Genomic DNA, 55,765 nt, shown 5'->3' with positions numbered 1-55,765 from the left:
GTTATTGCAACATGAAATTCGCCGGCTAGCAAGCCGCGCGCGGATTTCAAGACCAAGCCGGGTGCCTTCAAGCGCAATTTGCGACCTGTGGCAGCAGAACCACAATCGGTGCAATAGCCTCGGCCGTTATGCGCCAACCGGTTGACCCCTCGTGGCAGTTCGGCCCAAATCGCCGCAAGCGCCGCAGACCGTGTTGCATTTTTGCGCGCCCGCCACTTCGCTTTCGGGATTCATCGCATGCGCTGCGCCGCGCAGCTCTCCGGGACACGGCAGACGATCGGGTTGGACTGCGTCCGCCGGATCGCGGCTGCGCTTGCGATGGCGTTTGCCCTGGTCGTGACGATGGCGGCCGTGAGCCCCGGCTTCGCGCAAAGCACGCCCACACCGACCCCGACGCCCACGCCGACACCCACGCCGTCACCGACCCCGATTCCGTCGCCGACCTCGACCAATCAAAATCAGTCAGCCGGCAACAGCATGCTCAATTTCGGCTCAGGCTTTCTGGAGCGGCTCGGCAATCAGGCTTCGGGCGGCGTCAGCCGGGCGTTCCGCACCAATCCGGGCGGCGGCGGCGCCTCGGTGGCTGCGGAAGATCCGCGCTATCGCACCTGGTTCGAGGGCTATGGCCTGTCGGTTCGCACCGAAGCGCAAGGCGACTTCGTCGGCGACAAGCGCAAGACCTTCGGCGGCGTTGCCGGCTTTGGCGCGCGGCTCGCACCCGGCGTCAACATCGGATTCTCCGTCGACCACAGCCACACCGACATCGACGTGCCGCTGGCGCTGCAATCCGCAACCCTCGATCTCACCCAGCTCGGCTTCAGCGGCTCCGTCGACAAGGGCCCGTGGACCTGGGCCTTTGCCGTGGTGCACGGCTTCGGCAAGGTCCATTCCAGCCGCGATACCGGCCTTGGCCTTGCGACCGCGCGCTATCGCGCCGCCGTGGACGGCGCGCTGACCGAGATCAGCTATTACTGGACCAAGGACGAGATGCGCATCGTGCCCAAGGGCGCGCTGGAATATGTGCGTGCCACCAGCGCCGCGTTCCAGGAGACCGGCGGGCTCGATCCGCTCAACGTCGGCTCGTCGGCGCTCTCGCGCGCGCGCATCATGATCGGGGCCGAGGTCGGCCGCTATTTCATCATCGACCAGAAGATCCTGGACCTCTCGGCCTACGGCAAGTTCGTCGACAATTTCCACCAGGACCTCGGATCCATCCAGGTCAGTCTGGGCGCCCAGAACGTCATCGTCCCCGGCATCGGCGAGAGCCGTTACGGCGCGGATGCCGGCGCCTCGGCTTCGCTCAGCCTGACCAACGTGGCGAGGCTCTACGTCAATTACGACGGCAAATTTCGCAACGAGCTCACCTCGCACCAGGGCACGCTCGGCTTCGAATACAAATGGTGAGCTGACGCTCGCCTGCGTTAAGTCGGCGCCGTCGCCACGTATCCCGCCAGGCCAAAGCCCTCGCGCGCCGCCGTCATCATCGGCACCAGCGCGTTCGGATGGATGAACTCGTCGCGGAAGCAGGGATAGGTCCTGGCATCGAAGATCTTCTTCAGCCAGTCGACCACGATCTTGTGCCGCTCGGAGCTGCGGAACTCCTTGTGATAGGTGAGCCAGAGATCGGCGTGATGGCTGACGCCGAGATCGACCGCAACGAGCGGCGCACCGAGCGCGATCGATACCGTCGGCAGGAAGCCGATGCCGGCGCCGCGCTCCACCGCGTAGAGCACGCCCACCGACGAATTGGTCTTGATCCCGACGATGCCTTCGAGCGACTTCAGCCCGAGCACGCGGGCATAGGCGCCGTCGTCGACCTGCGGCGCGCTCTGCTTGATGATGCGGTGATTGTTCAGTTCGGCGAGCGTTGCCGGCACGCCGTAGAGGCTTTCATACTCCTTGGAGACGAAGGGATAGATGTGGAGGCGGCCGAGCTTGGCGACGATCAGATCGGGATTGGTCGGCGGCTCGAGCTGGATCGCGATATCGGATTCGAGCCGCGCGACGTCGGCCTGCTCCATCGCGCAGCGCAGATCGACCGTGATCTTGCGGTACGTCTTCTGGAAGTCGATCAGCCGCGGCAGGATCCAGAAATTGCCGGGGCCTTCCGTCACCGCGACGCGAACGGTGCCCGAGGTGTCGTTCGAGGACCGCGCCGCGCGGCGGAAGACGTTGAAGGCATGACGCTCCATATGCGTGACGTCGGCGATCATCGCGGCGCCTTCATCGCTGAGCGTCAGCCCGCTCTGGTCGCGCAGGAACAGCTTGCACCCAATGCTGTCCTCGAGCCGGTCGATGCGGCGCATCAGCGTGGTGGAGGTGAGGCCGAGCTCTTCGGCGGCATTCCGAAAACTTTTAAATTTTGCGCACGCTAAAAACAGCTTCAAATCATCCCAGGACGCGCCCAGGGCTTCTTCACGGTGCTGCATCATCGCAGCACCCCGGTGCAATAACTGCTGCATACTCCTGATCCCCAACCGCTAAGCTCGTCGTAGCGGGGCATGAAAGCCTCGAACGATAGAGGCGCGACATGAGTATGGAAAGGGGCACGTTTGCCGCAAGGCATGATTTCGATGCCTTGCCGCTGAGCCCGGACGTCGACGTCCGCTGTGCGCAATTTTCCGAAATTGGAGCGCTTTCGGAGATGGCGCACCGGCTGGTGCCGGGCGTGCAGATCGGGACGGCGGAGCTTGCCAAATATTACGTCTTCGATCCCCAGAGCATCCTGACATTCAGCCGCAAAGGCAAGCTCGTCGGCGGCATGGCCTTCCTGTTTCTCAATGACCGCGGACATGACGCGCTGCTGCTCGACGAGATTTGCCTCACCGCGCCCGAGACGCGTTATCTCGCATCGGCAGACGAAGACGTCGCTGCCATCTACATCTGGGCGATCGCGGCGACGGGCCGCGGCATCGCCGGTCTCGGTAAGGCCGCGGCTCATCTGCGGCAGATAAGGTTTCGCGATGCGGATTGCTATGCGCAGCCGTCAACGGTGGCCGGACGCGACATCATGAAGGCGACAGGCTTTGCGCCCGTCCCGAGCTTCCAACCCGACCTTTGGTGCTACGAGCGGCCCTGGCATCGACAGCCGATGCGCATGCCGGGAGCGATCATCCAATCAAGGAGCTTTGCAGATGCACGGTACTAGGATTCCAGTCGCCAAGCCCTGTTCCCGCGCCATCACCATCCGCCTCGCGCGCGACCCAAGCGATCTCATGCTGGTGACCGCCATCCGCTCGGCGGTCTACCTCGCCGAGCAGGATTGTCCGTTCGAGGAGGAGTTCGACGGCAACGACATGGTCGCGGCGCATTTCATCGGCTTCGTCGGCAACGAGCCTGCGGGCTGCCTGCGGGTGCGCTTCTTCGGCGATTTCGCCAAGGTGGAGCGGCTTGCGGTGCGTCACCAATATCGGCGCTCGCGCGTCTCGTTCAAGCTGGTGCAGGCCAGTGTCGATTATGTGAAGCGCAAGGGCTTTCGCAAGATCTACGGCCAGGCGCAGGACCGGCTGGTCGATTTCTGGGCCCATTTCGGCGCCAAGCCGCTCGGTCACAACCGCAAGATCACGTTCTCGGATTTCTCCTACACGGAGATGCTGCTGGAGATCGAGCCGGGCCCGGACGCCATCACGCTGGATAGCGATCCCTATGTGATTATTCGTCCCGAGGGCGATTGGGACCGTCCTGGCGTGCTCGATGCCTCGGCCGGGCGGGCGGTGACCTCGCCGCTGCGGGACCTCGCGCTCGCCGACCGCTGAAACAGGTGCAGCTGCGCGCAACTCGATGCTGGTTTCAATGCACGATGATCCGCCGATCCTGGTCTGTGCGGATCTTCAGGTCGAGTACCTGACTCCCGGCCGCCGTCACGTTATCCGCGACGGCGATGCGACGGCGGCGCGCTGCCTGGAACTCCTGACGCTGTGGCGCAGCAATCTATGGCCGGTGATGCATCTGAAGCGCATCGCGCAGGCGGCCTGGTTCAATCCGTCATCCAGGCTGACCGATTGGATCGCGGAGACCAGGCCACAACCGGGCGAGATGACGTTCGAGCACCCGCTGCCGTCCGCCTACAGCTCGTCGCGGTTTGGCGGCCACATGTCCGCTATCCGCACCACACGCTGCATCCTGATCGGCTTTTCCCTGGACGAGACCATCCTGGCCACTGCCGTCGAGGGGTTTCACCGCAGTCATCGCTACCATGTGATCACCGACGCGGTGGCTTGCCGGCAGCCGGGCACGGACGATGCCGCGGCCTACCGGCATGCGGTAGTGGATGTCATTGCGAATTTTGCTACAGTCCAGTCCAGCGCCGAACTGATCAGAACCAGCGGCGCCGTTGCGGTGTAGGCGGCCGCGGCCGGTCGATGGGGTTGAGAATTGTCGCGGGGAGACGAGCTCAAGGAGCTGGCGAGCGATCTGTCGCATGCCGCCGAGAAGGCGCGCAGGCTTGGGCTGCCTACCACGGTCTACTTGCTCTCGATGGCGCTGATGGAGGTGAGGGAAGCCGTTTCCGCCACCGACGAAGTGGACGACGACGGCGCGGCGTGAGAGCTGCCCAGCCCGATTCTGCGATCCGCGGTCCTGTCATGTGCGGCTTTGTGCATCGCTGCTGAGCGCTTGCCGCCGACGAATTGGCATTGCAAGTTTTGCGTCGTGGCAATAGCCAAGTACTTGAGACAAGTACTCGCCATCGAGTGATGACGCCGGCCCGCCGGCGGCGTGACGCTTTTAGGGATCATCGCAAATGTCCATGCTGCCCAATTCGCAAGAGGCCCGGGATGTGGCCTATCAGCTCCATCCCTACACCAATGCGCGCACGCATCAGCAGGCCGGTCCGCTGGTGATCGAGCGCGGCGAGGGGCCTTACGTCTTCGACGCGTCGGGCAAGCGCTATTTCGAAGCCATGGCGGGCCTGTGGAGCGTCGGGCTCGGCTTCAACGAAAAGCGACTGGTCGAGGCGGCGCACAAGCAGATGCAGGCGCTGCCGTTCTACCATACGTTCTCCGCCAAATCGCACGGTCCCTCGATCGACCTCGCCGAGAAACTGGTCGCGCTCGCGCCGGTGCCCATGAGCAAGGTGTTCTTCACCAATTCCGGCTCGGAAGCGAACGACACCGTGTTGAAGCTGATCGCCTATCGCTCCAACGCGCTCGGCCAACCGCAGCGCAAGAAGGTGATCAGCCGCCTGCGTGCCTATCACGGCGTCACCATCGCATCCGCCAGCCTCACGGGCCTGCCGAACAACCACCGCTCGTTCGACCTGCCGCTGCCGAACATCCTGCATACGGGCTCGCCGCACTTCTACAAGGACGGCGCCCCCGGCGAGAGCGAGGAAGCCTTCGCCACGCGCCGGGCCGAGGAGCTCGACGCCCTGATCCAGAAGGAAGGGCCGGATACGATCGCGGCGTTCTTCGGCGAGCCGGTGATGGGGGCGGGCGGTGTCGTGGTGCCGCCGGCGACCTATTGGGACAAGATCCAGAAGGTCCTGAAGAAGTACGACATTGTCCTGGTCGCCGACGAGGTGATCTGCGGTTTCGGCCGCACTGGCAAGATGTTCGGCTGCGAGACCTACGGCATCAAGCCCGATGCGATCGTCGTCTCCAAGCAGATCACATCGAGCTATTTCCCGCTCTCGGCGATCATCCTGAACGACCGCATGTTCGAGCCGATCGCGGACGAGAGCAACAAGATCGGCGTGCTCGGCCACGGCTTCACCGCGGGCGGCCATCCGGTCGGCTCGGCGATTGCGCTGGAGAACCTCAAGATCATCGAGGAGCGCGGCCTCGTCGCACACGCGGCCGAGCTCGGTGGCTACATGCAGGGCCGCTTGCGTGAACTCGCCAGCCACCCGCTGGTCGGCGAGGTCCGCGGCGTCGGCATGATCGCCGCGCTCGAGCTCGTGCTCGACAAGGCGCGCAAGACCGCCGCCACTACGCCGGGCGCCGTCGGCGGCATCGCCAGCCGCATGCTCCAGGAGCGCGGCGTGATCTCGCGCAACATGCTCGATGCCATCGCGATCTGCCCGCCGCTGATCACGACCAAGGCCCAGATCGACGAACTGGTGGACGCGATCTCCGGCGTGCTGAACGACATGAAGAGCGAAGTGGCGAAGCTGACGCCGGCGTAAGGCTTCGTCGCTCTCTCCGTCGTCATTGCGAGGAGCTCTTGCGACGAAGCAATCCAGACTGTTTCCGACGAGGGATTCTGGATTGCTTCCCTGAACCTGTCATCGGGCCGCGCTTCGCGCGGACCCGTTGGCTCGCAATGACGGGAATATCGGCGCGACAGCGTGCCCCTACGCCCGCTGCACCCCGATCACGCGGCCTTTCTCGATCGCGAGCGCGAGCTCGCCGCGCTTGAGCTTCAGCGCGGCGTCGCCGAACAGCTCGCGGCGCCAACCGCGCAAGGCGGGCACGTCGGCCTCATCGTCCGCCGCGATCTCCTCTAAGTCGTCGACGGTCGCGATCACCTTGCTTGCGACTGCGTGGCGCTCGGCGGTCATCCGCAACAGCACCTTCAACAGCTCGACGATGGCGGCGCCGTTGGAATTGTTGCGCGGTTTCTCCAGCTTGGGCAGCTTCGAGAAGTCCCGCGCCAGCCCCCGCTCGACCGCGGCGATGATGTCCGCGCCCCATTTGGATTTCTCGAACCCCTTCGGCACCGAGCGCAGATGGGCGAGCTTCTCCAGCGTGGTCGGCGCGTGGGTCGCGATATCGGTGACGGCTTCGTCGCGCAGCACGCGGCCGCGCGGCACGTCGCGGCTCTGCGCCTCCTGTTCGCGCCAGGCCGCGACCTCCATCAGCACCGCGAGGTCTTTGGGCTTGCGGACCCGCGTCTTCAGGCGCTCCCAGGCGCGCTCGGGATGGAAATCATAGGTGCGGGGGGAGGTCAGGACCTCCATCTCGATGGAGACCCATTCGCTGCGGCGGCGTTTCTTCAGGTCGGCGTCGAGCGCGGCGAACACGTCGCGCAGATGGGTGACGTCGGAGACCGCGTAATGCATCTGCTCCTTGGTCAGCGGCCGGCGCGACCAGTCGGTGAAGCGGTGGGTCTTGTCCGGACGGTGGCCGGTGACCTTCTCGACCAGCGCGTCATAGGCGATGCTGTCGCCGTAACCGAGCACCATCGCAGCCACCTGGGTGTCGAACACCGGGTGCGGGATGATGCCCGCCTGGTGCCAGATGATCTCAATGTCCTGGCGGGCGGCGTGAAACACCTTGAGCACGCCCTCGTTGCCCATCAGCTCGAAGAACGGCTTGAGATCGATCCCCTCGGCCAGGGTGTCGATCACCACGGCTTCCTCGGCGCTGGCCATCTGCACCACGCACAGCAGCGGGTAGTAAGTGGTCTCGCGCAGGAATTCGGTATCGACTGTTATGACGGGGTGCTTGGCCAGCCGGCTGCAGGCAGCCGCGAGGTCAGCGGTGGTGGTAATTAAATCCATGAACGGCCCATGACACTTGGTATCAGCCGTTCCGCCGAAAGTGCTGTGATGTCAAGGGGCTCTGAGCGAATTCGAGCCTTGCATCGGGCCGGAATCGTCTCTTTCCGACGAAAATCCTATTCGTAGCGGACCCGCTGGGAGGATTTTCGTGCGCAGGGCAGCGCCACCACGAGGACGCACATGGCGACCAGCGCCAGTCCCAGGAACTCGATAACCAACAGATCCACGGCGAAATCTCCAGAAACATTGATAGATTTGTCGGGGGTGCGTTGAGGGTCTGTTAATTGTGATGGTTACCGGCGGCGGGCCGGGGCGGATGGTGGACGAGAAGTTAATTGGGCGCAGCCATGGTCACGCCATCAGCTTCGGCAAGCCGGTCGCGAGGATGTCCACGGCGGCGCGCACCTTCGGCGGCAGCCGGGGTGAGCGCGGCCAGAGAGCGTGGCACTCGTAGAGGAATGGGGGCTGACTGCTGAAGAGATTGACCAGTGCACCCGTATCGAGGCGCTCGCGGACCAGCCAATAGGGTAGCCAGGCGAGACCCATGCCTTGTGCCGCGGCATCGGCAATCGCCTCCAGGTCGTCGAGTCGGAGCCGGCCCGATGGCATGATCTCGCGCGGAGGCCCGCCCTCCTGCGGAAAGAGCCACGGCCGGACACGCCCTGAGCCGCGATAGATGATCGCTTGATGGGCGGCGAGATCGTCGAGCGATTTCGGCTTGCCGCTCGTGCGCAAATACGACCGCGCGCCACATACCACCATGCGCTGGCTTGCGATGCGCCGTGCGATCAGGCCGGACTGGTCGTCGAGATCGCCGGTTCGGATTGCCAGATCGTAGCCGGCCTCGACGATGTCGGCAATCGGATCGGCGAACGAGAGGTCGAGTTCGAGATGCGGATATTTCCGCGCGAGCTTCATCAGCAACGGCGCAATGCAGTGCCGTCCCAGCAGGGCCGGCATGGTGACGCGCAGCCTGCCGCGCGGCTCCGACAACTGGTCGGCAACGACGCTATCTGCGGCTTCGGCCTCGCTCAGCACCGCGCGGCAGCGTTCGTAGTAGGCCTGGCCGGCGTCGGTCAGGCTCTGGCGCCGCGTGGTGCGGTTGAGGAGCCGTGCCCCGAGGCGCTCTTCGAGGAAACGGACGTGCTTGCCAACCATCGGCCCCGACATCTCCAGAGCATCGGCCGCAGCCGCGAACGAGCCGAGATCGACGGCCCTGACGAACACGGCCATGCTGGTCAGGCGGTCCATGATTGAAAACTCCTGGTTTCGACTTTTGGCTTGCTTGGGCGATTTATTCTCTTCGCACGGATCGGCATAGCTCTATTCAGTTCAACTGTTTTGGAGTGCATCCATGGCCCGCGCCGTTCGCTTTTATCGCCATGGTGGTCCCGACGTGCTGCGCATCGAAACCATCGATGTTCCGCCACCGGCGACGGGCGAGGTGCAGATCCGGGTCAAGGCACTCGGCCTCAATCGCGCCGAGGCCTTGTTGCGAACGGGGACCTATATCGAGCGCGCGACATTTCCATCTGGGCTGGGTCTCGAGGCGGCCGGCATCGTCGAATCGGTCGGGGACGATGTGACGGGCTTTGTGCCAGGCGATATCGTGAGCATCGTGCCGCCGCTGTCGATGGTGCGATGGCCGGCCTATGCCGAGCTCGCGACGTTTCCGGCCGAACTCATCGTGAAACATCCGCCGGAGCTCGGCTTCGAGACGGCGGCGGCCGTGTGGATGCAGTATCTGACAGCCTACGGCGCTTTGGTCGACATCGCCCGGCTTGCCCGAGGGGACATCGTTGCCATCACCGCTGCATCCAGCAGCGTCGGGCTCGCGGCGATTCAGATTGCGAACCGGGTCGGCGCGACGGCGGTCGCACTGACGCGGACCTCGACTAAGCTTCGGGCCTTGCGCGATGCCGGCGCGGCCCATGTCGTCGCCTCCGACGAAGACGACATTCGGGCGCGGCTGGAGGCGATCGCCGGATCTAACGGGGTCCGCGTCGTCTTCGACGCCGTCGGTGGTCCCGCGTTCGAGCCGCTGACCGCGGCCATGTCGCCGGGCGGAATCCTGATCGAATATGGTGGATTGAGTCCTGAGCCGACGCCGTTTCCGCTCTGCAACGTGTTGACGAAGAGCCTGGTGTTGCGCGGCTACCTCGTGCACGAGATCATCCGCGATCCCGCGCGCCTCGCGCAGGCCAAGGCGTTCATTCTCGACGGGCTGTCGGATCGCACGTTGCAGCCGGTCATCGCCAGGACGTTCCGCTTCGAGGACATCGTCGAAGCGCATCGGTTTCTGGAGTCGAACGATCAGTTCGGCAAGATCGTGGTGACGATCTGTTGAAGTGTCTTTCGTGAGCGCTGCTTCGTAGGGTGGGCAAAGCGAAGCGTGCCCACCATCGATCAACAGAGTTGAGAGGTAGATGGTGGGCACGGCGCTATGCGCCTTTGCCCACTCTAAGAGATGCGTATTCGGTTCGAATCGTACAGCCCCTTACGGCAGCTTGAGCGACGTCTCCGCGTTGTACGGCTTCAGCGTCTCGTCGGCGGCCTTCTGGGCGGCGGCGAGAGCTTCCTTCGGCTGCTTCTTGCCGTTGAGGACCAGCATCACCTCGTCCTCGAGGTTCTTGCGCACTGGCACGGTCTTGTAGGTCGCAAACCACGGCTTTGCGACGTCGAGCTGCTCGACGGCGGTCTTGGCGTCCGGGTTCTTGCCCAGGAATTCGACCATCTCCGGCGTCTTGTAGGCGGCCATGTTCGGCGCGAAATAGCCGGTGGCGCGGCTCCACCAGCCGCTCTTCTCCGGCGAGGTCATCCACTTGATCAGCGTCCAGGCGGCCTTCTGCTTGTCGGCCTCAAGCCCGGCCGGCATGATCAGCGAGGCGCCGCCGATCGGCACCGCGTTGCGGACGTTGCGCGGGATGAAGGCGACCTTGTAGGGGAACTTGGCGTTGTCGCGCACATAGGTGAGCGAGCCCGTCGACAGCATCATCATCGCGGCATTGCCCGAGATGAAGGAGGTGCTGACGGCAGGACCAGGCGTAGCGCCGGGCGTGTGGACCTTGTGCTTGTAGATCAGGTCGTTCCACCAGGTCAGTGCACCCAGCATCGAGGGCGTGTCGTAATAGACCTCGCCGCCGAACTCCTCGTTGTAGTAGCGGCCGCCATTGCTCATGGTGAGCGTTTCCATCATCCAGCCGCAATAGTCGTAGGCGCAGGGGATCGCGATGCCCCATTGGGTCACCTTGTCGCCCTCGCGCTTGGTCAGCTTCTTGGCCCAGTCGGTGAGCTCGGCCCAGGTCTGCGGCGGCTTGCTCGGATCAAGGCCCGCTTCCTTGGCCTTGTCGGCGTTGATGTAGAGCAGCGGTGTCGAGTTGTGGAAGGGCACGCCGTAGACCGAGCGGTTGATCACCGCGTTGCCGTGCAGCGCCGGGAAGAACTGGCCGAGGAACTGGTCCTTGGTGGTACCGTCGGCCTTGATCAGCGCATCGAGATTGGTGAGCTCGTTCTCGATCTGCATGTCCAGCAGGAAGTTCGCCGACATGATCACGGCGGCCGGCGGCTTGCCGGCCTTGATCGCGGCGCGGGTCTTGATCAGCGTGTCGTCATAGGAGCCGGTGTAGACTGCGGTCGCCTTGACGTTGGGATGAGTCTCGTTGAACTCCTTGATCAGGGTGCCCATGTCGCGGGCGAGCTTGCCGTCGACGGGAACGGGGAAGAACAGGTCGACCTCGGTCGGACCTTCGGCCTTGGCCGGAACGGCGAGGGCGCCTGCCATGGTGCCTACCATGGCAAGGCCGAGCATGAGCCTGCGGGAGAACAGCATCGTGAAAATCTCCTATTTGATGCCTGAGGTGACGAAAGAGCTGATGAAGCGTTTCTGGAAGATCAGGAAGGCGACGAGCAGAGGCGCGATCACCATGAGGGTACCCGCGGCGATCGTGCCCCAGGCCTGCGTGCCTTCGGCGGTCTTGGTGAAGACGGAGAGGCCGATCGTGAGCGGGCGCTTGTCCGGCGAATTGATCACCATCAGCGGCCACAGGAAGTCGTTCCAGTGGCTGGTCACGGAGATGATGGCGAAGGCCGAGAAGCTCGGCATCGACAGCGGCACGTAGATGTGGCGGATGCGCTGGAACAGACCGGCGCCATCGATCAGCGCGGCGTCTTCCAGCTCGGTCGGAATGGCCTCGAACGCCTGGCGCATCAGGAAGGTGCCGAAGGCCGAGGCGAAGAACGGCACCATCACGCCGGTGAGCGTGTCGTAGAGACCGAGCTGCGCCACCAGCGACAGGTTCGGCACGATCAGCAGCACCGGCACCAGCATCAGCTGCATCAGGAACAGGTAGAAGATCGGCGTCTTGCCGGCGAAATCGAGGCGCGCGAAGGCAAAGCCGGCCAGCGTGATCGTGACGAACTGCACCAGGAGAATGCCGGTACAGATGATGGTGGTGTTGAGCGTATAGCGCGGGAAATCGCCGATTTCCCAGGCATCCCTGACATTGTCGAGCGTGGGCTTGAGGCTCGGCATCAGCTCGGCCATGGCGTTGATGCCGTCGGACGCGGGGCGCAGCGTCGCGACGACCATCCACAGGAAGGGGATCAGCCAGACCATTGCGAGCAGCACGGTCAGGGCGAAGCCGAGCTTGGGCGTGATCTCGCCGCGGGTGGCGAGCGGGGCGTCCTTCCACAGCCTATCGGTCAGCTTCATGGCCCGCCCTCGCGGCTCGCCATGGTGCGGAAGGACAGCGCGGTGAGGGCCATCAGCGCGGCCAGCGTCAGCAGCGTCGCGGCCGAGGCCTTTCCGATGTCGTAGTGCTCGACCGCCTGCTGGTAGATGTAGAACAGCACGAGATTGGTCGCGTTGGACGGCCCGCCCTGGGTCATGACGAAGACGTGGTCGACCTGCGTCACCGCATTCAGCGTGGCGATGACGGTGACGAACAGGAAGGTGGGCTTGAGCTCCGGCAGGATGATGTGGCGCAGCCGCCGATACGGTCCGGCGCCGTCGAGATGCGCGGCCTCCATCACGTCCTCGGGCACGGCCTGGAGGCCGGCGAGGAAGAACAGCATGTAATAGCCGGCGTTCTTCCAGACCGTGATGACCATGATCGCGTAGAGCGCGATGTCGCCGTCGCCGAGCCAGTTCGGCAGCACCGGCAGCAGCCGGCCGATGTAATAGTCGAGCAGGCCGACGTTCGGCAGGAAGATGAACAGGAACAGCGCCGAGGCCGCGACCATCGGGATCAGCACCGGCAGGAACAGCGCGGCGCGCAGCGCGCTGTTCACGGCATGAGTGCGCGCCAGCGCCAGCGCGAACAACAGCGCCAGCGCGATGCTCGGCACTGCCGTGCCGACGGCGTAGATCAAATTGTTGGCGACGGCTCCTGCGAAGGCGGGGTCGGCAAGCACCGCGCTGATGTTCTCAAAGCCGACGAAACGCACCGGCGCCTTCGGCGTCGCGCGCTGATAGAGCGCATCGATCAGCACGCGCCCCATCGCGCCATAGGTGAACAGCGCGAGGAAGACCAGCGAGGGCAGGAGCAGCAGATAGGCCGGCAGCGAGGCCTTGAAGCGGCTGGTGAACCGCTTCAGGAGGTGTAGACGCGGCGCCGCCGACGTCGCGACCGGGAGAGCCGCGGGTTCAGCGAGGCTCATCTCATCGCGCCCGGAAATTGAGCGCGTAGTCGCGGCCGTCCACTCCCGCCGGCGGCTCGAAGGGGAAGCGCAGACTCTGGTCGAGGAAATCGTGGCTGTGCACGACGAGGTTCTCGTCGTCGATCAGCACGACGCCATAGGCCGGCGGCTCGTGGCTGGCGAGATGCTCGCTGGCCGCAACGTCGAGCTCGAACCAGACCTGGTGGTTGGTGCCGCGCAGCGTCGAGAACGGGATCTTGCCGTAGCTGCCGAAGATCGGCCGGTGCACATGGCCGAAGAAAAGGTGGCGGATCCGCGCGCGATAGGGCGCGATGACTTCCGCGAATTCGGCGCTCTGCTTCAGCGCGATCTCGTCCATGGCGTGGACGCCGACCGGGAAAGGCGGATGGTGCATGAACACGACGAATTCCTGGTCGGCGGATGCGGCGGCGAGCGTGCTCGCCAGCCAGCCGAGGCGCCTTGCGCACATCTCGCCGGCATGGCTGGTCTCGTCCAGCGTGTCGAGGAAGACGAACAGGCCGTGCTCGGTGGTGCGCGTGCCCTGCACGAAGCCGTTGGCATCGCGCGGCGCCGCCTTCAGCGCGTCGAGGCAGGTGACGCGCTTGTCGTGATTGCCGACCATCGCGATGTAGGGAAGTTTCAACGCCGCCATCGCCTCGGCGAAGTTGGCGTAGGACTCAGGCTCGCCCCAATGGGTGAGGTCGCCCGTCACGACCGCAAACGCAGCGTCGGACTGATGCTTGTTGATGTCGGCAATCGCCGCATCCAGCCGGGCGCGCGGATCGAGGCCGTAGAGCATCGCGCCGGGATTCGCGAGATGCGTGTCGGTGAGGTGGATGAATTTGAAGGGCATGGCGCGCCTAAATAGAGACGGTGGGAGGATCGGCGCCTCCGGCAAGACGGCGCTGTCAGCCCGTTAGAGCGCGTGTGTTTCAGTTTGATGACAGCGGTTCCCGCGGCCTGCTGAAGATGTGGACACGCCTCCGGGGGCAGATGCGACGCGGACGGCGCCTCACGATTGCGCTGCAGTGAAGGAGCTACCTTGCCGTGAAGATGCGGTCATGGTTTGCTGGGTCCAAGCCTCATTTGCATCACGAGTTTCCCCAATGCCGCCGCGAGTCTTCCGCAAGCTGGGATTGCTTGCTCTCTCCGTCCTGCTTGCCGTGTTGAGCACCGGTCCGCGTGCGACCGCGGCCGAGTTCAACTTCGCCCGCTACAAGGAGACCGATCTCGACGAATTCCTGGCGCGCCGGCGGCCCGCCACCGGCATGGACGTCTACCCAATGTCGCCGCTGAAGCTCGATGTCACGCTGGCCTCTCACGGCGAGCCGTGTGCCAACGGAGCGCTCAAGCGGTCTCTGATCATGAGCGGCATGCCCAAGCAGGATGCCGACAGCCTGCAGGCGACCAACTGCATCACGGTGCGCTCCGCCAAGGGGCGCGAGCTCAAGGTCTTCATGCAGGACGTGGTTTACGGGTTTCTCCCGAACGAGGTGCCGGTCGGCGGCAAGCTCTCGCTTTATGCGATCCATGCCTTCACCTCGCCCGACGGGCCGGGACTGCTGGTCAACGAATTCCTGACCCCGCGCAGCTTTCCACGTGCCGACAAGCCGGCGGACACGACGATGACATCCTGCGGATGCTGGACCCACGACGAGCATCCCGGTGTCGATTTCACCGCCGACAAGCCGGGCGCTCCGGTGGCAGCGATGGCGGACGGCGTTATCGTCAAGATCGAGACCGGCGAGCAGGCGCCGGCCGATTTTCCCGGGATCGGCGGCTGCGGCCGATACGTCGTGCTCAAGCACACCTATCCCAATGGCGGCATCGTCTACACGCGCTACGTCCAGCTCGGCCGCGTGGTCGGTCCGAAAGGCGAGACACTTAGGGTGGGAGCGATCGTCAAAGCGAAGGACACGATCGGCGAGATCGGCCCGAGCAAGGTGCTGCATTTCGAGCTTCGCCCCGTCGCTCCCGGCAACACGACGACGGACAAGGCCTGGAGCGAACGCTACGGCAAGATGCCGGACATGGAGTGGTCACGCTACGAGACCGTCGATCCTCAGAAATTCGACGTGGCATCGTTCGGCGGGGTGAAGAAGGCGACGAAGTAGAATGAGTGCGTAGGGTGGATTAGCGAAGCGTCATCCACCTTTTCGCTCTTCGCGAGTCGAGAGAAGTGGTGGATTACGCCTTCGGCTAATCCACCCTACGCAGCGGGTTCGATCTCGCTTCGGCTACGTCCCGCAGAACGTCTGCAACACGCGCTGATCCGGCAGCGGCGGATCGGCGTAGGCGGCGTACTCCGGCTGGTCGTCGAACGGCCTCGCCAGCACCTGCACCAGCTCCTCGAACGGCGCGTAATCGTCGTCGTTCACCGCGGCCTGGATCACGGCCTCGACGCGGTGGTTGCGCGGGATGAAGAGCGGGTTGACCGCGTGCATGGCGGCCTGGCGCTCGGCGGCGGTTTGCGGCTCCAGCGCGATGCGTGCGCGCCAGCGGCCGGCCCATTCGTCGAAGGCTGCGGGCTCCATGAACTGGCCGCGCACGTCCGCAGCCTCATCGCCGGCGGCCTCGCCGAGCTTGCGGAAGGTGAGGGTGAAGTCGGCCTGGTTCTTGGTCATGGCGTCGAGCAGGTCCTGGATCAGCGCATCGTCGCCGTCGCGCTCCGTGAACAGGCCGACCTTCCTGCGCAAGCCGGCCTGATAGGCCGCGCTGAACTGGTCCGAGAAGGCGCCGAGAATGTCCTGGGCTTCGGCGACGGCCTTCTCCTGGTCGTCCGAAAATAGCGGCAGCAGGCATTCGGCAAGCCGCGTCAAATTCCACAAGCCGATGCGCGGCTGGTTGGCATAGGCGTAGCGGCCCATCTCGTCGATCGAGGAGAACACCTGGGCAGGATTGTAGGAATCCATGAAGGCGCACGGGCCATAATCGATGGTCTCGCCCGAGATCGAGCTGTTGTCGGTGTTCATCACGCCGTGAATGAAGCCGACCAGCAGCCAGCGCGCGATCAGCTCGGCCTGGCGCGCGACCACGGCGGCGAGCAGCGCGTGATACGGCCGCTCGGCGTGGAGCAGGTCCGGATAATGGCGCGTGATGACGTGATCGGCGAGCCGGCGGATCGCCTCGGTGTCGCGGCGGACGGCGAAGAACTGGAAGGTGCCGACGCGGATGTGGCTGGAGGCGACGCGGGTCAGCACCGCGCCGGGCAACGCGGTCTCGCGGATGACGTGCTCGCCGGTGACGACTGCGGCGAGCGAGCGCGTGGTCGGGATGCCCAGCGCAAACATGGCCTCGCTGACGATGTATTCGCGCAAGACCGGGCCGAGCGCCGCGCGGCCGTCGCCGCGGCGGGAAAATGGGGTGGGGCCGCTTCCCTTGAGCTGGATGTCGCGGCGGACGCCGTCTTTGTCGATGACCTCGCCGAGCAGGATGGCACGGCCGTCGCCGAGCTGCGGCACGAAATGCCCGAATTGGTGCCCGGCATAGGCCATCGCGATCGGATCCGCTCCGGCGGGAACCGTCTTGCCGGCCAGGATTTCCGCGCCTTCCGGGGTCTCCAGCAGGTCTGGATCGAGCCCAAGCTGGACCGCCAGCGGCCGGTTCAGCTTGATCAGCCGGGGGGCGGCGACGGGGGTCGGCGCGACGCGGGCGAAGAAGTTGTCCGGCAGCGCCGAATAGGAGTTCTGGAAGGGGAAATGCACCGTCATGACCTCAAGATAGGGCTGGAACGTCAATCGGCAAAGGTTCGCCCCCGGATAAGCCAAAAATGGGCACCTGAGGTCCAAATCCCGCCGTTCCCTTGGTTGCCGCCCCCGTCCTGCCGGGGTAAACCCTGCCGCAACTTCGGACCGGCCATCACGGGCCGTTCGATTCGCCTCCTTCAGACATTGATTTTGGGACGACCATGCATCGCTACCGGTCACACACATGCGGCGCGCTCCGCGAGAGCAACATCGGCGAGACCATCCGCCTCTCGGGCTGGGTCCATCGCGTCCGCGACCATGGCGGCGTGCTGTTCATCGACCTGCGCGACCATTACGGCCTGACCCAGTGCGTGGTCGACCCGGACTCGCCGGCGTTCTCGCTGGCCGAAAAGCTGCGCTCGGAGTTCGTGGTCAAGATGGACGGCAAGGTCCGCCGCCGCCCCGATGGCACCGACAATGACGACCTGCCGACCGGCAAGGTCGAGGTCTACATCAGCGAGATCGAGGTGCTGGGACCGGCCGGCGACCTGCCGCTGCCGGTGTTCGGCGACCAGGAATATCCCGAAGACATCCGCCTCAAGTACCGCTTCCTCGACCTGCGCCGCGAGAAGCTGCACCAGAACATCATGACGCGCGTCGAGATCATCAAGTCGATGCGCCGGCGCATGGAGGGGCAGGGCTTCTTCGAGTTCAACACGCCGATCCTGACCGCGTCCTCGCCGGAAGGCGCCCGCGACTTCCTCGTCCCGTCGCGCATCCATCCCGGCAAGTTCTACGCGCTGCCGCAGGCGCCGCAGCAGTACAAGCAGCTCTTGATGATGTCGGGCTTCGACCGCTACTTCCAGATCGCGCCCTGCTTCCGCGACGAGGACCCGCGCGCCGACCGTCTGCCCGGCGAGTTCTACCAGCTCGACGTCGAGATGAGCTTTGTGACGCAGGAAGACGTCTTCGCGGCGATGGAGCCTGTGATCACGGGCGTCTTTGAAGAGTTTGCCAAGGGAAGGCCGGTGACCAAGGGCTGGCGCCGAATTCCGTTCGCCGAGGCGCTGCGCAAATACGGCAGCGACAAGCCGGACCTGCGCAATCCCATCGAGATGCAGGACGTCTCCGAGCATTTCCGCGGCTCCGGCTTCAAGGTGTTCGCGCGCATGCTCGAAGATCCCAAGAACCAGGTCTGGGCGATTCCCGCAGCCGGCGGCGGCAGCCGCGCCTTCTGTGACCGCATGAACTCGTGGGCGCAAGGCGAGGGCCAGCCCGGCCTTGGCTACATCATGTGGCGCGAGGGCGGCGAGGGCGCAGGTCCTCTCGCCAACAACATCGGGCCTGAGCGCACCGCGGCGATCCGTGCACAGCTCGGCGTCAAGGAAGGCGATGCCGCCTTCTTTGTCGCCGGCGATCCCGACAAGTTCTGGAAGTTCTCAGGTCTCGCCCGCAACAAGGTCGGCGAGGAATTGAACCTCACCGACAAGGAGCGGTTCGAGCTTGCCTGGATCGTCGACTTCCCGATGTACGAGTACAACGAGGACGACAAGAAGGTCGACTTCTCGCACAACCCGTTCTCGATGCCGCAGGGCGGCCTGGAGGCGCTGAAGTCGCAGGATCCGCTGACGATCAAGGCGTTCCAGTACGACATCACCTGTAACGGCTACGAGATCGCCTCGGGCGGCATCCGCAACCACGTGCCGGAAGCCATGGTGAAGGCGTTCGAGATTGCAGGTTACGGCGAGCAGGAAGTGGTCGACCGCTTCGGCGGCATGTACCGCGCCTTCCAGTACGGCGCGCCGCCGCATGGCGGTATGGCCGCCGGCGTCGACCGCATCGTGATGCTGCTCTGTGGCACCACGAATCTGCGCGAGATCTCGCTGTTCCCGATGAACCAGCAGGCCATGGACCTCCTGATGGGCGCTCCGTCGGAAGCCACCACAAAACAGCTCCGCGAGCTGCATGTGCGGGTCAACCTGCCGCAGAAGTGAATTTGACGGTTTCTAGTCTGGTGCCCCGGACGCAGCGCGGCACGCGAGTGATGCGCTGCTGAGCTGGGGCCCAAGAATTCCGGTGAACTTGCTCTTTTCGTCTTCGTCGTGTTCAAGTTGACGTTAATCGTGACATCGATCTAAGGTCGCGTCGTGGACGGAGAGCTCAATGAGCAACAGTCGCGTCGCCGCCCTAGTCTTGGCAGTGATTGCGCTCCTTATCGCCGGCATGATGCTCGACTTTTACTGGGACTGCCGCCTCCTGAAGGGGGGAACGATGAAAGACTGCATGCCCGGTCGCCCCGGACCGACGGGACTTCACTGACGACACGAGTTGAAGCCCTCCCGAGCCGCATCCGGGAGATCGAACTACAGCCCCGTCGAGGCCTCGATCCTGAACTGCGCCAGCGCGCTCTGCGGGTCGGTTTGCGAGAGCTGCATCAATTGCATCAACGGCACCTTGGCGCGGGGCGTCAGCTTAATGGTCAGCGTCTGCCCCGGCGCTTCCACGAATCCGGCGAGCGCGTCGACCGCGCCCCTGGCATCGCTATTGGTCCCTGCGATCTTCTCGCCTTGCGCCCTGATCATCGCGACGATGGCGCTGCGGGCAGCATCGCGGCTGACATTCTGCATGCGTGCGAACTGCGCCACGACGAGATCGACCACGCCGCCGTCACGCAGCGAGGCCTCAAGCGCGCCAGTTTCGACCAGCGCTGCCTGACCCATCGCCTGCGCCGGGTCGGTCGTGAACAGGCCGCGCGGCACATTGACGAGCGCGACGCGGGTCTGCAGCCTGGCGAGGTTGCCGAGATCGAGCGTAGCGGGGGCGAGCGCGAACGCGCCCGACGATTCCGTCCAGGCCGCGCCGAGATCCAGATCGATCGCCAGCTTGTCCACGCCTGCCACGATCAGCGGCTGCAGCGCCGGATTGGCGGGATCGGTCGGCGCGACCATCTTCACGACCAGATTGACCTTGCTCGGGATCGGCCCGACGAACTCCCCCCAGTTCAGGCTGATCGTATCGATGGTGAAGAGCTGCCGCGTCGTCTTGTACGGCGAGACCACGCCCTTGATCTCGGCACCTTGGAGCACGCGGAATAGGCCGACCATCTGATCGGGCGAGGGCGGCCGTCCCGGCGTTTGGAGACTCGCCGCCCAGCGCATCAGATTTGCCACGCTGAAGGACTTCAACGCGAAGCGGTCCATCTTGAACTGGCCCTGCGGCATCGGGATGTCGAGGCCCTCCAGCGTTATTCTGTCCTGATCGTATTTGACCGCGTCGAGCCGTCCCGTCCCTTGCGGCGTCTCGGCCGTTTGCCGGCCAATTTCGGCCTTGCCGATCTGGAAGCCGTCGAAGAGGTCGGCCACCTTCTCGATCATGTCACGCGACTGTGCCGGCGTTGGGATCGAGCCGTCGGCCGGCACCAGCGCGATGATCTCGGCCGGCCGGAATTTCGAGGGCCGGATGGCAATGTCGTCGAAGGTGAACCCGTCAACCTGCATGCGCATGCCGGGAGCCGCCGTCACGACATAGGAGTTGACCGAGATGCGCCGATAGATCCTGTGAAAATTGTCGTCGTTCGATCCTTGCGGATCGAGCGCAGCCCTCACGGCGGTTGGGTCGAATTCGTAGATGGCCAGGCCGGACAATTCGCCGGTCATCTTCGCGGGCCTGCCCGGCTGGGTCAGGTCGACCGTAAGGGCGACGCGGTCCATCTTCGCCGTTTCGATCTTGCCCCGGTTGACGTTCTGGATGGACACGCCCGAATAGACATAATCACCGCCGCCGGCATTGCCGCCCGCATCGACGTTGACCTCGAGGGTCGGCACCGCGATCTCCGACGCCGAGATGTTCGCGTATTGCGCGAGGATGAAGCGGTACATGTCGATAATCGAGCCGGTCACCGGCGTGCCCTCTGCGCGGGTCGGGCCGGAAAAATCGCGCGCGGTGATCTGCGGGAGCTTGTAGTTCGCCTTCACGGTGATCCGCTCGGTGGATGTAAAGCCGACCTCGACGCCCGACGCCTCGATGCTGTCGGCCGAGAAACGAGCCTCGTCCGGCTGGCGCACACCGACGGCCGTGATCTTGGCGACCTTCAAGGTGGCGAGCTGCGCCTGGGCAGGCTCGACTTTGATGTCCTCCACCGTCAGCGTCCGGGTCGCGAGCTCGAACCCGATCTTGCCATGGCTCGCCTTGCCCCCACCCGAGCGGATCTGCGCGAACACCGCCTCGACCTCGGCGGTCGCCCGGTTCTGCACATACAGATTGAAGCCGAACCATCCGCCCGCGGCGAGCACCGCTCCCACGACGAGGCCGATCAGGATTCGCTTCATTCCCAGCTCCGATTGCCGATTTTGGATCGCGCAACCTGCCATATTCGCGAAACGCCGCGCGGTCCAGAGAAAGCTATGGTTTCAAATATTTGACGGCGCGCCCTGTTGACGGGGATGCAATCGGATGTTGCCACCGGGCCTTCGGCCGTGCTTCATCCCGTTTCCATGACCCGGAAATACGGTCCGCTTGGGCCGTCGAATCGCATTTTTGAGGCCGGTAACGCGAGGCGAGACACCGCATGTCGTCCTATTCTGATGATCTCCACCAGGCGGCGCTCGCCTACCACCGTCTGCCGCGCCCTGGAAAGCTCGAGATCCAGGCAAGCAAGCCGCTTGCCAATCAACGCGACCTCGCGCTGGCCTATTCGCCGGGCGTCGCCGCGGCCTGCACCGAGATCGCCAAGAATCCGGCCGAGGCGGCCACGCTCACCACGCGCGCCAACCTGGTTGCCGTGGTCTCCAACGGCACCGCGGTGCTCGGCCTCGGCAATATCGGTCCGCTGGCCTCCAAGCCGGTGATGGAAGGCAAGGCGGTCCTGTTCAAGAAATTCGCCGGCATCGACGTGTTCGACATCGAGATCGCCGCCGACACCATCGACCGCGTGGTCGAGACCGTGGCCGCGCTGGAGCCGACCTTCGGAGGCATCAATCTGGAGGACATCCGCGGGCCGGAATGCTTCGAGATCGAAGCGCGCTTGAAGGAGCGCATGAAGATTCCGGTCTTCCACGACGACCAGCACGGCACTGCGATCATCGTCGCCGCCGCCATCACCAATGGCCTCAGGCTGAACGGCAAGAAGCTGTCCGAGGTCAAGATCGTCGCGTCGGGGGCGGGGGCCGCGGCGATCGCGACACTCAATCTCCTGGTCTCGATGGGCGCGCAGCGCAAGAACATCTGGGTCTGCGACATCGACGGCCTCGTGCACGAGGGCCGCAACACCTCGATGGACCGCTGGAAGGCGGTCTATGCGCAGAAGACCGACAAGCGCACGCTCGCCGACGTGATCGGCGGCGCCGACATCTTCATCGGGCTCTCGGCGCCGGGCGTGCTCAAGCCGGAGATGGCCAAGGCGATGGGCGACAAGCCCCTGATCATGGCGCTCGCCAATCCGGTGCCGGAAATCATGCCGGAAGAGGCGCGCAAGGCGCGCCCCGACGCCATGATCTGCACCGGCCGTTCCGACTACCCGAACCAGGTCAACAACGTCCTCTGCTTTCCCTTCATCTTCCGAGGGGCGCTCGATGTCGGCGCCACCGCGATCAACGAGGAGATGAAGCAGGCCGCCGTCGAGGCCATCGCGCAGCTCGCGCGCGAGGCGCCGTCGGATGCCGTCGCGCAGGGTTTCGACACCGGCGAGGCGCAGGGCTTCGGTCCGGGCTCGCTGATCCCGAGCCCCTTTGATCCCAGGTTGATCTTGCGCATCGCGCCGGCCGTGGCGAAGGCGGCGATGGAATCGGGCGTCGCAACGCGCCCCATCACCAATTTCGACGAATACACCGCGCTGCTCGAGCGCTTCGCCTTCCGCTCCGGCCTCGTCATGAAGCCGATGTTCGCCAAGGCCAAGACCCAGCCGGTGCGCGTGATCTATGCCGAAGGCGAGGACGAGCGCGTGCTGCGCGCGACGCAAGTCGTGCTGGAGGAAAAGCTGGCGCGGCCGATCCTGGTCGGCCGTCCGTCGGTCGTGGAGGCGCGCATCAAGCGCTTCGGCCTCTCGATCCGCGCCGGCAAGGATTTCGACCTCGTCAATCCCGAGGACGATCCGCGCTACCGCTCCTACGTGCAGTCCTATGTCGAGGTCGCCGGTCGCCGCGGCGTGACGCCGGATGCAGCCCGCACCGTGGTGCGCACCAACAATACGGTGATCGCCGCGCTTGCGGTGACGCGCGGGGAAGCAGACGCCATGCTCTGCGGCGTCGAGGGCCGCTACATGAGCCATCTGCGCCATGTCCGCGAGATCGTCGGCTTCTCGCCTGGAATCAGCGACTATGCGGCGCTGGCGCTATTGATCACCAGCAAAGGCGCCTTCTTCATCGCCGACACGCAAGTTCGCCCCAATCCGAGCGCGGAGGAGCTTGCCGAGATCGCATCGCTCGCCGCGGTCCACGTCCAGCGCTTCAACATCAAGCCGAAGATCGCCTTCGTCTCGCATTCGGATTTCGGCAGCTACGACACCGATTCCTCGCGCAAGATGCGGCTGGCGACCCAGCTTCTGAAGGACAAGCATCCGGAGATCGAGGCCGACGGCGAAATGCAGGGCGACACCGCGCTCTCCGCAGCTGCGCGAAGGATGGTGCTGCCGCATTCCAAGCTGGAGGGCGAGGCCAACATCCTGATCATGCCGACCCTGGATACTGCCAACGTCGCCTATCAGATGATCAAGTCGCTGGCGGACGCGCTGCCCGTCGGCCCGATCCTGGTCGGCCCGGCGCGCCCCGCGCATATCCTCACCCCCTCGGTGACGGCACGCGGCATCCTCAACATGACCGCAGTCGCCGTGGTGGAAGCGCAGGAACGCGCCTCGCGGCAGCAGCCGACGTTGTTTACGTAAGGCACCGCTGTCGCGCCGCTGGAGGTGCAATCCTTCTCCCCTTGTGGGAGAAGGTGGCATAGGCGGCCTTCGGCCGCCGTTCTTAGCGACGCCGAAGCGAAGCTTCGGCCGTGGCGCCGGATGAGGGGTTGTTTCCGCGAGTCGGGATCTCGCGAGTTGCCCGTGCCGATAGATACCCCTCATCCGTCTCGCCGCTTCGCGGCGAGCCACCTTCTCCCACAAGGGGGAGAAGGGAAGAGACCGGCAATTTTGAATTCCTATCAGTTCGCCATTTCCCCGTTTGTAAACCGGCGCACGACTCTCCATAATCCCCTTCAAGCGTTCTGCGTTCTGCGCTCTGAGCTTGCCAAGAGGCCGATCATGCCAGCGTTCGTGACTTTCGGGCGAATCCTGTTCGCCGTGCTGTTCATCTACACGGGCGCGACCAAGCTGTTTGCCATCCAGGCCACCGCCGACGTCATCGCAACCAAGCTCGTGGTGCCCGATGTCGTCGCGCCTTATGCCCAGCAGGTCGAGACGGCGACCGCCATGACCACGCCGCAGCTGTTGGCGATCGCGATCGGCGGGCTCGAGATCATTGCAGGGCTGATGATCGCGTTGAATTTCGGCGCGCGTTTCTTCGCGATGCTGCTGATCGTCTACGTCGCCGTCGCGACCGTCCTGTTCTACGATTTTTGGAACATGGCGGCGCCCGACAACGCAAAGATGCTGGTCGACGCGCTCAAGAACCTCTCGATCATCGGCGCGCTCTGCATGATCATCGGCTATGGCCGCACCACGCGTCCGGCCGAGGCGGCCTACGGCGACGTCTAGCGGTCACTCCGCTCTCGGCGGCGCGATCTCGCGCATCCAGCGGGAAATCGTCGCGCTGCTCGCTCCATCGCTGCCGCGCTGTCGGCCGAGCAGGGCGGCCTCCCGTGCGGCGCGGGGCGTGATGCCGTAGGCGGCCTTGAACGAGCGCGTGAAATGCGCGTCGGTGCCGAGCTGCCAGCGCCGTGCCACCTCGCTGATCCGGGGGCCCCGCGCGCCCGAATTGGCGAGGTCGAAGAAGGCGCGGTGCAGCCGGCGGCTGCGGATGTAGTCGGCGATGCCGCCGACCGGGGCGAACAGCCGGTACAGCGAGGCCCGGGACAGGCCGAAATGGGCGGCGATCGAATTGGCCGACAGATCCTCGCTGGCAAGGCCAGCCTCGATATATTGGCGGATCCGCATCAAGGACGGGCTTGCCGCGACGCCATGGTCGGCATCGGCCTCGCCCCGTTCGATTTCGTTGCGAAGGCACGCGGCCAGCAGCGACACCGTGCCCTCGACCACGGATTGGCATTCGTCGAGGCTCATGCGCGGGGCAAATTCGAACAGGGCGGTGAGATGCCCCGCCAGCAATCGCGCGATCACGCTGCTGCCCGGCAGCACCAGGCCATGCAAATCATCGACCCGCAAGAGATGGGCGGCGAACATCGGGCGCGGCACGACCAGCGTGACATTCTCGAACGCCGTCGCCTTGGTCTCCAGCGCCTGGGCGAGATCGAACAGGCAGATGTCGCCGGCGCGTACGCGCATCGGCCGTGTGCCGGCAACGCCGCCATAGCCGCCCTTCAGATAGAGCTGGAGGATGATGTGGTCGACGCCGCTGCGCGCGATCGTTTCGGCCGTCCGGCGGAAACGCTGGCCGCTGGCACGGCTCAGCCCGATCAGCACCGGTCCCATGGCGTAGGAGCTGAGGTCGGCGCGAAACGGGCCCGGTTCGCCGGCCGCGAGCTCGTCCACCTCGAACAGCGTGGCGACGGCTTCCCGCCACGCTGCGATGTTCGCCTCCGTCTCCATCTGATCGGCGCTGAAGCCGAATACCGGCAGCAGGGACGATATCGGGGCGACATCGTCATTCAATCCGGAAGCGTCCGTCGGACTAGTCGTCGTGCAGTCGTCGCTCATTCTGGCCGTGGGTTAGTTTTTGCTCTTTTGTCTCAGTCTATTGATGCGGTGTGTCGCAGCCGTTGGCCCGTATTGACGCCGCGCCTCGGACGTTGGCTATAGCGCCACGACCGCCGTCGGGGCCGATTTTCGGGTCTCGGCAAATATGCTAGCCGGCTTTGCGCTGGCCGGCGGCGGGACCAATTTTAACGCGACACATCAACAGTATGTCCAACGGTATGATGTTGCCGGTACTGTGCATGGGGTTGTTTTTCCAGTTTGAGTCGGAGCCGGCGTAAGCGCCGCCACTGCCGGCAGGCTACCCCCGCCGCCACGGGGTCACGGTCACCTCATGCGCCGCGTCGAGGAGGTAGGGCGCACCCGGCCTCATCCCGCGCGCAGCCAGCACCTCGTGAGGCGTCCGCTGGGGTACGCCGACGAAGCAGCCTTCACCGCCGGGCAGCCGCACATGCGGAGCCTCCGACAGCCAGAACGTGTCGTAGCGGTCCATGAACAGGTCGAACACGACCGGGCCGCCGATGATGGCGACCATGCCGGATGCGACGTCGGCGAAGGCGCAGGCCTCTTCGAAGCTCGCATGCTCAGGATTCCACAGCGTCGCGTTCGGCATCTCGGGATAGACGGTGAGGTCCTTGATCTTGCGGGTCAGGATCAGCCGCTTGCGGCTGGCCGAATTCGGCTGCTGCTCGTGCGAGTTGCGGCCGTGCACGATCAGCGCGGCGCGATCGAGCGCCTGCTCGAAGAACCGCTTGTCACCTTCGAATTTCAACGTCTCAGGCATGATGTGCGACGGATCGGCGAGCATGCCGTCCGCGGAGACGATGACGTAGCCTTCGAAGCGGAAAGACAATGGCCTACTATTCGGAAACGGTGGTCACCACCGAATTGACCGGGCGCTGGCTCACCGTCGGCAGCTTGAGGTCCTTGAGCAGCTCCTGGTCGTATTCCGGCAGCGTCGAGGCCGGGAACTTGGCGCGCATCGCGACCACCTTGTAGCCGCCGGCCTTCAGCCGCTTGAGCAGCTCGGGCAGGGCCTCCGCGGTGTGCTTCTGGAAGTCGTGCATCAGGATGATGCCCTTGCCCTTGGTGTCGAGCTTCTTCATCACGGTCTCGACGATCTTCTCGGGCTTGGAAGCCTTGAAGTCGAACGAGTCGATGTCGCAGGAGAAGCTCGCGACATTGCGGTTGCCGAGATAGGTGACCATCTCGGGCGGATGCTGCAGCGCCGGGAAGCGGAAGAACGGCGCGGGCGAGATGCCGCCGAGCGCCCACTTCACCGCCGCAAAGCCCTTCTCGATCTCGTCCTTGCGCTGCGCTTCGTTGAGCTTCTTGTTGTTGAGGTTGGCGTGCGACCAAGTGTGGGCGCCGACGGTGTGGCCGGCTGCGTAGACCTGCTTGAGGACCTCCGGCTCGTAGGTCGCGTGCTTGCCGATGATGAAGAAGATTCCGGTGGTGCATTCGTCCGCGAGCGCCTTCAGCACCGCGGGCGTGTTGCGCGGCCAGGGGCCGTCGTCGAAGGTCAGCACGACCTCCTTGTCGCGCAGGAAGTCGAGCTCCTTGAAATGCTCGAAGCCGAAGCCGGGACCGCCCGTGGTGTCGATCTCGACGGTGCGGGCGACGCCGAGCGCGCCCGGTGTGTTGCAGGCCGCGCGGGCCGGCTGCGGCGGCTGTTTCGGCGGAGGCGGATTGACGAAACCCGCCGGCGCCGCGGCCGCTGCTGCGGGCGCTGGAGCTGCAGGGGACGTTGCAGCCGCCGGTGTTGCCGTCGGCGCGGCTTGCGGTGCGGCCGCGGGCTTCGCGGCCGGCGTCTGCGACCATGCGGCGCCGGAGAGCGCCACCGACATCGCACCTGCTAAAATCAGTCCTGCCGCCACGCGCATGGTGATGTCCCTCGAGATTGATCCCGTTGTTCCGCCGTGGCTTTTCGCCTGCGGCAAAAACCGTCCTGCCCAAAACAATCCTAGCCTAGATGGTGGGCCATCGCCATTGCAACGGCTGTTTGATGCCGCGTCGCAATTGTGCCCAGCCGGATGGCGTGCACTTGAGTCGTGCACGTGAGTCAAGTGTCGGCCAGGGCCCTTGCAATCGCGGTCTTGATCCGCGTGTCGGCCGGCTCGACGGCGGATGGAAATACCTCCGCGATATAGCCGTCGCGGCCGATCAGGTATTTGTGGAAGTTCCAGCGCGGAACTTCCTTCGGTCGGGCTTCCGCGGCCCATTTGTAGAAGGGATGCGCCCTCGCACCGACCACCGCAGCCTTGGCCGTGATCGGGAAGGTAACGCCATATTGGTGGTGTGCGGTCTGCGTGATCTCGCTGCTGCCACCGGGCTCCTGGCCGCCGAAATCGTTGGACGGCACGCCGATCACGGTGAGCCCGCGCCCGCGAAACTCGTTCCAGATTTCCTGCAGGCCGGCATATTGCGGCGTGTAGCCACAGAGCGAGGCCGTGTTCACCACCAGCAGCGGTTTGCCGGTGAACGTGGCGAGGCGGATGTCGTCGCCTGACAATGCGGGGAAGGAGAAGGCGTAGGCCGAGATCCGGCTCATGGCGCCATCAGCGAGGGCGCGCGTGACAGGCGCGAACGCGCCCGCAAGCGCGACGCTCAGCACGGTTCTGCGATTCATCATGACGGCGTCCCCCGAGATGATCCGAGGGCAGATTACTCCGCCACTGCGGCCTCGCGCGTCAACACCGCGTTATCGGTCCTGCGAGAGAGCTAGTACAGGCGGACGATGAAGTCGGTACCTTCGCCGGTCTCGCCCTGGTTGATGCCCTGGTCGGAGACGATGATCGAGCCGCCTGACGTCAGCATCTCGTTGATTTTCGCCGTGGTCTCAGTGGGGACCGAGATGCGGTTGAGGGCTTCGGCTGGGCTGTCCGGCGTCACCACCGGTTTTGCGGCGACGGGGATCACGGCGGCACCGCGCTGGCGGCGCGCCACGCGGTTGTCGTCCTCGCGCGCCACGGAACGGGCGGACACGGGCAGCGACACCACCGACCAGTGCAGCGTGTTGGCATCGGCCTTGTCGAGCTCGGCGGTGAAGACATGCGTGCCGAGCGGCCGGTCGCTCGCGGCGATCGTGACAGGCACCTCGAACAGCGGCGCAAAATTCTGCCGCACATAGAGCTTGGAATCCTTGCGGCTGATGAAGACGGCAATCTGGCCGGCCCGCTTGGGTGTGTCCGGCTTTGCCGCCGGCGCAGGATCGGTGAGGCGGCCCTCGTCCTTCTTTGCATCGGGTGCGGTGGCGAGCGCCGGCGCATCGGGTGCCTTCGCGGCTTCCGTTTTGACCGGGTCGACCTTGTCGGCAGGCTTGTTCTCGGTCGCCGGCTTGGCGGCGTCTTCGGACGCAGGCTTGGCCGCTTCGGCCGTCTTGACCTCGTCGGCCGTCGCCGCGGCTTCCTCGCGCGCAGCCGCATGGCCGGTGGTCACGTCCGACAACACGGTGTGGCCGACCGAGGTGCGCAGCTCGACCACGCTGTCGGCGCTGGCCGTCTTGGTCTCGACCGGCTTGGCTTCGGTCGTGCCCTTATCGGCCTTGTCAGCGACATTGGTCTGCGGCGCGAGGCTCGCGGCGGGCTGCGGCGGCACGCGCATGGAGGCGAGCACGGGATGGGAGAAGCTTTGCGGCGACACCTGGCCGGGCGCCACGATCACGCGCGCGCCCATCCTGGTCCAGTTCCACATCTTCATCGCGAACGCCATGGGCATGCGGATGCAGCCATGCGAGGCCGGATAGCCCGGCAGCGCGCCAGCATGCATCGCGACGCCGGACCAGGTGATCCGCTGCATGTACGGCATCGGCGCGCCGCTATAGAGGTTGGAACGGTGGAATTTGTGCTTCTGGATGATGCTGAACACGCCCATCGGCGTCGAGTGGCCCTTCATGCCCGTCGACACCGGTGATTCCGCGAACACGCCGGCTTTGTCGTAGACCGTCATCTTCTGCCGGTCGATCGAGACGACAATGACGAGTGGCCCTTGCGGCTTGGTGCCGGCTTCCTTCTCGACAACGACGTCCTTCTTGCTTGCGGCGCCGCGCTTTTGCGGCTTCTGGCGCGGTATTTCGGGAAGCCGGTTCGGCCGGGCGTAGTAGGGCCGGTCGGAATAGTCCGTCCAGTAATAAAATGCTGCGTTTGCTTCGCTGGTTGCGCCGATCGCACCCGCCGCCGTCAACATGGCGACCTGCCACAGCCGTGCCGGCTTGGCAGGCGAACCCCACCCGTTCACGCTGTTCATCCTCGAATCCATTATCCAAATCAGACGTTAGTCTCGCAAAGGGGATACGCGTTCACCAGCAGCGCGGTTCTGCCATCAGCTACTTTTGTCCAAGGCGTAGCAAAAAAGCCTCACGGAGCGGTAAACGGCGGCCTGGTCCGCTCCTCTGCCGCCTTCCTGACCGCCGCTTGCGTTCCTACATTGCGGGGACTTGTTAGCGGAGAACTTCATGTCATCTCGTTTCCCCGGTCTTTCGAGCATCCGTCTGAAAGGCCTCGCTTTATTCCTCCTGGCTCTGACCGCGCCAATGGCCTCGGCATCTGCCGCCGACGAACCTGATCTGATCTTCCGCCGCTCTACCGTGTTCAAATGGATGAGCCCGAACGACAAGCTCGCGACCTATGGTCTCGACGATCCCGAAGTCGAAGGCGTCGCCTGTCATTTCACGGTGCCGGAGAAGGGCGGCTTCAAAGGCTGGCTCGGCCTTGCCGAGGAGGTCTCGGATATCTCGCTGGCCTGCCGCCAGGTCGGTCCGGTCAAGTTCAAGCACAAAATGGAGCAGGGCGACGACATGTTCCGCCAGCGCCGGTCGCTGTTCTTCAAGAAGATGCAGATCGTGCGCGGCTGCGACGCCAAGCGCAACGTGCTGGTCTACATGGTCTATTCAGACAAGCTGATCGAAGGCTCGCCCAAGAACTCGACCTCGACCGTGCCGATCATGCCGTGGGGACCGGCGGACGCAAACGTCCAGAAGTGCGGCGAGTTCTTCACGCAATGAGGCGCTCCGCGTTCACTCCTGCAACGCGCTCGCGTTCACCCGGCGGCGATCGCGCGGCGTCGCAAGGCGCGATCCGGTCAGTCGCACGAACGTCTGCGGCGCCGCCTCGAGGCGGCGGCTCGATTGCAGCGCCATTGCGCCGGTGCTGCCGCGAATGATCGGTTGATCTGCGCGCTCCGTCGGTGGATTTTCATCGCGCGGCGTTGCGCGATTTCCCGCCATCATGGCCATCCCTCACGTGAATGCGCCCGATGATCCGGGCGTCTCGGTTTCGATGGCTTGGGTCGTTGCTGAACCAATTCCGGTTCGACAGGATCCAGCCTTCTTTTGCCGCCCTTTCAGCAGAAAAACGTAAAATGCATGTGAAGCGTGCGCGGCGGCCGCGTGACAACGCCTGGGCGGGGTGCACGTCCGTGCCGGCGCCGGAATTTGGCAGGCGACTTTGGCCTGCCGCCAGACCTATCTGAAATAACTGGCATTTTTCGAGAATTGTTTCGTCGCCGTGGCCGGGACGAAACAATTCTCACGAAGACGAAACCATTTTCAGTTTTTCGCGCATCACGCGCGAAACCGCCCATGGTTATCAGGCTGATAACGACGACGGCGCACCGCCGGTCACAGAATTGGGACACAGATCATGCGCGCGCTCAGCTTCATCCTTGCTTTCGGTTTCGTGCTCGCCGGCTCCTCGTTGGCGGGTGCGCCCGACGGCAATCTCCCCGGTGTCGGTACCTTCCAGTACAGCGGCTCGCCCGTTGCGGTTCCGGCCGCTCAGCCGATCATGGTCGCCGCGCGCTTCTGACTGCACACAACGAAACAGCCGGCAAAACTATCATGTTGCTTCGTCTCTGCGCCGCAGCGTTCGTGTCCCTTCTGACGATCAACTCCGTTCAGGCGCAGGTCCGCTCACCTTCCAGGCTACCCGATCCGCGTGGCGAATTCGTGCGCCAGTGTGCGCCGCACATGCTCGGGCGCTGGCAGCATCCGGAAGCGGTCTGCGGCTGCCTGCACGATCACGCCGCCGCGGCCGTCGAGGATCGCGATCTGCGCGAAGCGCTGCTGCGCGGCATCAGCGAGACCGGCGTGCCCACCATCGAGACAGATTGGGTACCGGCCTCCAAGCACAGCGAGATCGGCCCGACCTTCACCAAGATCGCCAAACCGACCCTGCAGTGCATGTTCGATCCGGCGAAATAGTCCTGGATCCTTACTTCGTTTTCGGTCCGTGCCGGGGCACGCAGGAACTCGTGCGCGAGACTCCCTTGTCGGTCATCTTCGCGCCGCGCACTTCCCTGAGCTGACCGGCGGGGCAGGTTCCGTCATCCACGAGCACGCGCTGGCCGAGCTTCAGATCGCCGATGTCCTGCTCACGTCCGACTGTGGCAGCGCGTGCCGTCGAGACAAGCGCGATGGAGATCAGCAGCGAGAGGCAGGTCGCGTGGCGCAGCAGCATGATGTGAGGTCCCGGAATCGATGCCGCAATCTAGGGAGCGGCGGGCGATTCTGATAGTGAAGCTTCGTCAGGCCCGGCGGGCCGGTTTTCCTTTTGCGGCCAAGGCTGCGCGCGATTCCCTCGCGAGACGTTCCGCGGACGCCACGAGCTGCGGCACGGGATGTCCGGAAAATCCCAGCACGAAGCCGGGCAGGGGACGCCCGCGCGAATAGGTGTCGGCCAATAGCCAGCCTTCGGCGCCAGCCGCCTGCTTGGCCAGCGCCGCCACCGCCGGATCGACGGCAGGATCGAACCGGGCGACAAGATGCAGGCCTTGTGAGGGCACCGGCACCGAAAGCGCGCCACGGGATGCGATTTCCAGCCTCTCGGCGAGCACGTCGCGCGCCTCGCGATAGAGTTTCCGCACGCGCTTCAGATTCGCCGCGAAGGCGCCGGAATTGAGCATGTCCGCCACCGCGCCCTCCATCAGCGTGCCGGGAAAGCGGTCGAGCGCCGCCCGCGCCGCCGTCACCTCCGCGATCAGGCGTTCGGGCAGGGCGCAATAGCCGATGCGCAGGCCCGGAAACAGCGTCTTGGCAAAGGTGCCGAGATAGATCACGCGCTGGAGCCGATCGATGCCGGCGAGCGACATCAGCGGCGCGCCGTCATAGCGGAACTCGCTGTCGTAATCGTCCTCGAGCACGAATGCGCCGGCCTGTTTGGCCCAGTCCAGAAGCTCGAGCCGTCGCGGCATCGACATCTGCACGCCAAGCGGAAACTGGTGCGACGGCGTAACGTAGGCCGCGCGCGCGGACGGCGCCGCGATGCGGCCTTTGGCGACGCGCATCCCGTGCTCGTCCACCGGGACGGGCACGGCGCGATAACCGCAATGGGCGATGGTTCTTCGCGCGGCGGGATAGCCCGGGTCCTCGCACCAGACCTGGTCGCTGGATTTCAGGATCGCGCTCAGCACGATGCGCAGCGCGTGCAGCGTGCCCGAGGTCAGCATGATCTGGTCGGGATCGCAACGCAGCCCCCGCGCCGACAACAGATGGTCGGCGATCGCCACGCGCAGCTCGCGGCTGCCGCGAGGGTCGCCGTAGTGCAGGTGCTCGGTTCCGAATGCGCGCATGCGGCGGCCGACGAAAGCGCGAAAGCGCTGCACGGCGCGCTCGTCGATATGGGTGCAGCCAAGCGCAAACGCGCCTTGCTTTGGCGCTTCGAGAACGACCTTCGGCTTATTCGGCTCGGCGGCGCGCTGGGGGATACGCGCCGCGACGAACGTTCCGGAGCCGACCGTCGCGTCGGCAAAGCCGTCGGCGATCAGGCGCTCATAGGCGGTGACGACGGCGTTGCGGCGGAAGCCGGTCTGCCTGGCCAGCGTCCGCGATGGCGGCAGCGGCTCGCCCGGCCGGACCAGGCCGGAGACGATCATCTCGCACAGTGCCTGATACAGCCGGTGCGCGGCAGAAGCGCCGGCCGTGACGTGAGGGCCGGTGAGGTCGAGCGGAAGCTCGGGCTTGGTTCGGGACGACGAATTGGTCGGAATTTTTTGCATGGAATTGGAACTATCGCAGACCAAATGCGCCGCTACAACTGCTCCGGATTTCTTCCATCCGAGCAGGAGCGGCCGTGAGCCAGACCGAGACCTCGAATTCCTATCCGACATCGGCACGCAACCAGGTGAAGCGCCGGCACGACCGCGGCTTCTATGATCACGACACGGTTCATCGCATCCTGGATTCTTCGATGCTGTGCCACGTCTCCTACGCAATCGACGGCCAGCCCTATTGCACGCCGACCTTCTTCTGGCGCGAGGGCACCAGGCTGTACTGGCACGGATCGAGCGCCAGCCGCATGCTACGCAACCAGAGCAAGGGCGAGCGCGTCTGCCTGACGGTCGCCCATCTCGACAGCCTCGTGCTGGCACGCTGCGGCTTCAACCATTCCGCCGACTACCGCGCCGTGATGGCGTTCGGCACAGCCTATCTCGTCACCGACCCCGATGAGAAGGAGCGGGCGGTGATCGCGATGGTCGATCGCTTCTTCCCGGATCGCACCGCCGGCCTGCGACAGAGCACCACGCAGGAAATCAAGGCGACGTCCTTCATCGCAATGGAAATCGAGGAAGCCTCGGCCAAGATCCGCGCCAAGGGCGTCGCCGACGACGACGAGGACTATGCGCTGCCGGTCTATGCGGAGCGCATTCCGGTCCGCACCGTGCTCGGCGCCCCCGAACCGTGCCCGCGCCTGCTCGATGGTGTGAGTCGGCCTGCGACTCTTAACGGCTATTCCGAAGGCCGGCTGCTCGAAGATGCATTGCGGGATGCATATTTTCTGGAGTACCCGAACGGCTGAAATCGGCTAGTTTGCGCGCTCCCTGGGACCATTGGAATGTCTGGAGACGCCCGAATGAATGCCGAAACGCAGCAGAGGATTCTTGACGCCGTCGACAGCGGCTTCGAGGCTCAGCTTGCAACCACCCGCGATTTCGTCGCGATCCCTTCGACCCGCGGGGCGGAGGGACCATGCCAGGACATGATCGGCGATCTCCTGCGCGAACGTGGCTACGAGGTCGACGACTGGCATATCGACGTCGAGGATTTGAAGGATCTGCGCGGCTTCGGTCCGATCGAGCACGACTTCTCGAAGGCGCGATCCGTGGTGGGAACTTACCGTCCGAGAACCAATGGCGGCAAGTCGCTGATCCTGCAAGGGCACTGCGATGTGGTGCCGGCCGGTCCGCTGGAATTGTGGGAAACGCCGCCATTCGCGCCGGTCATCAAGGACGGCAAGATGTTCGGCCGCGGTGCCTGCGACATGAAGTCCGGGACGATCGGTGCGCTCTATGCGCTGGACGCGATCAAGGCCGCGGGCTTCAGGCCGACGGCGCGGATCCATTTCCAATCGGTGATCGAGGAGGAGAGCACCGGTGTCGGCGCACTCTCGACGCTGCAACGCGGCTATCGCGCGGACGCCTGCTTCATTCCGGAGCCGACCGGCGGCAAGATGGTGCGCTCCCAGGTCGGCGTGATCTGGTTCCGCCTCCGCGTGAAGGGGCATCCGACCCACGTTGCCTTCGCAGGCTCCGGCGCGAACGCGATCATGGCGGCATATCACCTGATCCAGGCGCTGCAAAAGCTCGAGATCGAATGGAACGAGCGGGCCAAGGCCGACCGTCACTTCAAGACGCTCGACCATCCCGTCAACTTCAACGCCGGCATCATCAAGGGCGGCGACTGGGCCTCGAGCGTGCCGGCCTGGTGCGATGTCGACTGCCGGATTGCGGTGTTGCCGGGCTGGTCGATCGCCGATCACCAGAAGGAGATCATGGCTTGCGTCGCCGCCGCTTCGCGCAACCACCGCTTCCTCGCCAACAATCCGCCGCAGGTCGAATGGTCCGGCTTCCTGTCGGAAGGCTATGAGCTGACCAACGCCGCGGAGCCCGAGGCTGCGTTCGGTAAGGCCTTCAACAGGGTCTATGGCGGTACGCCAGAGGACCTCGTCTTCACGGCGCTGACCGACACGCGCTTCTACGGCCTCAACCACGGCATCCCGAGTCTGTGTTTTGGTGCCAGCGGAGGCGAGATGCACGGCTTCAACGAGTTCGTCGACCTGGAGTCATTGAAGAAGGCGACCAAGGCGATGGCGCTGTTCATCGCGGAATGGTGCGGCGTGGAGAAGGCGTAGCGGTCTCCCCATCGCCACTGCGGTAGGGTGGGCAAAGGCGCACTTGCGCCATGCCCACCACCTTTCTCTCGGATGAACCAAGATGGTGGGCACGCTCCGCTTTGCCCACCCTGCGACAGCTCAGCTCGTAGCGGTCGCTGCCCAATCCACCGGCTCCCTCAATCCTTTAAGCTTAAAAGAAAGACTAGGATGCCGCCCTGACCGGTGGCAGACTGGCGTTCGGTTCGTCGGACGAGTCCTCGGGAGCAACGATGCGCGATTGGGATGACGCTTACGCCAATTCGGCCCACATCCCGGGCTCGGACAAGCTGCCGGCTCTGTGGGCGGAGCGGGCGGCGGCCTACCGCGCCGGGCTGAAGGAATTTCGCCCCGACATCGCCTACGGCGCCGGCGAGCGCCAGAGGCTCGATCTGATCCTGCCTGACGGCGACAGCATGGGTCTCGTCGTCTTCGTCCATGGCGGCTACTGGATGCGCTTCGACAAATCGACCTGGACCGATCTCGCCGAAGGTGCGCGGCACCATGGCTGGACGGTGGCGCTGCCGAGCTACACGCTGGCACCAGCTGCCCGCATCTCCGATATCACTGCGGAGATCACCGCCGCGATCGCCAAAGCGGCATCGCTCGTCTCGGGGCCGATCCGGCTCGCCGGCCATTCCGCCGGCGGCCATCTCGTCACGCGCATGCTGTGCGACGACAGCCGGCTCGAGTCCGCCGTCTACAACCGCATCGCCGGTACGCTCTCGATCAGCGGCCTGCACGACTTGCGTCCGCTCCTGAAGACGGGGATGAACGAGACGCTGCGCATGACGATGGAGGAGGCGACGCTGGAAAGCGCGGCGCTGCATCTGCCACGAGGGCGTTCGCCAGTGACGGCCTGGGTCGGCGGCAGCGAGCGGCCCGAATTCATCCGCCAGTCCGATCTGATGGCGAACATCTGGACCGGCTTCGACGTGCCGACGCACCTCGTCGTCGAGCCCGGCCTCAACCATTTCACGGTGATCGACGGGCTCAAGGATCCGTCGTCACAGATCACCGCGCGCCTGATCGGCCTCGATGAATGAGGCCAGGGACGATCGATCGAGAGGGCCAGCCATGACGTCCAGCGATTACGATCCCACAAGCGAAGGCGCCGAGACCGATTTCACCCGGCGCATGTCCTACGGTGATTATCTCGCGCTGGACGCGATCCTCGGTGCGCAGCATCCGCTGTCGGAGGCGCATGACGAGATGCTGTTCATCATCCAGCATCAGACCACGGAACTGTGGATGCGGCTCGCCATCCACGAGCTCGCGGCTGCGCGCCGTGCGATCTCACGGGATGAGGTGCAACCCGCGATGAAGATGCTGGCCCGGATGTCGCGTATCTTCGAGCAGCTGAACGGGGCCTGGGACGTGCTGCGCACAATGACGCCCAGCGAGTATACCCGCTTCCGCTCGCAACTCGGACAATCCTCGGGCTTTCAGTCGCGGCAATACCGGCTGATCGAATTTCTGCTCGGCAACCGCAACCACGCCATGCTGAAGCCGCACGCGCACGATGCGGAGACGATCAAGCTGCTCGAAGCCGAGCTCGGGACGCCGAGCCTCTATGACGAGGTGCTGCGGCTTGCCGACCGCAACGGGCTCAAGATGCCTGCTGCGGTGCTGGCGCGCGACGTTCGCGAAACCCACAGCTTCAACGAAGGCGTGCTGCAGGCCTGGCGTATCGTCTACGAGGCGCCGGAAACCCACTGGATGCTCTACGAACTGGCCGAGAAGCTGGTCGATTTCGAGGACTATTTCCGGCGCTGGCGCTTCAACCACGTCACCACGGTCGAGCGCGTCATCGGCTTTAAGCGTGGCACCGGCGGCACTGGCGGCGTCAGCTATCTCAAGCGCATGCTCGAGGTCGAACTGTTTCCCGAACTCTGGCGCGTGCGTACGATTCTGTAGGGATGTCCATGACCCGGCTTCGCGTCTACGACGATACCAGAGCCTTGTTCCATTTGCCTGACGGCGTGATCTATCTCGACGGCAACTCGCTGGGTGCGCTGCCGCTGGGCGTTGCCGAGCGTGTCGACCGCGTGATCACCGAGGAATGGGGCAACGAGCTGATCCGCGCCTGGAATAGTGCAGGCTGGTATGTGCAGCCGCGCCATGTCGGCGACCGCATCGCACGGTTGATCGGCGCGGAGGCCGGCTCGGTCATGGTCGGCGACACGCTGTCGCTCAAGGTCTATCAGGCGCTAGCTGCCGCGCTAGACATGAGCGTCTCGCGCAAGGTGATCCTGTCGGATACCGGTAACTTCCCGACTGACCTATACATGGCCGAAGGCCTGATCGCGACGCTCGGACGGGGCCATCAATTGCGCCTGGTAGCACCGGAGGAGATCGAGGACGCATTGTCTGAGGAGATCGCCGTTCTGTACATCACCGAGGTCGACTACCGCACCGGCCGCCGCCACGACATGGCGAAGTTGACAGCGAAAGCGCATGCGCTCGGCATCGTCACGGTCTGGGATCTCGCCCATTCCGCCGGCGCGCTGCCGGTCGATCTCGCCGGGAGCGGCGCCGATTTCGCCGCGGGGTGCACCTACAAATATCTCAACGCCGGCCCCGGCGCGCCGGCCTTCCTCTATGTCGCACCGCGCCATGCCGACGGCTCGCGCGCCGCGCTGTCGGGGTGGATGGGCCACGCAAAACCGTTTGCTTTCGAGCTTGCCTATGCGTCCGCGGGCGGCGTCGAGCGCATGCGCGTCGGCACCCCGCCGGTGCTCGCCATGGCGGCGTTGGAGGCCTCGCTCGATATCTGGGACAAGGTCGATATCAAGGAGGTTCGTGCGCGTTCGCTGGCGCTGGGCGATCTCCTGATCGGTGAAGTCGAGCGCCGTTGTCCGCAACTCAAGCTCGTGACGCCGCGCGACCATGAGCGGCGCGGCTCGCAAGTCTCCTTCGCCTTCGCCGGCGGCTACGCCGCGATGCAGGCCCTGATCGCCCGCGGTGTCGTCGGCGACTTTCGCGCGCCCGACATCATGCGCTTCGGCCTCACGCCGCTGTACATCGGCGAGAGCGAGATCGTGCGGGCCGCGGAGATCGTCGAAGAGGTGATTTCAGGGGAGGTGTGGCGACGGCCGGAGTATCAGGTAGTGCATGCAGTGACGTGAGGGTGGTCTCGTGCCCCGGACGCAGTGCAGCGCTTCCCGGCTCTGCGCGCCGATGTCAGCATCGCCATTACCTCGGACGTCATTGCTTTGCGGCTTGAAGCAATTCACGTTGAGCCAACAAGAAGTTGGGAGGAGATCCGATGACGCCGCTCGAGAAACTTAAAGCGATGAAGATGCCGTTCGCCGAACTCAAGGGCGTCGAATTTGTCGAGGCGGAGAAGGACCGCGTGGTGGCGCGGATGACGGTCCGGCCCGAACTCTGCACGCTTCACCACACCATCCACGGCGGGGCCGTGATGGCGCTGGCCGATTCCGTCGGCGCGGCAGCGACCGTGATCAATCTGCCCGAGGACGCCAAGGGTACGACCACGCTGGAGAGCAAGACCAATTTCATCGGTGGGGCCAAGGAGGGGGCCACGGTCATCGCCACCGCCACCCCGGTGCACAGGGGTCGGCGGACCCAGGTCTGGACCACCAGATTGGAAACCGAGGACGGCAAATTGGTTGCGGTGGTGACCCAGACCCAGCTGGTCCTGTGAAACTATGGGACTTTGATTTTATTAACGAATTGGTCGCTTCGGTGCCCGAAACTTGGGCAGGTCTCCGTCTTGAAAATCATGGTGCGATGCACAATATAGGAGGCCTAGGGATTCGAACGCCTCCTCGAGGGAACACCAAGAGGAGTTCTGACGTGGTACTTGAAGACGCCGTCCGTACCGTTCCCGGCTATGTGCGGACCCTGATCCAGCAGGAAGAATTGCCGCTCCTGCGCGATCACCTGCTGAGGCTTGATGCCGGCAGCCGGCACGACCGTTTCAACGGCTTTCTCGACGACAGCTTCATCGAGCGCTACGCCGCCCGCTGTGCCGAGGACGGCACCGTCATCGTTGCCTATATCGTCGAAGGCGTGGTGCGCGGCGCGGCCGAGCTGCACCCGCCGGAGGACGGTTCCTTGCCGGAGGTCGCCTTCAGCGTGGAAGCCTCCGCGCGCCGCCAGGGCGTCGGCACCGTGCTGTTCCGCCGCCTGATCGCAGAGGCCCGCTGGAAGGGCTACAAGCAGCTGCGCATCACGACGGGCGCGGACAATCATGCGATGCGGGCGCTCGCCAGGAAGTTCGGGGCCCATCTGGCTTTCCGCCATGGTGAATCGACCGGCACGATCGACCTCGCCAAGACGCCCGAGGCCGAGCTTGCCGATCTCGCGGCCTCGCCGTTCACGGCCGGGCGCGCGCTTCTCAGCTTCAACAGCACGTGCTGGAAGCTGATCTCGAGCATGTACGGCAATCGCGCCGCATAACCGGGAAATTGCGGACAGGAATCAAAAAGCGGACCGGCCAGGCCGGTCCGCTTTCGTGTTCGGTGCGATGAAAGGAATGCTCAGCTGCGCGTGCCGGCGCCGAAGCGGCGGACGACGCGGCGTTCGACCACGACGGAGCGCTGCGCGCCCTGTTCGCCGGCGATCACGCGGGTGGCGGTGATGCGGCTGTTGGAGCGGGCCTGCTTCTTCACCTCGGCCTGGACGACGTCGAGCGGCATCCCCATCAAGGCTGCGGCGATCTCGGCCTGCTGCGCCTGGTCGTCTGTGATGCCGACAGCGGCGAAGATCGCCTCGTCCAGGGTCGGGGGATCGTGGCGGACGCGCCGCGTGCCATATTTGGTATTCCAGTCTGCGCTCATAACGGCCTCATCTTGATGCCGGATACCTAGTGCCGCCAATGTTGCATTGCAATATGAAATCGGTGCGGCATCTCAGCTATGCACCGGTCTGGTGTCACAGCGGTGACGCAGCACCTGCGCCGACCTCCACCCGTTGCTGAGGCCAACGTTTCAGGGCGGCGTGTCCAGCTTCGGTGAGCCGGTAGATTCCCCGCTCCGTGCGTTCGAACCAGCCATACACATTGTTAAGCAAGATCTTGCCGGCATCGGGGCAGCGTTCGCGCAGCTCGCGCACCGGCTTCGGCCCTTCGGCAAGAGCCGACGCGCAGGCCAGCGCCTGCTGGCGATAGGCCGTCATGATCGGCGCGCGGGTGCTGCCGCCGAGCACGGGGTCGCCCTGGCGGCGCTGATGCTCGGCGACGAGACGCGAGCGCACCTTCGGCTCGCGGCGCGGCGCCGCGGTCGGCGGCTTCACCAGCACTTCGACCTGGCCGCGATCGGTCACGCCGAGCATGCCGAAGCCGAGGCGGCGGCAGAGATTGCGATAGCGTGCGTCGCTCTCGCGTCCCTTGCCCCGCGCGGACATCTTCGCTGCGATCCAGACCTCGTCACCGGCCGGCGCGCGATCGACCGCCTGCAGGATCAGCTCGAGATTAAAGGCAAGCTTGAGCTCGCCGATCACCACCACTGGCGGATCGCCCGCGCTGAGGCCGACGAGATCGCAACCACCGATCTCGCCCTTGACCGTGAAGCCGAGCTCTTCGAGGAAGCGTTTGACGGGCAGGTAAAGCGCGGTTTCCAAGGGACGTCCGATCGGAGAATCAGTTGCAGCCAGTCTAGAGCGTTCTCGGCCCCGATTGAATCGGAGCCGGTGCCTCTAACGTTTTGATCGGAACGCGACTACACCCGGCCACCGACCGGGATCAGGGCGCCCGTGACGCCGCTCGCGGCATCGCTGGCGAGGAACAGGATGACTTCGGCGAGCTCCTGCGGCGTCACCCATTTGGAAAAGTCGGCTTTCGGCATGTCGGCGCGGTTGGCCGCGGTGTCGATGATCGAGGGCAGCACCGCGTTGACGGTAACCTTGCCCTTCCACTCGTTTGCGAGGGCCTCGGTCAGGCGATGCACGCCGGCTTTCGACGCGGCATAGGGGCCCATCCCGTTGCCGGCCTGCAGTGCGCCCATGGCGCCGATATTGACGATGCGGCCGGCCTTGGACTTGGCAAGGTGCGGCAACGCCGCACGCGAGGCGTTGAGCGCGGTCAGCACGTTCAGCGCATGCATGCGCTGCCACGTCGCGATATCGCCGTCGCCGACGGTCTCGAAGGCAAAGCCGCCGGCGATGTTGATCAATGCGTCGAGCCGGCCGAAATGCTTTGCCGCCGCATCGACGGCCGTTCTCGCCTGCGCTGGGTCGGACAGGTCAACGCCCCCGATGTCGATGTGGTCAGCGCTTGCGGCGGTTTGCGGAGGTGCGTGATCGATGCCGGCCACGCGCGCGCCGCGTACCAGCGCCGTTTCTGCGACCACCTTGCCGAGCGCGCCGCGTGCGCCCGTCACGATCAAGATCTTGCCTTGCATGATCGTTCTCCCGGCACAGCCGCCCTATGCTTGCAGATAGCGCGCCTTCAGCGCGTCTCGCTCTGCCGTGCCGAGCTTGAGCCCGTCGCGCAAATAGGTTTCGAGATCGCCATATTCGCTGCCGACCGCTTCAAAAGCGGCCGCAAGGTACGAGGCCTCGACGCTGCCGATCGCGTCGAGGACGTCGGCGGGCAGATCGAAGACGTTCGACGGGTCGCGCTTGTAGTGCCGGTTGGTCAAGAGATAATCCTCGGCGATGACCTCGTCCGCCACGCCGAGCGCATGCAGGATCAGCGCGCTGGCGAAGCCGGTGCGGTCCTTGCCGGCGGTGCAGTGAATCACGAGCGGCGCGCGATCTTCCAGCAAATGACCGAACAGCGCGCGGAAGCTGTGCGTGTTGTGGCGCACATAATTGCGATAGGACTCGCGCATGAGCTCGAGCGCCACGGCCGCGGTCAGCGTGCCCTTCGCGAGCTCGGCGCGCAGCCCGGCCACGACGGTCGGTTCGATCGGCAGCGAATGCACCGTGATCTCGTCCACGACGCAGATGCCGGCCGCGCGCTCCTCCAGGCCACGGAAATCGAACGCGCTGCGCACGCCAAGCGCGCGGACGACCTCGATGTCGGCAGCAGTGAGCTGGCCGAGATGGTTGGAGCGGAAGATGTGCCGCCAGCGTGTGGTGCGGCCATCAATGGTCGGGTAGCCGCCGAGGTCGCGGAAATTGCTCGCACCCTGAAGGGCGAGATGGCGGGCGGGGGAGTCCTTCAGGGAGGAGTCTTGCATGGGATCAGCTTGGGTTATGGTTCCACCGGATGCACGTTTGGCGTCCTTGCGGTCTATTACAGGGGGCGATCATGGGCCGGCACAAGGCCATTGTTTTGACGGTCAGCATGCTGGCGGGCGCAATGCTCGGTGCGCGGCAGGCCGATGCGCAGACCTTCCAAACCTACCGCTGCGCCGATGGTACGCAGTTCATCCTGGGCTTTTATGACCACGACAAGCGGGCCTTCGTCCAGATCGATGGCCAGCCGGTTGCGCTCGCCAAGCGGCTGGCGGTTTCGGGGATGCGCTATTCGGGGGCGGGAGTCACGCTGAGGATTCCCAAGACCGGGCCCGCTACGGTCAAACACCTGAAGCGGCCGGTTACGGCCTGCGCGGTGGTCGACAAGCCCGGGATCTAGGCGCGGGCGCACCTGGAACTAAAAAGGGCCGAAACGCCGTTGTTTCGACCCTTTTCAAACTGCCGCCGGCCGCTTGCGAAAGCCCGGCACTGTCAGACCAGCAGCTGGCATCAGCGTTCCCATTTGGGCTTGGCTTCGTCGACCGCATCCTGGTGATACCAGCTGTCGCTGCAGATCGAGACGTTCGCGGGCAGCGAAGCCTGATCGGCGGGAAGGCGGGCCTCGCCATAGCGGCGTCCGGCGAGGGCCGCACGGCCGCCGACGGGGAATTGGTAGATCTTTGCAGATCCGTGACTCAGACCATTGTTCATCATTGCGATTCTCCTTGGTCGAAGCGCCTTGGCCTCCATGGTGCGCCCGACTCGTTCGATTGTGGTTACTGGAATCCCCATATCGGCCGCTCATCCCCGATTGGAAAGTGCTGAAAAGGAAATCAGTTTCCGCTCAATTTGTAGGCAGGAAGCCTTCTGCATCCTCCAAGGCACGCTACCGCTGACCAACGCGTGGGCCATTCCGAAGGTTGCTGAGGAGGGGTGGGGGAGTTTGCGAAAGTTACCGGACGTTGATGCGCGTTTCATCGGCAATGCGCGGTCGGCGTCCGCTGCTTCTAAATCGGGCGTTTTCCGCCGGATTTTTGCAGTGCAGCTTCGGGCCGAGGTGCGCGGCTATGACGCACGGTGCCGTGGAGGGCCCGTCTGTGGCGAAGAGGAGCCGGAAGCGGTGGAAAACCGCCCGTACTGCGGCCTTTTGGCACGCGAAATGCTTGGGAAAGGCTGGCCGATGATGGCCGGGTACAAACGTGCGGGGGCCCTCCCGGGCCCCCAACCTTTCGCATCATCTACAGAGAGGCTCAATGACCAAGTACAAGCTCGAGTACATCTGGCTCGACGGATATACGCCGACTCCGAACTTGCGCGGCAAAACTCAGATCAAGGAATTCGCGTCGTTCCCGACGCTCGAGCAGCTTCCGCTCTGGGGCTTCGACGGCTCCTCCACCCAGCAGGCCGAAGGCCACAGCTCCGATTGCGTGCTGAAGCCGGTCGCGGTGTTTCCGGACGGTGCGCGCACCAACGGCGTGCTGGTGATGTGCGAAGTCATGATGCCCGATGGCAAGACCCCGCATCCGTCCAACAAGCGCGCCACCATCCTGGACGATTCCGGCGCCTGGTTCGGCTTCGAGCAGGAATACTTCTTCTACAAGGACGGCCGTCCGCTCGGCTTCCCGACCGCCGGCTATCCCGCGCCGCAAGGCCCGTACTACACCGGCGTCGGCTACTCGAACGTCGGCGACGTCGCCCGCAAGATCGTCGAAGAGCATCTCGACCTGTGCTTGGCTGCCGGCATCAACCATGAAGGCATCAACGCGGAAGTCGCCAAGGGCCAGTGGGAATTCCAGATCTTCGGCAAGGGCTCCAAGACCGCTGCCGACCAGATGTGGATGGCCCGCTACCTGATGCTGCGCCTCACCGAGAAGTACGGCATCGACATCGAATTCCACTGCAAGCCGCTCGGCGACACCGACTGGAACGGCTCGGGCATGCACGCCAACTTCTCGACCGCCTATATGCGTGAAGTCGGCGGCAAGGAGTATTTCGAGGCGCTGATGGCCGCCTTCGAGAAGAACCTGATGGACCACATCGCCGTCTACGGCCCGGACAACGACAAGCGTCTGACCGGCAAGCACGAGACCGCGCCGTGGAACAAGTTCAGCTACGGCGTTGCCGATCGCGGCGCCTCGATCCGCGTTCCGCACTCCTTCGTCAACAACGGCTACAAGGGCTATCTGGAAGACCGCCGTCCGAACTCGCAAGGCGACCCCTACCAGATCGCTTCGCAGATCCTGAAGACGATCTCGTCCGTGCCGACCGACAAGAAGGCCGCGGCCTAAGATCCTCCCGGCCCGGGCTGGGGGCTGGCCCGGGTTGGCATTCAATCCGCCGGAGCGAAGGCTCCGGCGGATTTTTGCATTTTGATGACAACCGTTCCTGTGCCTGCCGACCCGGGCGCCGCGAAACTTGTCCATCGCCGCCGAAAGCGGGATAGAGTGCATCCGGATGCGCGCAGGGCCGGGGACACGGCTGGTGATTGAAGGCTTCTACAAAGTGAGATTTCAGCTCGGCGATACCGTCGGCCGAAGCGTGATGCATGCCGGCGAAGGCAAGATGCTCGGCGGCAATTCGGCCTTCGCCCATATCGGCAGCTACGAGAAGACGGGCAGCGGCGTCGACATCGTGATCAAGACCGTCCGCCATAATCCCGATCCGAGCTACCGCGCCATGGCCGGCACCGACGATGCAACCCTGATCGCGAAGGGCTGGGCCGACGGCGATCTCTATCGCTTCAAAGGCGAGCTCAAGGAGCTGCCGGGCGTTCCGTTTCAGTCGCTGATGACGCCGATCACTGACGAGGAGGTGCCGATCGCCGGCGGCGTCGGCGAAGCCGGCATCAGCGACGGTCTCTACTCCATCCATTTGCGCATGCTCGACGGCCTCGACGGCGGACTCACCGGCGTGATGCTGCTGAACCAGGGCCGCATCCTCGGCGGCGATGCGGCTTTCTATTATCTCGGCAGCTACACCGCCGCGAAGGGACGCTGGAAGGGCCAGATCCTCAACCAGGAGCACACGCCGGCCAAGGACGATCCGATCTTCGGCGGCCACGAGGTCGGCATCGGCTTCTCCGGCAGCTATGACGCGGAGCAGGCGGTGCTGGAGGCAACCGCGCTGGCCGGCAAGCGGAGCTTGCGCCTGACCGCAGCGCTCAAGCTGATGCATCGCGCCTGAGCCACCCATCGCAGACGCGAACCGACTTGAGCCTTGAATTTGCCGGGCCACAGACGCAACGTGACGATCATGCGGACTTTCCTCCTTGCCATGCTCTTTGCGCTCGCCGCGCCCCTGACGGCGCAGGCGCAATCGGCCGACCTCGTGTTGTGTGACCGTCTCGCCGCCGATCCCAGCGATCCCGACAAGCCGGCTGACGTGAAGGGCGTAACCGACATCGCGGCGTCCGACGTCGCGACAGCGATCAAATTCTGCAAGCAGGCGGCAAATTCCTCGCGGCGTGCGATGTTCGCACTCGGCCGCGCCTATGCGGCCAACCGGCAGACCGCAGAGGCGATCGCGGCCTGGCGCAAGGCGGCCGACAAGGGATCGAGTGCGGCCATGGTCGAGCTCGGTGTTACCTACGCCACCGGCTCGGGCGTCGCCAAGGACGAGGCGCAGGCGCGTAAGCTTTTCGAGAAGGCGGCGCAGGCCGGCAACCCGCGCGGCGTCAGCAATCTCGCAGCGCTCGGTGGCGCAGGTGGCGCCGCGCCGGCCGATCCCGCCCAAGCCCGTGCGCTGCTCGGCAAGGCCGCCGAGACCAATGCGGAAGCGCAGTACCAGCTCGGCCTGATGTTGTCTGAAGGCGATGGCGGCGCAAAGGACGATGTCGCGGCGCGCGCGCTGTTCGAGAAGGCGGCGGCGCAAAACCATCCAGGCGCGCTGGAGCGGATGGGCGCCTTCGCGCAGGAGGGGCGCGGCGGTGCGAAGGACAAGGACGCCGCAAAGGCCTACTACGAGCGCGCTGCCGCGCTCGGCGACGAGGATGCCAAGAAGGCGCTGGAGCGCATTCGCTGTCCCTATGCGATCAAGGACAAGCAGGGCAGGCTGGTCACCACGCTGTGCTTCTAAAGCGCGATGCGATCAGGATGAATCGTCATCGCGCTTTAGCCTATTGTTTGAGCATGATCTTTTCGGAAAACCGCTTCACACTTTTCCGGATCATGCTCTAGTTCACTTCATGTAGTAGGCGAGATCGTTGCGGGCATCGCGGTAGGTGGTCTCGAGATAATGCGGATATTTCCGCGCGGCCTGTTTCACCGCGCGCGCCACGCAATCCTCGAAATCGCCGTTCCAGTCGAAGTGCTTGTTGTAGGCGTCTTCGAATTTGACCGCCGTGATGATGGCTTGCCGGATCGCCTGATCGTCGGCGCGCGGATGAGCGCGCTTCACATAGCCGAACATCGGCCCTTCATGGGCGTGGGCGCGTTCATGGCGGTACTGGATGATGAATTCCTCCGGCGAGAAGGTGCGATTGACCCGGACCTCTTCGGCGGTGGGGCGGCCCGCGATGGCCTCCAGGCGGTAGCGTTGGCGCCAGAGCGCGTAGGCGGCATCGAGCAGCGGCTGCTTCGCGGCGCCGGCGATGATCGCGCTGAGCTCGTCCTCGGCTGATTGCGTGTCCATGCGCGATTGGTCGTGCGTCCGTGGGAGCAGGTTCGAGCCTGGCGCCGATCGGCTGAGGGAGCTTTTTTCGGAGACCGGCAAACAAACCTCCAAAACAACCCCATGCACAGTACCCAAGTCCCTGAAATCATTGACTGCGGGTTTTACGAAGTGAAGTTTTGACCCGTCGGGCAAAACAGGAGCATAATGGCATCATGGCGGGCGGAGGTCCCCGGGGTGGCGATGCGCGGAAAAGCCGGTGGCTTCGCTGTGGCGTCGATGCTAGGTAGCCCGCAATTCATTCTCAATTTGCAGGTTCAGGACGTTGCTGGACGGGCTCTACAAGGTTGAATACGGCGTCAACGATGGGTTCGGCTGCAGCATCATGTGCCTGCACGACGGAAGGATGCTGGGCGGCAATTCTGGCTTCGCGCATCTCGGTACCTATGTCGAGCGCGACGGCGAGATCATCGCCCAGGTCATCACCGAGCGGCACAACCTCGACCCCAGCTACAAGCCGCTGATGGGCGCCGACGTCGCCTCGATCGGAGCGCGTGGCCGGCTCTACGGCAACCAGATCCGTCTCGAGGGCGGCGCGGACACCATGCCAGGCGCAAGGTTCTGGGCCAATCTCACGCGCCTCGACGACGAAGGCTTGCCGCCGAGCGGAACGGTCGGACCGGGCGGCATCGCCAACGGGCTCTATGGGATGGGCTTGCGCGCTCTCGACGGCGTCGATGCCGGACTGTCCGGCGTGATGCTGCTGATCGACGGGCGCATCCTCGGCGGCGATGCGTTCTTCTACTATCTCGGCGCCTATTCCTCGGCGGATGGGCGCTGGAAGGGCGAGATGCTGAACCAGGAGCACACCCCTGCGAAAGGCGAGAACCCCGTGTTCGGCGGCCTCGAGGTCGGCATCGGATTCTCCGGGACCTGCACCGAAGACAGCGGCGAGCTCGAAGGCATCGCGCTTGCGGGGAAGCGAAGCCTGCGGCTTGCGGCCTCGCTCAGGCTGATGCGACGGGCGTAGGACGCACATTCATTGGCTCAGGTGCCCGCTTCGTGAGCTGAAGCAGACCTCAGGCCTCGTCCGAATGTCAGCAAGTTCGCGGGAGTCTCCAATCAAACCCGCTCGCGGTCCTTCTTCAGCAACGTGATAATGCGAATCGCGTGAGACGGGGAGGCCGGACCTATTTAAGCAGCCATGGCAAATTGCCGCTGCACGCCGCCGCCTCAGCGCACTGATTCTGCGGAGATATTTCAGAAACGACAAGCTGCGTTTCAATTCCGGCGAGCCAGTTCTGCAGACTTAAGGCAACGTTGCCAGCTAGTATTTGGAGCACTGGAATTCTCGATGCGTCGTCCTCAGTTCATCGCCGAACATGCGCGGAATGCCCGCGGCCTCCTCGGCCGACTCATTGCCTTCTTAATGGCGCGCGAGACCTGGGGCCAGAATTTGCGCGTGATGGATGCGCTTGGCATTGAGCAGAACGATGAGGTGCTCGATATCGGATGCGGTCATGGTCGCAGCCTGATGGAATTAGCGGCGAGAGCTCCGCGGGGCCACATCGTCGGGCTGGACCTCTCCGAGCTGATGATTGAGATCGCTGCGCAACGGAACCGGTCGCTCATCGAAGCCGCTCGCGTGGAGTTGGTCCTCTCGACCGCGGAATCGCTGCCCTTTCCGGACGGCGTGTTCGACAAGGTCCAGTGCGTCCACGTGCTCTATTTCTGGAAGGATATCGAGACGTCGCTGCGCGAGATCGCGCGTGTGCTGAAGCCCGGTGGCCGTCTCGGACTGCTGTTCCGGACGAATGCAGACCCGAAAGCGATCGCGTCGTTCCCACCGGAAATCTACACATTTCCCGCGCTGGCCGACGTATCCGCAGCGCTCCAACGCGTCGGTATGGATGTCCACCTCGCGGAGGATAGCGCGAACCAACCGGCTCTTGTGCTGGCGACAAAGCGGTAGGTGAAGCGATCAAGCCATCGCAATCGGGGCTTGGCCTGTCTCGGCGCCTATTCCTCGGCGGATGGGTGCTGGAAGGGCGAGATCCTGAACCAGGAGCACACGCCGGCAAAAGGCGAGAACCCCGTGTTCGGCAGCCTCGAGGTCGGCATCCTCTTCTCCGGGACCTGCACGGAGGACAGCGGCGAGCTCGAAGGCATCACGCTCGCGGGAAAGCGGAGCTTGCGGCTTGCGGCCTCGCTCAAGCTGATGCGAAGGGCGTAAGTTGCCGATAATTCCGTCGCATCTGTTCCGAAGGCGACATTCAAGTCGCGCATCTGGATGTCAGCGGCCGGTGCCCCAGGTTTTTTCCAGAAACGCGAAGATTCGTCGTTGCGCCTCGCGGGTTGCGCTTAGGTCGTATCGGTAGATCACTTTAGTGCCACGAAAATCGATCTTTGAGAACCCGTTCAGGTGCTGACAGTCCCAACAATGCGTAGCATTCGGGACGGTGTACCACTCAACGGGCGCACCGGCGTTCTTTGCCGCTTGAAGTTTGGGAATACATTCTTCCGGCGGCGTTTCGGTATCCTTATCGCCCATCAAGACCAGAGTAGGACGGTCAATCTTGGTCTGAACGATTTCATATGGAGAGCCTGCTTTGGGTTGGATTGAGAAGCAACCCGGATACACCGCCACAGCTGCTGTAAATGCTTCACTGCCTGGCGCAGCTGCTCGCCAATTGCTGCTGCTGCCCAGCAGCGCGACCATTGCACCCCAGGAAAACCCTACATGGGCGACTCGTTGCTTGTCGACGAATGGAAAGGCTCGTAGGTGATCAGCAGCCTGAAGAGCATCGCGTACTCCGCGCGGAAAGTTAACGCCCTTCTTCGCTTCCAAACACACCATATCGACATCGCGAGGTCCCAGGGAATCTATCAAAAGCACTACAAAGCCTTGCTGAACCGCAGCTTGCGCCCAGGCGCCCATCGACCTGTTCGGGCCGCCTTTGGTGCGCAGACCGCCGCATTGGTGGTGCAGGACCATAGCAGGAAACGGTCCGGCTCCCTTCGGTTTGAGCAAGATCATACGTGAACCGTCTGCTGGGCTAGCAGACGGCGAATCGGGAAACGTCAGATCCTTTGCGCCTGTAGCGGCAGCCAACAACCCCTGAGCGCTGGCATTATGTGGATTCAGCCAAACAACGGCAGCAATCACGCCGAGCCACTTGGCGAGCGTACGTACTCTCTTGCGGTGAGATTGAATGAAATAATCCATGTTCGCTGGGTTCAAAAATTCCGCCGCCTCATGCCCATTTCCCCTGCTCGAACCGACATCATAGCGGGGCAGACTAGCGCTTCGATAGGGGCTGAAAGTGCTCGCGCATTCAGATGACGCCCGGCCATGTCGGCCTTGGGTCGAAATGCGAAGGAACTCAGGTTGAGCAAATCTTGTCCACTCTACCGCCATAAGCGGACCTCCGACAGATGTGTCGCAACTTCGCAGATCGGCCATAACCGGAAGTGCCACCCTATTCGATCACGTCGTCGGCGCGAGCAAGTAGTGTAGGTGGGACCGTGAGACCCAGCTCCTTGGCTACCTTAAGATTGATCACCAACTCGTATTTGGTTGGCTGCTCAACCGGCAATTCAGAAGGTTTATTACCTTTCAAGATTTTATCGACATAGCCGCCAGCACGACGAAACAAATCGGGGTAATCGGGACCGTATGAAATCAATCCAGCAGGGGTGGCAAATTGTCGGCTGAGATAAATCGCCGGTAGGCGATGCTTCGCCGCCAACGCCGCAACTTGCGGAGCATTGCGCAGGGTCAAAGGATCACCAAAAGGAACGATTGCATCTGGTTGCTGTGCTGCGGCTGCGGCAAAGGCGGTGTCCAGTTCCTCGGCAGTCGCCGCCTCCACAATCACGAAATTCAAGCCTAATTTCCTGGCTGCTTGGGGCAACTCCTCGGCCAATACGAACTTGTGGATGGCATTGCCCGGGTTGGCTACCACAGCGATTTTCGAGGCAGTAGGAACCAGCTCGCGCAATATTTCGATCTGTTTGCTGATGAACTGACCCGGCACGAAAGTCGCGAGACCTGTGATGTTGCCGCCCGGACGCGCAAGGTTATTGACGAGGCCGATCCTGATGGGATCGGCCACACCCACGAATACGATCGGTACGCTGGCGGTTGCCGATTTCAGGGCTACAGCTGCCTGTGGGTTGCCGGCCATAAGAACATCGGCACCAACAGCGACCAGTTCTGCTGCCATAGCAGGCAAGCGATCCTGGGATCGGGCAAATCGGTACTCAAAGGTCAGATTTTTTCCCTCAACCCAGCCGTGGTTTCGCAAGCCGTCGAGCCATGCGCTCTGCCAAGCGGGTGGCAGCTCATTGACAAAGAGCAAGCCTATGCGGCGGCGGATCTCTTGCGCTACCGCTGGTGAAAGTAGCAACGCCGCAGTAGCGGCAATGAACTCTCTCCGCTTCATCCGGCACCCACCAGGATGACAGATCAACGTAGTTACATTTTGTCGCCGGTCCATGCGGCCGAATGTCCGTTTCGGGTAAAATCCGCGGTCCGACCGCTCTGCGTCCGGTCCGGTTTCTCTCCGAGAGCAGCCGTCGCGGCAGTTCATGGGCAGTTTGGCTGGAGGGCCAATGAGCTGACATTCGACGCAAATGCGCACCGGTCCGCTCACGGCGGCGGAAAGGCTCCTGCTATTGGCCCGACGACGTCGCGGCTGGCTGCCGGTCGATGGGATCGAACGAAAATGAAACGGGACGCCGCGGGTATATCCGCTTCGGAGCGACCATCCTGGCCGATGAGTATCAATCCGGCACCGCCATTTGCCACATTCAGAATGATCGGCTCGCCGTTCCATGTCTTGATCGGGTCCATTCCGATGATGAGAAATTCGCCGATAGGCTGGTCGAAATATTGGAGACGCAATTGCGGGCCGACTTCGGCCGCAGCGAGTTCGAGGCCGAACTGCTGGGCGCGTGCGTAAACGTTAGCCAAAGTCACGGTATCGGACGTGAATCCAAGCTGCGCAGGCGATAGATCGAGAAGCTCCACATATGTCTTCCGAGAGCTAACGGTGAACGTCGGCCTAGCAAGGATTTCAGCGGCCTGACCACCGACATTGCAGCCCTTGCTATCGAGTTCGTTGCGCAAGGCAAGAGAGTCAGCGAAGGTACCTATTGTGATCGTTTTCCATGTCGCAACGTCGCGCGCGGACTTAATAGGCTGTTGCGACGCCGGGGCCGAGCGCGTCTTGAGCTTCAGCTTGTTTTGCAACACGTCGCGCGCCGCGCATTGAGCGGACGCGGTGCTCGCAAAGGAAACGACGCAGGCCGCCGAGAGTATGTAAGCCAAAACGGTGAGGCAAACTCGGTTTGAATGGTTATTACCTGCCGCGCACCGGGCTCGGCTTGTGAAAATACACATGGCAAATGACTTTTCTAAAAATGTTTGGACCGAAAAAGCCCATTCCGGCAGCGGACGCTGCGCCACCGTTTCGACGCGATGGCTTTCCCTTATCCGGCTTCTTCCGACCGTACTCCGTTTAACTAAGACAGCATGTGAACCAGCTCACAGCCTCCTTCGACGCGTGCAGTCGCGCTTACATCACCGGCGCCGAACTTGTGATCAACGGCGGCTACCTGGCGCAATAGCCCGCTGCCACGGCGGCACGCGCGCTCAGGATTGCATAGCATCAGCCAGGGAAACAGGACAGGTTGGGCGCGTGGAGCTTCTGGGCAACAGCGCGCGTCCGCCGTGATGCAGCTCGATGAAAAAAGGGGTAGGGAGCACGCTTGGCAACGTCTAAAGTATCAAAGAGCCATCGCCTTGACATCATGCTCTGGCGTTCTCGTCTCCTACCGCCCCGCCTCAATCACGCTTTAGTCACCTCACCACCTGAGGAGCAGAAATTGAACCATCCCGCGCCGCCTCGCTCCTCTGGTTGCCTGCTGGCCCTGATCATCCTCGCATCGGTGGCGGCCCCGGTGCCGGCGCACGCGCATGTCAAATGGTTTGCGCCCTATATTGTCGGAGCGCCACCACAGTCGATCGGGGCCACGTTGACCAATGTATGGTTCTGGACCGGCATTGCGCTCGTGCTGGCATTCTTCCTCGCGTCACGAGCCATCGAGAAGTCGAGCGCCGGCGAGACGATCCTGCTGGCTATGGATCGCATCACCGACCCTCTCTGGATGCGCCTCGACGACTTCGTGCGCGTCGTCATCGCCGCCTTCTTCGTGGCGATCTTCGCCGTCGGCGGCGTCTACCTGACGCCAGATCTCAAAACGCCGGCCGAATGGGTGTCCTGGACCCAGCTCCTGATCGCCGGGTTGATCTTCTCTCGCAAGACGCAGCCACTTGCGGCTCTCGGGATCATCGCCTTGTGGCTACTCGCGCTGCGCGACTATGATGTCTTCCATTTGCTGGACTACCTGGCGCTTGGAGTCGGTGTCGCCGCCTATCTGGTGTTGGAGGCTTCATCCAATCCGGAATGGCGCAACCATCGCTTCGAGGCGCTGCGCTGGGGCGTCGCCATCGCGCTGATGTGGTCGAGCCTCGAAAAGTTTGCCTATCCGGACTGGTTCTACCCGCTCGTGCAGGAAAAGCCCTTCTTGACCTTCGGCATGCCGCGCGACGTGTTTATCCCGATGGCGGGCGTCGCCGAATTCACGATGGGATTTGGCTTGATCTGGACGCCGCTTGTCCGCCGGCTGTCGGCCATCGCTCTTTTCATCATCTTCAACGCAGCGGTCTATCCGTTCGGGCGAACCGACCTGATCGGACACGCGCTCATCATGGCGGTCGTCGTTGCCATTGCTGCCGATCATAGTCGTGAGGTTCATTTCCTGCCCGCACTCAAGCGAAGGCTTGCCGGCGTCCCGACCGGACTTGCGGCGGCGCTAGTCATTTTCACAACGGGTTACTGGGGACTGCACATTGCGATTTATGGCCTCGAAGGAGACATCGGAACGCTGGCTGGAGAGCGGCTGACCCATACGCCGAACCCCGAACATCCGCATGGCATGCACGGCGCTGCGGCGATAGGGTTGACGGCTCCGGATGCCTACCGCGCCGCCATGGACCGCATGCACGGTCCGATGATGCGAGGCATCACCAACGCTGATCCCGATGCAGCCTTCGTGCTCGGCATGATCCCTCACCATCAAGGCGCAGTCGACATGGCCGAGATCGTCCTCAAGTTCGGCAAGGATTCTCGAAACCAGCACTTTGCTCGCGAGATCATCGACACCCAAAGGCGGGAGATCGGCGAGATGCGGACATGGCTCAGTCAGAAGAACATTCCGCAACCGTGAGGAAGGGCGATGAGCGCGACAGGCTCCGTCGTCCTGATTGGTCCCGCTTGAGCGCAACAGATGCTCGGCAGGAACAAACATCACGTCAGTAAGCAGCCAGCTCTTCTATCGATCCAAGCTCTTACGAAAGGACTGAGCAGTCCACAAACGGTGCGGCCAACCCAGCAGTTCGCTCTCTATCACGACAGGCCGGGGGTTACCCCAAGCCGACCGAGGCCAGGTAGCTTGAGCGCCGGGCGTCGGATGTCGATGCCGAGAACGGCGCCGAAGAAATTGATCTCCAGACCTTCGACCCAGCCGAGCGAGAAGCCGATGTATCCGGCAAGCGAGGCGTAGATGCCCGTGCCGGACGCCGTTACGCCGAACCATTTGCCGGTGTACGGGAAGTCCTTGCCGATCGCGGTCGGCGGCAGGACGGCCCGGAGCTCAGGGACGGAATCGAGTGCGGCCTGCACGAAGGTGTTCGAATTGGGCCCAGGCCAGACGCTGTAATCTCCATAGGATCGAAACCTGTAGTTTTCGACCACATGCCTGATCTTCGGGATCAGCGCCTCCGCGCGCTCGCCATCGACGGCCACGACGATTTCAGGCACAGCGCCGAACCATCGCCCGTCCGGAGCGAAGCCGTTGGTGCGGATCGGCTCGCCCCAGGCCGTGTAGTCGTACCTTGTGTAGGTCGGCGCATCTTTCTCCTTGACGACGATCCAGGTGTGAATCGCGAAGATGCCGCGCCATCTCACCGTTCTTGCTCCGAACACCCGGATGACGGCCTCACGGTGATCGGCCGCGGAGGTCAATAGACCCGCGCTGGACCGATCGGCCGTTTGCCAGTTCTGGCGGCCATCATCCAGCCAAAAATATTTCGCCGCCGATGCGGCAAGCGGTGCGAAGACGAGGAACAGAAAGATGAGCAACGGCTTTTTCAAGGGAGCGGTACGGCGGGGATCTTCGACAAGCATATAGTTCGAATCGATGTCGACGCCAT

Annotated in this window: 55 protein-coding genes and 1 pseudogene; 29 read left to right on the top strand and 27 right to left on the bottom strand. The window is 64.0% G+C overall.

The window, feature by feature from the left end; all coding sequences use genetic code 11:
* Positions 1-237 precede the first annotated feature (237 nt).
* Positions 238-1,404 (top strand): autotransporter outer membrane beta-barrel domain-containing protein, encoded by a 1,167-nt coding sequence (locus ACTEK7_RS05105; protein ID WP_225146668.1) that lies wholly within the window; start codon positions 238-240, stop codon positions 1,402-1,404.
* A gap of 17 nt (positions 1,405-1,421) precedes the next feature.
* Here ACTEK7_RS05105 and ACTEK7_RS05100 read toward each other — a convergent pair whose 3' ends face one another.
* Entirely contained in the window at positions 1,422-2,462 is a 1,041-nt protein-coding gene (locus ACTEK7_RS05100; protein ID WP_225146669.1) for a LysR family transcriptional regulator, read from the bottom strand.
* A gap of 68 nt (positions 2,463-2,530) precedes the next feature.
* On the opposite strand from ACTEK7_RS05100, the gene ACTEK7_RS05095 reads away from it, so the two are divergent.
* The 5 genes from ACTEK7_RS05095 to ACTEK7_RS05075 all read left to right on the top strand — a co-directional run bounded on the left by ACTEK7_RS05095 (position 2,531) and on the right by ACTEK7_RS05075 (position 6,124).
* The gene (locus ACTEK7_RS05095; protein ID WP_036000548.1) at positions 2,531-3,148 is read left to right on the top strand and encodes a hypothetical protein; all 618 of its coding nucleotides are present in this window, start codon (positions 2,531-2,533) and stop codon (positions 3,146-3,148) included.
* Complete coding sequence (locus tag ACTEK7_RS05090) at positions 3,135-3,755, top strand: GNAT family N-acetyltransferase (RefSeq protein ID WP_036000546.1); 621 nt, start codon at positions 3,135-3,137, stop codon at positions 3,753-3,755. Before ACTEK7_RS05095 ends, ACTEK7_RS05090 begins: the two co-directional genes overlap by 14 nt.
* A gap of 25 nt (positions 3,756-3,780) precedes the next feature.
* Positions 3,781-4,344, top strand: coding sequence for an isochorismatase family protein (locus ACTEK7_RS05085; RefSeq protein ID WP_036000543.1), 564 nt, complete (start codon positions 3,781-3,783; stop codon positions 4,342-4,344).
* Between the two features lie 30 nt (positions 4,345-4,374).
* Positions 4,375-4,545, top strand: coding sequence for a hypothetical protein (locus tag ACTEK7_RS05080; RefSeq protein ID WP_167361657.1), 171 nt, complete (start codon positions 4,375-4,377; stop codon positions 4,543-4,545).
* Between the two features lie 196 nt (positions 4,546-4,741).
* Positions 4,742-6,124 carry an aspartate aminotransferase family protein gene (locus tag ACTEK7_RS05075; protein ID WP_225146670.1) on the top strand — a complete coding sequence of 461 codons (1,383 nt, stop codon included), beginning with the start codon at positions 4,742-4,744 and terminating at the stop codon, positions 6,122-6,124.
* 168 nt (positions 6,125-6,292) lie between these two features.
* On the opposite strand, the gene rnd is transcribed toward ACTEK7_RS05075, so the two are convergent.
* Positions 6,293-7,441 carry a ribonuclease D gene (rnd, locus tag ACTEK7_RS05070; protein ID WP_036000537.1) on the bottom strand — a complete coding sequence of 383 codons (1,149 nt, stop codon included), beginning with the start codon at positions 7,439-7,441 and terminating at the stop codon, positions 6,293-6,295.
* A gap of 351 nt (positions 7,442-7,792) precedes the next feature.
* Entirely contained in the window at positions 7,793-8,692 is a 900-nt protein-coding gene (locus tag ACTEK7_RS05065) for a LysR family transcriptional regulator (RefSeq protein ID WP_036022741.1), read from the bottom strand.
* A gap of 103 nt (positions 8,693-8,795) precedes the next feature.
* Here ACTEK7_RS05065 and ACTEK7_RS05060 point away from each other — a divergent pair, with 103 nt between their 5' ends.
* Positions 8,796-9,788 carry a zinc-dependent alcohol dehydrogenase family protein gene (locus ACTEK7_RS05060; protein ID WP_225146671.1) on the top strand — a complete coding sequence of 331 codons (993 nt, stop codon included), beginning with the start codon at positions 8,796-8,798 and terminating at the stop codon, positions 9,786-9,788.
* Between the two features lie 150 nt (positions 9,789-9,938).
* On the opposite strand, the gene ACTEK7_RS05055 is transcribed toward ACTEK7_RS05060, so the two are convergent.
* Genes ACTEK7_RS05055 through ACTEK7_RS05040 form a run of 4 tightly spaced genes read right to left on the bottom strand, consistent with a single transcriptional unit; the run spans position 9,939 to position 13,952 of the window.
* Positions 9,939-11,270 carry an ABC transporter substrate-binding protein gene (locus ACTEK7_RS05055; RefSeq protein ID WP_225146672.1) on the bottom strand — a complete coding sequence of 444 codons (1,332 nt, stop codon included), beginning with the start codon at positions 11,268-11,270 and terminating at the stop codon, positions 9,939-9,941.
* A 12-nt stretch (positions 11,271-11,282) separates the two neighbouring features.
* Positions 11,283-12,152: a carbohydrate ABC transporter permease gene (locus ACTEK7_RS05050; RefSeq protein WP_225146673.1), complete on the bottom strand. Its 870-nt coding sequence runs from the start codon at positions 12,150-12,152 to the stop codon at positions 11,283-11,285.
* Positions 12,149-13,099, bottom strand: coding sequence for a carbohydrate ABC transporter permease (locus tag ACTEK7_RS05045; RefSeq protein ID WP_225146674.1), 951 nt, complete (start codon positions 13,097-13,099; stop codon positions 12,149-12,151). Before ACTEK7_RS05045 ends, ACTEK7_RS05050 begins: the two co-directional genes overlap by 4 nt.
* 1 nt (position 13,100) lies before the next feature.
* On the bottom strand, positions 13,101-13,952 hold the full coding sequence (locus tag ACTEK7_RS05040) for a phosphodiesterase (protein WP_225146675.1): 852 nt from the start codon (positions 13,950-13,952) through the stop codon (positions 13,101-13,103).
* Positions 13,953-14,205: 253 nt separating this feature from the next.
* On the opposite strand from ACTEK7_RS05040, the gene ACTEK7_RS05035 reads away from it, so the two are divergent.
* On the top strand, positions 14,206-15,213 hold the full coding sequence (locus tag ACTEK7_RS05035; RefSeq protein WP_225133055.1) for a M23 family metallopeptidase: 1,008 nt from the start codon (positions 14,206-14,208) through the stop codon (positions 15,211-15,213).
* A 123-nt stretch (positions 15,214-15,336) separates the two neighbouring features.
* Here ACTEK7_RS05035 and ACTEK7_RS05030 read toward each other — a convergent pair whose 3' ends face one another.
* On the bottom strand, positions 15,337-16,809 hold the full coding sequence (locus ACTEK7_RS05030; protein ID WP_225133056.1) for a protein adenylyltransferase SelO: 1,473 nt from the start codon (positions 16,807-16,809) through the stop codon (positions 15,337-15,339).
* A gap of 197 nt (positions 16,810-17,006) precedes the next feature.
* On the opposite strand from ACTEK7_RS05030, the gene aspS reads away from it, so the two are divergent.
* Entirely contained in the window at positions 17,007-18,779 is a 1,773-nt protein-coding gene (aspS, locus tag ACTEK7_RS05025) for an aspartate--tRNA ligase (protein WP_225146676.1), read from the top strand.
* 369 nt (positions 18,780-19,148) lie between these two features.
* Here aspS and ACTEK7_RS05020 read toward each other — a convergent pair whose 3' ends face one another.
* Positions 19,149-21,113 (bottom strand): hypothetical protein, encoded by a 1,965-nt coding sequence (locus ACTEK7_RS05020; protein WP_225146677.1) that lies wholly within the window; start codon positions 21,111-21,113, stop codon positions 19,149-19,151.
* Between the two features lie 239 nt (positions 21,114-21,352).
* Here ACTEK7_RS05020 and ACTEK7_RS05015 point away from each other — a divergent pair, with 239 nt between their 5' ends.
* Complete coding sequence (locus ACTEK7_RS05015; RefSeq protein WP_225133059.1) at positions 21,353-23,662, top strand: NADP-dependent malic enzyme; 2,310 nt, start codon at positions 21,353-21,355, stop codon at positions 23,660-23,662.
* Positions 23,663-24,022: 360 nt separating this feature from the next.
* Positions 24,023-24,475, top strand: a complete 453-nt coding sequence (locus tag ACTEK7_RS05010; protein WP_036000486.1) for a DoxX family membrane protein — start codon at positions 24,023-24,025, stop codon at positions 24,473-24,475.
* Between the two features lie 3 nt (positions 24,476-24,478).
* Here ACTEK7_RS05010 and ACTEK7_RS05005 read toward each other — a convergent pair whose 3' ends face one another.
* From ACTEK7_RS05005 to ACTEK7_RS04985, 5 genes are all read right to left on the bottom strand, one after another.
* Positions 24,479-25,594 (bottom strand): helix-turn-helix domain-containing protein, encoded by a 1,116-nt coding sequence (locus ACTEK7_RS05005; protein ID WP_225146678.1) that lies wholly within the window; start codon positions 25,592-25,594, stop codon positions 24,479-24,481.
* Positions 25,595-25,892: 298 nt separating this feature from the next.
* Positions 25,893-26,444, bottom strand: coding sequence for a dihydrofolate reductase family protein (locus tag ACTEK7_RS05000; protein ID WP_225146679.1), 552 nt, complete (start codon positions 26,442-26,444; stop codon positions 25,893-25,895).
* A 7-nt stretch (positions 26,445-26,451) separates the two neighbouring features.
* Positions 26,452-27,474 (bottom strand): polysaccharide deacetylase family protein, encoded by a 1,023-nt coding sequence (locus tag ACTEK7_RS04995; RefSeq protein ID WP_225114138.1) that lies wholly within the window; start codon positions 27,472-27,474, stop codon positions 26,452-26,454.
* Between the two features lie 179 nt (positions 27,475-27,653).
* Positions 27,654-28,223, bottom strand: a complete 570-nt coding sequence (locus ACTEK7_RS04990) for a glutathione peroxidase (RefSeq protein WP_225146680.1) — start codon at positions 28,221-28,223, stop codon at positions 27,654-27,656.
* 89 nt (positions 28,224-28,312) lie between these two features.
* Positions 28,313-29,836, bottom strand: a complete 1,524-nt coding sequence (locus ACTEK7_RS04985; RefSeq protein WP_225146681.1) for a L,D-transpeptidase — start codon at positions 29,834-29,836, stop codon at positions 28,313-28,315.
* A gap of 208 nt (positions 29,837-30,044) precedes the next feature.
* On the opposite strand from ACTEK7_RS04985, the gene ACTEK7_RS04980 reads away from it, so the two are divergent.
* Positions 30,045-30,593, top strand: a complete 549-nt coding sequence (locus ACTEK7_RS04980; RefSeq protein ID WP_036000425.1) for a CreA family protein — start codon at positions 30,045-30,047, stop codon at positions 30,591-30,593.
* 12 nt (positions 30,594-30,605) lie between these two features.
* Here the strand turns inward: ACTEK7_RS04980 and ACTEK7_RS04975 are convergent, their stop codons facing one another.
* Positions 30,606-30,824, bottom strand: coding sequence for a hypothetical protein (locus tag ACTEK7_RS04975; protein WP_345944079.1), 219 nt, complete (start codon positions 30,822-30,824; stop codon positions 30,606-30,608).
* 406 nt (positions 30,825-31,230) lie between these two features.
* Here ACTEK7_RS04975 and ACTEK7_RS04970 point away from each other — a divergent pair, with 406 nt between their 5' ends.
* Both ACTEK7_RS04970 and ACTEK7_RS04965 read left to right on the top strand, forming a co-directional pair.
* The gene (locus ACTEK7_RS04970) at positions 31,231-31,395 is read left to right on the top strand and encodes a hypothetical protein (RefSeq protein ID WP_167361658.1); all 165 of its coding nucleotides are present in this window, start codon (positions 31,231-31,233) and stop codon (positions 31,393-31,395) included.
* Positions 31,396-31,427: 32 nt separating this feature from the next.
* Positions 31,428-31,790, top strand: coding sequence for a hypothetical protein (locus tag ACTEK7_RS04965; protein WP_036022768.1), 363 nt, complete (start codon positions 31,428-31,430; stop codon positions 31,788-31,790).
* Between the two features lie 10 nt (positions 31,791-31,800).
* Here the strand turns inward: ACTEK7_RS04965 and ACTEK7_RS04960 are convergent, their stop codons facing one another.
* Both ACTEK7_RS04960 and pdxR read right to left on the bottom strand, forming a co-directional pair.
* On the bottom strand, positions 31,801-32,046 hold the full coding sequence (locus tag ACTEK7_RS04960) for a DUF6719 family protein (protein WP_036022769.1): 246 nt from the start codon (positions 32,044-32,046) through the stop codon (positions 31,801-31,803).
* Positions 32,047-32,113: 67 nt separating this feature from the next.
* Positions 32,114-33,583, bottom strand: a complete 1,470-nt coding sequence (gene pdxR, locus ACTEK7_RS04955) for a MocR-like pyridoxine biosynthesis transcription factor PdxR (RefSeq protein ID WP_225146682.1) — start codon at positions 33,581-33,583, stop codon at positions 32,114-32,116.
* A gap of 74 nt (positions 33,584-33,657) precedes the next feature.
* Between pdxR and ACTEK7_RS04950 the strand changes: the two genes are divergently transcribed.
* From ACTEK7_RS04950 to ACTEK7_RS04920, 7 genes are all read left to right on the top strand, one after another.
* Positions 33,658-34,383 carry a pyridoxamine 5'-phosphate oxidase family protein gene (locus ACTEK7_RS04950; RefSeq protein WP_225146683.1) on the top strand — a complete coding sequence of 242 codons (726 nt, stop codon included), beginning with the start codon at positions 33,658-33,660 and terminating at the stop codon, positions 34,381-34,383.
* A gap of 54 nt (positions 34,384-34,437) precedes the next feature.
* On the top strand, positions 34,438-35,715 hold the full coding sequence (locus ACTEK7_RS04945) for an ArgE/DapE family deacylase (protein ID WP_036000410.1): 1,278 nt from the start codon (positions 34,438-34,440) through the stop codon (positions 35,713-35,715).
* A gap of 251 nt (positions 35,716-35,966) precedes the next feature.
* Positions 35,967-36,779: an alpha/beta hydrolase gene (locus tag ACTEK7_RS04940; RefSeq protein ID WP_225146684.1), complete on the top strand. Its 813-nt coding sequence runs from the start codon at positions 35,967-35,969 to the stop codon at positions 36,777-36,779.
* Between the two features lie 31 nt (positions 36,780-36,810).
* Positions 36,811-37,650, top strand: coding sequence for a tryptophan 2,3-dioxygenase (gene kynA, locus ACTEK7_RS04935; RefSeq protein ID WP_036022774.1), 840 nt, complete (start codon positions 36,811-36,813; stop codon positions 37,648-37,650).
* Between the two features lie 8 nt (positions 37,651-37,658).
* On the top strand, positions 37,659-38,861 hold the full coding sequence (kynU, locus tag ACTEK7_RS04930; RefSeq protein ID WP_225146685.1) for a kynureninase: 1,203 nt from the start codon (positions 37,659-37,661) through the stop codon (positions 38,859-38,861).
* Between the two features lie 140 nt (positions 38,862-39,001).
* Positions 39,002-39,400: a PaaI family thioesterase gene (locus tag ACTEK7_RS04925; RefSeq protein ID WP_036000401.1), complete on the top strand. Its 399-nt coding sequence runs from the start codon at positions 39,002-39,004 to the stop codon at positions 39,398-39,400.
* Positions 39,401-39,552: 152 nt separating this feature from the next.
* Positions 39,553-40,158, top strand: a complete 606-nt coding sequence (locus tag ACTEK7_RS04920; RefSeq protein WP_109143965.1) for a GNAT family N-acetyltransferase — start codon at positions 39,553-39,555, stop codon at positions 40,156-40,158.
* An 80-nt stretch (positions 40,159-40,238) separates the two neighbouring features.
* On the opposite strand, the gene ACTEK7_RS04915 is transcribed toward ACTEK7_RS04920, so the two are convergent.
* The 4 genes from ACTEK7_RS04915 to ACTEK7_RS04900 form a co-directional block, all read right to left on the bottom strand.
* On the bottom strand, positions 40,239-40,538 hold the full coding sequence (locus ACTEK7_RS04915) for a hypothetical protein (protein ID WP_036000395.1): 300 nt from the start codon (positions 40,536-40,538) through the stop codon (positions 40,239-40,241).
* Positions 40,539-40,632: 94 nt separating this feature from the next.
* Positions 40,633-41,319: a DUF2161 domain-containing phosphodiesterase gene (locus tag ACTEK7_RS04910; RefSeq protein WP_057029000.1), complete on the bottom strand. Its 687-nt coding sequence runs from the start codon at positions 41,317-41,319 to the stop codon at positions 40,633-40,635.
* Positions 41,320-41,417: 98 nt separating this feature from the next.
* Positions 41,418-42,098, bottom strand: a complete 681-nt coding sequence (locus ACTEK7_RS04905) for an SDR family oxidoreductase (protein ID WP_225146686.1) — start codon at positions 42,096-42,098, stop codon at positions 41,418-41,420.
* Positions 42,099-42,122: 24 nt separating this feature from the next.
* The gene (locus tag ACTEK7_RS04900; protein WP_036022792.1) at positions 42,123-42,866 is read right to left on the bottom strand and encodes a tyrosine-protein phosphatase; all 744 of its coding nucleotides are present in this window, start codon (positions 42,864-42,866) and stop codon (positions 42,123-42,125) included.
* Positions 42,867-42,952: 86 nt separating this feature from the next.
* On the opposite strand from ACTEK7_RS04900, the gene ACTEK7_RS04895 reads away from it, so the two are divergent.
* On the top strand, positions 42,953-43,279 hold the full coding sequence (locus ACTEK7_RS04895) for an MliC family protein (RefSeq protein WP_225146687.1): 327 nt from the start codon (positions 42,953-42,955) through the stop codon (positions 43,277-43,279).
* Positions 43,280-43,389: 110 nt separating this feature from the next.
* On the opposite strand, the gene ACTEK7_RS04890 is transcribed toward ACTEK7_RS04895, so the two are convergent.
* Positions 43,390-43,593, bottom strand: a complete 204-nt coding sequence (locus tag ACTEK7_RS04890; RefSeq protein ID WP_225146688.1) for a DUF2735 domain-containing protein — start codon at positions 43,591-43,593, stop codon at positions 43,390-43,392.
* 539 nt (positions 43,594-44,132) lie between these two features.
* Between ACTEK7_RS04890 and ACTEK7_RS04885 the strand changes: the two genes are divergently transcribed.
* The 3 genes from ACTEK7_RS04885 to ACTEK7_RS04875 all read left to right on the top strand — a co-directional run bounded on the left by ACTEK7_RS04885 (position 44,133) and on the right by ACTEK7_RS04875 (position 46,953).
* Positions 44,133-45,167, top strand: a complete 1,035-nt coding sequence (locus ACTEK7_RS04885) for a glutamine synthetase beta-grasp domain-containing protein (RefSeq protein ID WP_036000382.1) — start codon at positions 44,133-44,135, stop codon at positions 45,165-45,167.
* A 193-nt stretch (positions 45,168-45,360) separates the two neighbouring features.
* A complete protein-coding gene (locus ACTEK7_RS04880; protein ID WP_036022782.1) occupies positions 45,361-46,062 on the top strand; it encodes a GrlR family regulatory protein in 702 nt (233 codons plus the stop codon).
* Between the two features lie 69 nt (positions 46,063-46,131).
* Positions 46,132-46,953: a tetratricopeptide repeat protein gene (locus tag ACTEK7_RS04875; RefSeq protein ID WP_225146689.1), complete on the top strand. Its 822-nt coding sequence runs from the start codon at positions 46,132-46,134 to the stop codon at positions 46,951-46,953.
* A 102-nt stretch (positions 46,954-47,055) separates the two neighbouring features.
* On the opposite strand, the gene ACTEK7_RS04870 is transcribed toward ACTEK7_RS04875, so the two are convergent.
* The gene (locus tag ACTEK7_RS04870) at positions 47,056-47,508 is read right to left on the bottom strand and encodes a hypothetical protein (RefSeq protein ID WP_036022783.1); all 453 of its coding nucleotides are present in this window, start codon (positions 47,506-47,508) and stop codon (positions 47,056-47,058) included.
* Between the two features lie 304 nt (positions 47,509-47,812).
* On the opposite strand from ACTEK7_RS04870, the gene ACTEK7_RS04865 reads away from it, so the two are divergent.
* From ACTEK7_RS04865 to ACTEK7_RS04855, 3 genes and pseudogenes are all read left to right on the top strand, one after another.
* Entirely contained in the window at positions 47,813-48,517 is a 705-nt protein-coding gene (locus tag ACTEK7_RS04865) for a hypothetical protein (RefSeq protein ID WP_225114126.1), read from the top strand.
* 324 nt (positions 48,518-48,841) lie between these two features.
* Positions 48,842-49,459 (top strand): class I SAM-dependent methyltransferase, encoded by a 618-nt coding sequence (locus ACTEK7_RS04860; protein WP_225133072.1) that lies wholly within the window; start codon positions 48,842-48,844, stop codon positions 49,457-49,459.
* Positions 49,460-49,498: 39 nt separating this feature from the next.
* Positions 49,499-49,720: pseudogene (locus ACTEK7_RS04855) on the top strand (GrlR family regulatory protein); the annotation flags it as partial.
* Between the two features lie 60 nt (positions 49,721-49,780).
* Here the strand turns inward: ACTEK7_RS04855 and ACTEK7_RS04850 are convergent.
* From ACTEK7_RS04850 to ACTEK7_RS04840, 3 genes are all read right to left on the bottom strand, one after another.
* Entirely contained in the window at positions 49,781-50,713 is a 933-nt protein-coding gene (locus ACTEK7_RS04850; RefSeq protein ID WP_225146690.1) for a dienelactone hydrolase family protein, read from the bottom strand.
* A gap of 253 nt (positions 50,714-50,966) precedes the next feature.
* On the bottom strand, positions 50,967-51,932 hold the full coding sequence (locus ACTEK7_RS04845) for an ABC transporter substrate-binding protein (RefSeq protein ID WP_225114123.1): 966 nt from the start codon (positions 51,930-51,932) through the stop codon (positions 50,967-50,969).
* Between the two features lie 206 nt (positions 51,933-52,138).
* Positions 52,139-52,957 (bottom strand): hypothetical protein, encoded by an 819-nt coding sequence (locus tag ACTEK7_RS04840; protein ID WP_225146691.1) that lies wholly within the window; start codon positions 52,955-52,957, stop codon positions 52,139-52,141.
* 419 nt (positions 52,958-53,376) lie between these two features.
* Between ACTEK7_RS04840 and copM the strand changes: the two genes are divergently transcribed.
* The gene (copM, locus tag ACTEK7_RS04835; RefSeq protein ID WP_225133076.1) at positions 53,377-54,780 is read left to right on the top strand and encodes a CopM family metallochaperone; all 1,404 of its coding nucleotides are present in this window, start codon (positions 53,377-53,379) and stop codon (positions 54,778-54,780) included.
* Positions 54,781-54,959: 179 nt separating this feature from the next.
* On the opposite strand, the gene ACTEK7_RS04830 is transcribed toward copM, so the two are convergent.
* Positions 54,960-55,694 (bottom strand): DUF3750 domain-containing protein, encoded by a 735-nt coding sequence (locus ACTEK7_RS04830; protein WP_225146692.1) that lies wholly within the window; start codon positions 55,692-55,694, stop codon positions 54,960-54,962.
* Positions 55,695-55,765 lie beyond the last annotated feature (71 nt).

The organism is Bradyrhizobium sp. JHI2711 (genome assembly GCF_056156565.1).
This window is presented reverse-complemented; position numbering and strand designations above follow the sequence as displayed.

Coding starts and splice junctions, on each gene's coding strand:
- ACTEK7_RS05105 (WP_225146668.1), top strand. CDS start 238: ATGCGCTGCGCCGCGCAGCTCTCCGGGACACGGCAGACGATCGGGTTG.
- ACTEK7_RS05100 (WP_225146669.1), bottom strand. CDS start 2,462: ATGCAGCAGTTATTGCACCGGGGTGCTGCGATGATGCAGCACCGTGAA.
- ACTEK7_RS05095 (WP_036000548.1), top strand. CDS start 2,531: ATGAGTATGGAAAGGGGCACGTTTGCCGCAAGGCATGATTTCGATGCC.
- ACTEK7_RS05090 (WP_036000546.1), top strand. CDS start 3,135: ATGCACGGTACTAGGATTCCAGTCGCCAAGCCCTGTTCCCGCGCCATC.
- ACTEK7_RS05085 (WP_036000543.1), top strand. CDS start 3,781: ATGCTGGTTTCAATGCACGATGATCCGCCGATCCTGGTCTGTGCGGAT.
- ACTEK7_RS05075 (WP_225146670.1), top strand. CDS start 4,742: ATGTCCATGCTGCCCAATTCGCAAGAGGCCCGGGATGTGGCCTATCAG.
- rnd (WP_036000537.1), bottom strand. CDS start 7,441: ATGGATTTAATTACCACCACCGCTGACCTCGCGGCTGCCTGCAGCCGG.
- ACTEK7_RS05065 (WP_036022741.1), bottom strand. CDS start 8,692: ATGGACCGCCTGACCAGCATGGCCGTGTTCGTCAGGGCCGTCGATCTC.
- ACTEK7_RS05060 (WP_225146671.1), top strand. CDS start 8,796: ATGGCCCGCGCCGTTCGCTTTTATCGCCATGGTGGTCCCGACGTGCTG.
- ACTEK7_RS05055 (WP_225146672.1), bottom strand. CDS start 11,270: ATGCTGTTCTCCCGCAGGCTCATGCTCGGCCTTGCCATGGTAGGCACC.
- ACTEK7_RS05050 (WP_225146673.1), bottom strand. CDS start 12,152: ATGAAGCTGACCGATAGGCTGTGGAAGGACGCCCCGCTCGCCACCCGC.
- ACTEK7_RS05045 (WP_225146674.1), bottom strand. CDS start 13,099: ATGAGCCTCGCTGAACCCGCGGCTCTCCCGGTCGCGACGTCGGCGGCG.
- ACTEK7_RS05040 (WP_225146675.1), bottom strand. CDS start 13,952: ATGCCCTTCAAATTCATCCACCTCACCGACACGCATCTCGCGAATCCC.
- ACTEK7_RS05035 (WP_225133055.1), top strand. CDS start 14,206: ATGCCGCCGCGAGTCTTCCGCAAGCTGGGATTGCTTGCTCTCTCCGTC.
- ACTEK7_RS05030 (WP_225133056.1), bottom strand. CDS start 16,809: ATGACGGTGCATTTCCCCTTCCAGAACTCCTATTCGGCGCTGCCGGAC.
- aspS (WP_225146676.1), top strand. CDS start 17,007: ATGCATCGCTACCGGTCACACACATGCGGCGCGCTCCGCGAGAGCAAC.
- ACTEK7_RS05020 (WP_225146677.1), bottom strand. CDS start 21,113: ATGAAGCGAATCCTGATCGGCCTCGTCGTGGGAGCGGTGCTCGCCGCG.
- ACTEK7_RS05015 (WP_225133059.1), top strand. CDS start 21,353: ATGTCGTCCTATTCTGATGATCTCCACCAGGCGGCGCTCGCCTACCAC.
- ACTEK7_RS05010 (WP_036000486.1), top strand. CDS start 24,023: ATGCCAGCGTTCGTGACTTTCGGGCGAATCCTGTTCGCCGTGCTGTTC.
- ACTEK7_RS05005 (WP_225146678.1), bottom strand. CDS start 25,594: ATGAGCGACGACTGCACGACGACTAGTCCGACGGACGCTTCCGGATTG.
- ACTEK7_RS04995 (WP_225114138.1), bottom strand. CDS start 27,474: ATGCGCGTGGCGGCAGGACTGATTTTAGCAGGTGCGATGTCGGTGGCG.
- ACTEK7_RS04990 (WP_225146680.1), bottom strand. CDS start 28,223: ATGATGAATCGCAGAACCGTGCTGAGCGTCGCGCTTGCGGGCGCGTTC.
- ACTEK7_RS04985 (WP_225146681.1), bottom strand. CDS start 29,836: ATGAACAGCGTGAACGGGTGGGGTTCGCCTGCCAAGCCGGCACGGCTG.
- ACTEK7_RS04980 (WP_036000425.1), top strand. CDS start 30,045: ATGTCATCTCGTTTCCCCGGTCTTTCGAGCATCCGTCTGAAAGGCCTC.
- ACTEK7_RS04975 (WP_345944079.1), bottom strand. CDS start 30,824: ATGGCCATGATGGCGGGAAATCGCGCAACGCCGCGCGATGAAAATCCA.
- ACTEK7_RS04970 (WP_167361658.1), top strand. CDS start 31,231: ATGCGCGCGCTCAGCTTCATCCTTGCTTTCGGTTTCGTGCTCGCCGGC.
- ACTEK7_RS04965 (WP_036022768.1), top strand. CDS start 31,428: ATGTTGCTTCGTCTCTGCGCCGCAGCGTTCGTGTCCCTTCTGACGATC.
- ACTEK7_RS04960 (WP_036022769.1), bottom strand. CDS start 32,046: ATGCTGCTGCGCCACGCGACCTGCCTCTCGCTGCTGATCTCCATCGCG.
- pdxR (WP_225146682.1), bottom strand. CDS start 33,583: ATGCAAAAAATTCCGACCAATTCGTCGTCCCGAACCAAGCCCGAGCTT.
- ACTEK7_RS04945 (WP_036000410.1), top strand. CDS start 34,438: ATGAATGCCGAAACGCAGCAGAGGATTCTTGACGCCGTCGACAGCGGC.
- ACTEK7_RS04940 (WP_225146684.1), top strand. CDS start 35,967: ATGCGCGATTGGGATGACGCTTACGCCAATTCGGCCCACATCCCGGGC.
- kynA (WP_036022774.1), top strand. CDS start 36,811: ATGACGTCCAGCGATTACGATCCCACAAGCGAAGGCGCCGAGACCGAT.
- kynU (WP_225146685.1), top strand. CDS start 37,659: ATGACCCGGCTTCGCGTCTACGACGATACCAGAGCCTTGTTCCATTTG.
- ACTEK7_RS04925 (WP_036000401.1), top strand. CDS start 39,002: ATGACGCCGCTCGAGAAACTTAAAGCGATGAAGATGCCGTTCGCCGAA.
- ACTEK7_RS04915 (WP_036000395.1), bottom strand. CDS start 40,538: ATGAGCGCAGACTGGAATACCAAATATGGCACGCGGCGCGTCCGCCAC.
- ACTEK7_RS04905 (WP_225146686.1), bottom strand. CDS start 42,098: ATGCAAGGCAAGATCTTGATCGTGACGGGCGCACGCGGCGCGCTCGGC.
- ACTEK7_RS04895 (WP_225146687.1), top strand. CDS start 42,953: ATGGGCCGGCACAAGGCCATTGTTTTGACGGTCAGCATGCTGGCGGGC.
- ACTEK7_RS04890 (WP_225146688.1), bottom strand. CDS start 43,593: ATGATGAACAATGGTCTGAGTCACGGATCTGCAAAGATCTACCAATTC.
- ACTEK7_RS04885 (WP_036000382.1), top strand. CDS start 44,133: ATGACCAAGTACAAGCTCGAGTACATCTGGCTCGACGGATATACGCCG.
- ACTEK7_RS04875 (WP_225146689.1), top strand. CDS start 46,132: ATGCGGACTTTCCTCCTTGCCATGCTCTTTGCGCTCGCCGCGCCCCTG.
- ACTEK7_RS04870 (WP_036022783.1), bottom strand. CDS start 47,508: ATGGACACGCAATCAGCCGAGGACGAGCTCAGCGCGATCATCGCCGGC.
- ACTEK7_RS04860 (WP_225133072.1), top strand. CDS start 48,842: ATGCGTCGTCCTCAGTTCATCGCCGAACATGCGCGGAATGCCCGCGGC.
- ACTEK7_RS04850 (WP_225146690.1), bottom strand. CDS start 50,713: ATGGATTATTTCATTCAATCTCACCGCAAGAGAGTACGTACGCTCGCC.
- ACTEK7_RS04845 (WP_225114123.1), bottom strand. CDS start 51,932: ATGAAGCGGAGAGAGTTCATTGCCGCTACTGCGGCGTTGCTACTTTCA.